We start from the raw sequence: 57,671 nt of genomic DNA on the forward strand, positions 1-57,671 counted from the left end.
TACTGCTACATATTTTTCTTTTTCTGTAAATCGTTTTTTCATAATAAAACACCCCGATTATTATTTTCAAATTGTGTCTAATAATCGGGGTGCAGTGCATGCATTAGCACCAGGAGGCTCACCAGCCGCCCGCGGAAAGCGAAGGATATTTCCGGAGCGGAGTTGGAGCCGCAATATTCGGGTTTTCTTTAGTTAATATACTTTTGTCCAAGCTCCTTTTAGGATGTTTTTTTATTTTCTTGTTGCTGTTTCATTAAAAGGGAGAAGTGGATTTCCGCTCCATGATGCTCGCACCTTCCGCTTTAATCAACTTGTATACGATGTAAGTGAATATCCTGTTTTATGAAGCAGTTTTTGTAATCATTTTAGCAATTTGTTCAAAGGACATTTGATTCGTCAAATCATATTCGCCTATTTGGAGCTGCTTTTGATAATCATGAGCAATCAAATACTGACTAAACTGTTTCTCATCTTTAATAATTTCTCCTGTTTTTAAGCGTTTGCTTATATCCATTGTTGTCATACCTTTTGTCACAGATAAATGGTAGCGAACGATTTCTTTATGTTTCTTCGTTTCAGAGGCCTTTTTTGATGTTTGTGATAACAATTGTTTATTTTTAGCTGCAAGTTGTTGATTTTGTTTTTGTAATTGGTCATATTCGCTTTTTTTTATCACGAGATAGCCTTTTTTTACATGACTCGTATTAGTAGAGAACAATGGCTGGCATGCTAATATAAGCAAGGCTGCAATGAGCAGTCCAAAAGCAAATGCTCTTGTTGTTTGTTTATTCATGTAAAACTCCTTTCGAAAAGAACGCATTACTTCGCATTCGAAGCTATAATTGATTGCACCTCGTCGACGGAGAGGGCAGATTGTTTTGCAATTTGCTCAAACGATAAACCTTGATTAAATAAAGCGAGTACTTGGCTTTTCAGAATTTCATTTATTGGTTTATTCTTTTTATGTTGAAGATCTGTTTTTGAAACAAATGGTTCTCCACCTAACAACTCTTCTTCTAACACTTTCAGTCTTTTTTTTAGTTTGTAGGATTCTTGGAAAAATTGCATTGATAATTCTTCTACTTCTTGATGTACTTGCTCTGTTCCATTTTTCTGGAAAAAGGAAAGAATAAAAAGAATAATTGCAGCAATTAATAGAATAACAACTATTGTATACAAATATTTCACTCCTTTAAAATCAATGGGATGCTCATTTATCAATTGTTTATCATCATGAATCTAATCATATTTATACCATTAAATGAAATGAAAGTTAATGACTTTTTTATTTACTGCTTTTTGATATAAAATCATACTAGCATTTCAGGAAAAAAAATGATATTATAGAAAAGTCGTATGAATAGTTGATGAAATGTCATGATGTTTGGAGGGAATTATAATGCGTGTAAATATAACATTAGCTTGCACAGAATGCGGTGAGCGTAACTATATTTCAACAAAAAATAAACGTACGAATCCAGACCGTATTGAATTAAAAAAATACTGTCCTAGAGAAAAACGTACTACAGTACACCGCGAAACAAAGTAAGCAGTAGGAATTTCCTGCTGCTTTTTTCTTTCCCTTTTTATTATAATGAGATTTAGGATGTGGTTCGATGGATAAGAAAACATTAAGAACACAATTGAAGGCAAAGCTTGCTACAATTGATCGGCCTAAATATGAGCAAAAATCATTACATATTGCAACAAAATTATACTCACTTCCCGAGTGGAAAGAAGCTGAAAAAATTGCCATTACAATATCAAATGTTCCAGAGGTAGATACATGGCAGATCATAAGAAAAGCGTGGGAACAGCAAAAAAAAGTGTGTGTTCCAAAATGCCTTTCAGATCAAAAACAACTTGAATTTTACGAATTGCGTGCTTTTACTGATTTAGAAAAGGGTTTTTATGGTCTATACGAGCCAATTAAAGAGGCGAAGAAAGTATCAAAAGATTCCATTGATATTATCATTGTTCCTGGATTAGCTTTTACTTATGAAGGGTATCGTTTAGGCTTTGGCGGTGGTTATTATGATCGATTTTTAGCCAATTTTACAAAGAAAACGATTTCTTTAGCTTTTAAAGAACAACTCATTGATTCTCTTCCAATTGAGACATTTGATATTCCGGTTAGAACAATTGTAACAGAAGACCAAATTATTTATGTTTAAACATGACGGATAAAATTCTCCATTCCACACACACTAAAAATAAAGTGAAAAAGAATGGAGTGAAAAAGATGAATGGCTGGGGAAAGTGGATTGCTTTATTTATTTTCTTAATTTCAGCTTATAAATATCGCTATAAATTAGTAAATGTCCTTCTAGGTAGCTATTTTCTTAGAAGATCGATTGTCAAAATTGCAATGTCTATCCCGAAATTAAGATCCACATTTATAAGCAGTGCTTTTAAATAGTAATTGTTAGACAGTGTTGCTTTATACGGAAATAGATTTTTTTCATGTTTTTAAACATGTATTAAATTGATAAATATTAAAAAAGAACGAATGCAAAAAAGGAAATTCTTTGCAGATCGTTCTTTTTTTCGTTATAGTAGATACAACATATTCGATATGATTAAAAAGGAAAAGGTAGGAGAGACTGTGAGCAGTAGAGAGGACTTCCTTTTTTGGCGATTAAGTCATTACTTTATTGTAGAGAAGGGCTACCGTCTTGTTCAAATGAGTGAAGGATTTGAGGAGCTCTGGTTAGAAAATGTTGCAAATAAACAGGCGCAATTCGTTCGTCTTCTTCGCTATGACTTAGATTGGGGGAATTGGCTAGCTCGTGATATTGCCCATGTCGGGACGCAAACAGAGAGTCTCTGTCAACAGTTAGGGAAAGCTTCTCTTCACACTTTAAATATCTATGTCAGCCAGTATCCGCCAGTCGATGATTATGAGGCACACATTTCGGAAAGTTTAGTTGTAAATAAGGGCAAAGCATATGTACATACGATTTTATTTGAAACGGAGCATTATATTGACAGCTTAAAACAATTAATGGTCACAATGGGCGATCGTCTCGATATTAAGCTAAATCATGCCTATGACGATAAAGATATTGAATTATTACAAAGATCGGTTTTAACTCAGGCAGTTCAAAATCAGGAAAAAGAAAAAAATCTATTTGAAGCAGCAACACCGTTTTTTACCTATATATTTTTAGCAGTTCAAATCGCAATATTTCTTATCATGACAGTAACAGGCGGAACAGAAAATACGGCAAATCTCATTCGCTTTGGTGCAAAGTATAATCCACTGATGTTACAAGGAGAATGGTGGAGGTTCATCATGCCTATATTTATTCATATTGGGATATTGCACTTATTAATGAACTCACTTTCACTCTATTATGTTGGAACATTGGTAGAAAAAATCTATGGACGAATTCGATTTGCATTGATTTATTTGTTTGCTGGTTTTTCAGGTACGCTAGCTAGTTTTTTGTTTAGCAATAGCATTTCCGCAGGGGCAAGCGGTGCAATTTTTGGTTTATTTGGTGCACTGCTATATATTGGCACTGTTTATCGAGCATTATTTTTTCGTACGATGGGCTCGAATGTGATTATGCTCGTCATTATAAACCTTGTCTTCGGTTTTACGGCATCGGGAATTGATAATTCTGGTCATATTGGCGGTTTAATTGGGGGATTTTTAGCTGCCGCAATTGTTCATTTGCCAAAAGAAAAACGCCTAATTGTACAAATTGTCTCCTTATTCATTACATTGCTGACAACAGTTTTACTACTTTATATTGGATTTCATCCAAATACTTAGAATAGTGTCGGGATTTTACAGTTTAAGAAATCCTCTGTTTTAATAAAACATAGTCTTGATCTTTTGTTGGAATCAATACATACAATGTTTTCTCCTTCAAATTGATTACAACGAGGGGAAGATAGCTGCCAATAGGATTCATTGGTGGCTTATTTTCATTTCTAAACCCAATCATATAATTTTTATATAATCCTTCCCATAGCTGACCAATGATTTTTTGTGTGTCAGCAACAGACAAGCCGCGTATTGGTGTTTGATTGTATTGATACAAGTCAGTCAACGGTATCGAAATAAGCTCCTTGTTAGTTAGTCCATATTTTGCTTTCCCCTTTATCCATAATGACTGTAATCTTTGAGTTGTGTATTGATTTAATGCAACTTGCCACTCACTTTCTGCTTTATTTTTAGGATGAATAAATGAAGAAGCATGTTTTGATGGTGAAACAATCATATATAGTTGGGCATTGGACATTTTTTGTGTACTTCTAATCGATTCACCGTTATGTAATTCACCATAATGAAAAGTGATCGCTTGAAATAATGCACTTTCTGAATTTGAAACGATTTTTTGTTCTTTAATGGTTTCGGTATTTGTTTTCCATTTTTTAATTCCTAAAGTGCCCTTTAACTGTCCATTTTCATACAATAAACCAACATCCTGACGAAGATAAGCTTTTCGATCTAATGTTGACTCAATGCTCCATAGAAGATGATACTGCTCTCCAAATGCCGAGGAAGTTTGGTGCAAACTCGTTTTCGTCTTTGTAAATCTCGCTTCTTTTTCAATTGAAAAAAAAAGAATGCTTTCCTTTGTTTGCTGATGGGGGAAAATGGTATATGTAACAAATACTATAACTAGCAGGAGTAAAAATATATAATATTTAAACTTATTATGCAATCGTTATCCCTCCCTTCAGTACAAAGGCAATTAAATATCATCGTTCCACATAAATGAGCCAATAATGATTCTGATCAAAAGTGAACAACCTTTATGAAAATATATGAACGAGTTATTTGTTTATGCACTGAAAGGAAAAGCTTGTTTGTATAACAATATTCTACTATACTTTTTTTAGAGCTTTTAATAAAAGGTTGGGAAGTTATGAGAACGCTTTATGATGTACAGCAATTATTAAAAACGTTTGGTATTATCGTTTATATTGGCGATCGTACAGCAGATCTTGAGTTAATGGAATTAGAGTTGAGGGAGCTATACACAGCTCAATTAATTGAAATAAAAACATATCAAACGGCTTTATTGTTAATTCGCCAGGCAAAACAATCTATAAAGGATAAAGGGTGAACTATATGGCTGATCAATTGATTTTAGGTGTAGATTTAGGTGGAACAACTACTAAAATAGCAATCTTAAATACGGACGGAGAAATTCAGCACAAGTGGGAAATTACCACTGATAGTTCAAATGACGGCGAACATATTTTGCCAAATATTGCGCAATCATTTACTGCAAAACTTGCTGAATTAAATCTATCAAAGACTGATTTTTTAGGTATTGGAATTGGGGTTCCAGGACCGGTGGATATGGAAGCAGGCATTATGTACGAGGCGGTTAATCTCGGCTGGTCTCCAAACTATCCTGTCGTTAAGAAATTGCAGGATTTAGCAAAAATGCCAGTTGTCATTGATAATGATGCAAATGTTGCTGCACTAGGAGAAATGTGGAAAGGTGCTGGAGAAGGGACGAAAGATTTAGTGTGTGTTACATTGGGGACCGGTGTTGGCGGCGGGATGATTGCTAATGGTGACATTATCCATGGTGTAAAGGGGGCAGCAGGAGAAATTGGTCATATTACAGTTGTTCCTGAACACGGGGCACCATGTAATTGCGGAAAAACTGGCTGCTTGGAAACAGTTGCATCGGCAACAGGCATTGTTCGTATTGCGAAGGAGCATATGCAAGCCTCAGAACAACCATCTGCTTTAAGGGACGTATTAAAACAGCATGGCTGCATTACTGCTAAAGATGTATTTGAATGTGCAAGTAATCATGATAAGCTCGCTGTTGAAGTCATTGATTACGTAACAATGCATTTAGGTTTAGCATTAGCAAATGTCGGAAATGCTTTAAATCCAGAAAAAATTGTCCTTGGTGGCGGAGTATCCAAAGCGGGAGATTCACTTTTAAAACCATTGCAAGCTTATTTTTCAACATTTGCTTTCTCAACGGTGGCAAAATCAACAACGATAGACGTTGCAACGTTAGAAAATGATGCAGGTGTGATTGGAGCCGCTTGGCTTGTTTTAAATAAGCAGCCATGATTTTTTAAATTTATATATATAATTGCTGCAATGATGGAGGTATGTTGATGGAATGGCAATCACTGTCTTTAGGTCCTGTTCAAGCAAACTGTTATATATTATGGAATGAACAATTGGAGTGCATTATTGTTGATCCTGGTGCGGAAGGGGAGAAAATTGAAGCTTTTATTAAGGAAAAGGGATTAATACCGCTAGCAATTTTATTAACTCACGCCCACTTTGATCATATTGGTGCACTTGATTACATTCGCGATATTTACGATGTACCAGCTTACGTTCACAAAAAAGAAGCTGCTTGGTTAAATGATGCATCTTTGAACGGCTCGCAATTATTCCCAGTAGGACAAGTCGCAGTCCGACCTGCTGAAAAGATTATTGAGCAGGAAGGAGATTTAACGATTAAACATTTTACATTTCAAGTGTTGGAAACACCAGGACACTCACCAGGAAGTATATCTTTTGTATTAAAAGCTGAGAATATCGTTATCTCAGGAGATGCTTTATTTGCTGGGAGTATCGGAAGAACAGATTTACCTGGTGGCAGTCACAAGGAACTGCTTGCGAGCATTCATAATAAACTCCTTACATTAAGGGAAGATACGATTGTTCTTCCAGGGCATGGACGTCCGACTACCATTATAGATGAAATGGATGGAAACCCATTTCTCAATGGATTTTAATCTTTTCCCCATCTGCTTGTATCGGTAAAAACGGTCTGGATGGGGTATTCTACTATACAAAGGATGTTCAAATGAATGTTATATCGTTCATAAAGATGAAGCTAATTGGGCGAGACGCTTGCGGGAAACGCGGAATTGCTGAGACCCCGTAGGCTCAGCAGCCTGGAGCGAAAATGTTTATGATGAAAAAACAATAGAGTGTTGAAAAACAGCCTTTTCATTTTGACTATTCAATAGATATTATATTAAGCGAGGAGGTGCCTATAATATGCTAAATCAAAAATATACGATCGATTCTAAATATATACAACAGCATTTAGCAAATGAAAGAACCTATTTAGCATGGATTCGCACAAGCATTACGATAATGGGTGTAGGTTTTTTAATTACAAATCTGCATTTCTCAACATTGTCTTCAAAAATATTAATAAGTGATGTGTTAGCGAAAATAATTGGATTAACATCTATTTTTGTGGGAATCATTTCAATCATTATTTCAACTTTTACATACTTTCAAAAGAGCAAAAAGATTAATCAGCAAACATTTACTTTTTCAAGCTTATCTGTCATTTTTCTTTCGGTAGCACTTGTCCTTATTTTCATCGTATTTAGTATTTATTTTTTGTGTATTTGGGGTTTCTGACATCCTGTCTCAGTACCAAATTTTATAAGTGGTTTAACTCCCTTTTCTATACACTAGGGGGGTACGGTAATTTAAGTATAAAAAGATAATCATAATTACTATGAAGGGGGATTCAAACAGGTGGACATAATGAAACAATCAGAAGAAAAAGTGTTAACTGGCCATGGCGAACATTGTGATAGGAAAAGTCATCATTCTGAGAAAGTAAAAAAGAATTTAGTGACACGTCTAAATAGAATAGAAGGACAGATTAGAGGAATAAAGGGGCTGATTGAAAAAGACACTTATTGTGATGATGTGATAAATCAAATTTCTGCTACACAATCGGCGCTAAATAGTGTTGCAAAAATTTTACTTGAAGGTCATTTAAAAGGGTGCGTTATGGATCGACTGCAAGCGGGAGAAATGGAAGTACTTGATGAATTGTTAGTGACGATTCAGCGATTGATGAAAAAATAATTGAAAGGAGAATTTAAAATGGAAAAAATAATATTAAATGTTAATGGAATAGTGGGAAAATGAGCGTGCTTTCAAGGCACGTTATTTTTAACATCCTGTTATGCCTTCTATTGGTAAAAAGAGGGCGAGCATAAAAATGCAATAAAGGAATCGCTTATCATAATATAATATGTTCAGTTTGGACGGCTTTATTTTTAGGTTATTGCACTCCAATGCATTTTATGAATCGTGATAGTGGGTATAATGCCATTTAAGAGCTTTGATTTGAAGAATACAAAAACGCATTTATCGAAATGCGTTTTTATATAAATCTGTATTGTAAAAATTAATTGTTATCAAATTATGTACACTTTTCACTTTATATTTGCAATCGGTAACTGAATCGTAAAAGTTGTTCCGATCCCCTCTTTGCTATCTACTATAATTTTACCATTGTGATTTGTAATAATATGATGAGTCACCATTAAGCCTAAACCAGTTCCTTCAGTTTTATCAGTGAAAAAGGATTGACCAATTTTATGTATTTTATCAGCGGGAATTCCTATACCATTATCAACAATGCTAGCAAAAATATTAGTAGCATCATAGTCTATTTTTATATATATTGTCCCCTTTTTATCAATCGCTTCAATGGCATTTTTTATAAGGTTTACAAAAACTTGTTTTAATTGTACTTTATCACCACGGACAAAGAGGGCTCGGTATTTCTCTGGTTTGAAATAAATATTAATTTTTCGTTTAAAAGCTTCTGTTCCAAAGAGTGCTAAAGATTCTTCAATAATTTCTGCTAGCAATTCAACTTTAAAATCAGTTTCCTTCGGTTTTGCTAAATACAATAATTCATTAGCAATATGTTCAATTTGTGTAATTTCAGAATGAATAATATTGAAATATCGGTTGTTCGAAAATTCTGTATTAAGAAGCTGTAGAAATCCTTTAATTGAAGTGATCGGGTTGCGAATATCATGAACGATCCCGGAAGCTAATTCACCTATAACAGATAACTTTTCTTTTTGCATAATTAATTGTTGCGTTTTTTTAGCTTCAGTTATATCACGAATCACAATTTGTGCCATTAATTTATTATTGCGATGCATATAAGGAATGGCCATAATTTCTACATCAATGATTCTTCCATCCATACGAATCATTTTTTGCTCCATTACAGGTGCATGTTCTTTATATCCGATGACTCGTTTTAATCTTTGTCTACAAATACTGTGAAAGTCAGGATGTAAAAATTGATCAAAGTTTTTTCCAATAATATTTTCTTTTTGTTTCAAGCCTAATAAATTGATACAAGCTTTATTTGCATATACGACGATTCGATTATCTAATATAATATTTGTGTCTAAGCTTCCTTCAATAATTTGCTGGAAATCAAAGTCTAATTGTGAATGTGACATGTTGCTTTTTAACAAAGGATTTCCTCCTTTCCCATACATAATATAAACGATTGCGTGATTTTAGTAAAGCACCTCATTTTTCGTCAAAATAAACTCTCGTTGGCAACATGAAAGGTGAGATTTTTTGAAGAATACAAGTAAATGATAGGTATAAATACCCCAGGAAAAATAACTATGTCCATGCATTTATTAACATGGATAAAAAATTTAAAAATTTATTTTTTTTTTTGAAGGAATTTAAAAAAATATGTCGAAATGTGAGAATACAAATTTAAAAGGGTGGTGTTATATGGAAAATGTCTATTGAAAAAATAGTAGAGTTATTATTAAGTCATGCACTTAATAATAAGGTAACAGATGTTCATATCGTCCCTAGGAGACATGACTATCACGTTCAATTTCGGCAGTTTGGAAGAATTTATCCCCACAGGAATTTATCTTCAAAAACTGGAGAAAGATTGATTTCCCATCTTAAATTTATGTCGACGTTAGATATTAGCGAAAAACGTAAGCCTCAAAGTGGTTCTTTCCAATTAAATCTTTCCAAGCAATTGGTTTCTCTGCGAATTTCTACATTACCAACTTCACTATCGAAAGAAAGTTTAGTTATTCGAATTCTCCCAAATGATGATCAAATATCACTTGATCAATTGTCTCTTTTTCCTTCCAGTTTGAAAAAATTACTTGCCCTTATTCAGCACTCACACGGCATGATTATTTTTACAGGTCCGACGGGGTCCGGCAAATCTACAACAATGTACACATTAGTCGAGCATTGTGCAAATAAGTTAATGCGTAATGTTATTACACTTGAAGATCCTGTTGAGAAACAAAGTGATTCATTTTTACAAGTTCAAGTAAATGAGAAAGCAGGAGTTACTTATAGTACAGGATTAAAGGCAATTCTTAGGCATGATCCTGATATTATTCTAGTTGGTGAAATTCGCGATGGAGAAACTGCACAAATTGCAGTAAGAGCTGCTTTAACAGGTCATTTAGTATTGTCGACGATGCATACTCGCGATGCAAAAGGAGCGGTTTATCGTTTACAAGAGTTCGGGGTAAAGCCGCAAGAAATTGAGCAAACCTTGCTTGCTATCAGTGCGCAGAGATTAATATTGTTGCAGTGCCCAGTTTGCGGAGTACAATATTCACAGTTTTGTATCCATCATTTAAAAAATAGGCAAGCTGCTGTTTATGAGCTGCTATATGGAAGAAATCTACAAAAAGCAATACGGGAGGCCAATGGAGAAAAGGTACATTGCCGTTATGTCACAATAAGAGATTGGTTAAGAAAGGGGATTGCACTTGGCTATATTTCAACTGAAGAATATTACCGCTGGATTGTTGAAGATGAGGAACAGGAAGAGCATCGCGGATCAAGGGAATTTTCTCACTCGTATTAGCGAGCTGCTTACAAATGGATTTTCTATTTCTGAAGCAATTCAATTCCTTCAACATATTGATCCAAAAGGGAACTATTTTTCTCATTTCATATTAGAGGAACTACAAAAAGGAATTCCCTTACATGAAGTACTGCTAAAAGAAAAGTTTGATAAAAATGCTTGCTCACAAATCTATTTCGCAGAAAAACATGGTCATATGATTGAAGCTTTAAAGGAGGCGGGGAACTATTTATTAAAGAAACATAAAGATATTACAACACTATGGAAACTGTTGAGATACCCAATTTTATTATTGATTATTTTATTCATTGTTATAAGTTTACTAAAAACAATTCTATTGCCGCAATTCGAAAGTATTTATGAATCTTTGAACTATACTCCTTCAAAACAACTCCAACTCTTTCTCTATCTTATGCAGCATATTCCAAATTATTTTTTATACTTCATTTTACTATTTATAATAATGTTCCTCACGTTTTTTTCGTATATTTACAGGAAGTCTCCCATCGAAAGAGCAAGATGGCTTTCTAAAATTCCCTTTTACAATTTCTACTATAAACATTACAATAGTCAATTCCTTGCAAGAGAATGGAGTTTTCTATTAAAGAGCGGTTTTTCAATTCATGAAATATTACTTCTCATGGAATCGCAACATTTCAGACCTTTATTAAGAGATACTGCAAAAGAATTGCATCACCAACTATTACTAGGAAAAACGATATCGGAAGCATTTACGAATATTGTCTTTATTGAGAAACAATTTGTTATCCTTATTCGTCATGGCGAGAAAAACGGAAAATTAGATCAGGAGTTGTTTTATTATAGCCAAATTAGTTTAAAAAGGATGGAAGAACATATTCACACGATATTTCAAATTATACAGCCAATCATATTTATGATAATTGGAATATTTCTCATAGCCATTTACATGTCTATATTATTTCCTATGTTTCAAATGATTGATGCAGTATAAATTATAACGTAAAAAATTGGAGGAATTCATGATGAACAATCAAAAAGGATTCACTTTAGTTGAAATGCTCATAGTGCTTCTCGTTATAACTGTTTTGCTATTTTTAATGATCCCAAATATATCACAGCACAGCAAATCAATTAATAATAAGGGATGTGAAGCTTTTGTTGATATGGTACAAGGACAGGTGCAAGCATATGAAATGGATCATCAGGCATATCCAACAAGTGTAAATCAATTAAAAGATGCAGGATATATTTCAAAGACGAGCTGTCCGAATGGTGATCCTGTAGAGATTAGCAGCAGTGGAGTTGTATCTGTAGATGGCAGCAATTAAAACAATAAGTAATGAGGAACAAGGATTCACTTTAATTGAAATGTTAATTGTTATTCTCGTAATGACAATTGTTGCTTCATTTGGTTTTATAAACATAAAACCTCTGTGGACTACTGTAAAGAAACATTTATTTATCAATCAACTTCAAGTTGATTTATATTATGCACAAACGTATGCGATCACTAAGCAAACAAATGTTTATGTCCAATTTTATGAACGAGCAAATCGCTATATGATGACAGACAATCAGCATCAGCATCTTATTGTTGATCGAAAACTACCGGAGAATGTTGATATGTTAAGTGAAGGAACTTTTTCCTCATATACAATCAATCCAGATGGAAATGTGACGAACTTTGGAACGATTTATTTTCGAGCGGGAGAGGAACAAGTTAAATTAGTTGTGAACATCGGAAGGGGGAGATTTTATGTCCAAGAATGAGGACGGATTTACATTGGTAGAAGCAGTGACCGCTTTTGCCATCGTGCTTCTGATTACGACTGCGTTATTTCCGTTAATGCTCAATATATTAGCACAGTTAGAACAGTCAAAAAAGGATATGATGGCATCACGTTTATTGTATGAACATATTGAAGAATGGATAAGAATAGGACAACGATCCTCCAGCAGCCATCAATTAGTAGGAAATACGGATTTCATATTTAATATTGATGATCAAGATAAAAAAGCATGTGTGGACTATGAAAAAAGACAAATTTGCATACAAGGCTCTTTTTAATCAACATGCTTTTACGCTGATTGAAAGCATGTTTGTTCTCTGGATCGTTGTCACTATTTTTTTGCTATTCCCACTTATGATTAAAACGTACGCCCATATTCAGCGGGTTATAACCCCAGAAGAAACATATGAATGGAATATATTTTTAATTCAATTTCGAAAAGAGTTAGGGATCAGTAAAAGTTATACCATCGAAAACAACCATATTAAGTTGTTGGTTAATAATAATTTCGTTTCGTATGAACCGTACGGAGCATTAATCAGAAGAAGAGTAAATGAAACCGGTCATGAAGTCGTCTTGCGCAATGTAAAGGATGTGAAATTTACAGAGGTAGGGCATAAGCTTCAACTTGTTGTTCAATTTCTAAATCAAACAAAGGAGGAAGCTGTCTTAATTCCAGTTGAAAGCAGTGATGCGAATGAGAGTACGGAGTTTAAATAGATACAAAAATGATAAAGGATTTATTTTTCCACTAGCTATAGCTTATTCATTATTAACATTTGTCATGTTGATTTCAAGTGTAAGTATTTATGTTTCTGAAAAACAGTATACGTCATTAATGAAAGACTACTATAACTGTAATTCAATGTTATTATTGGCGCTTAAACATATCATCGACATGGTAGACGATGGAAAAGAAGTCAATCATGGTGTAGTGCAATTTTCTGCCGGAGAGGTTTCATACAATATTCAAAAGCAACAAGACAACAATATTATCATATCAGTCCAAATGAAAAATTCGCGAAATGAAACGCTGAAAAGTGAAATGTTATATAACTTAAAAAATAAACAGATTATGGAATGGAAAGAATAACAAATAGCCTATTAAAAAAATATGAATAGATTGCACCGTATTTGGTAATAATGCGGATTGTATAGGTGGTGATGAATATAAATACAAATGATTATGTTAAATATATGACAGAAACATTTATGCAGCATATGCAAATTCCTAAAAACGAACGAAAAGAGAAAAAATTGCAGAAAAAGAATGAGAAACCATCATTTTTTATACGTTGGTTTGGAACGACACCATACTACTTGTTTATGTTCATGAAAAGAAAATAAAGTTTTGTTTACAATTCGGACTGTCAAGTTTTGCTTATGCAAAATCACATGACAGTCTATTTATTTATACGATCGTATCTTTTAAATAAAAAACGCCGCCATTAATCAATTCAATAATAATTTTTGGCTCATATTGTTCTTTTAATGCTTCTTTTTCTATGTTATATGAGTCGGGCTTCTCATCCATATCTTCGTAAAATAGATCAAGTAAAGCCAAATCTTGATTCCAGCGGTTCATTGCTTCTATCGCCCAACCGTGATCTTCCTGGGCAAACTCATTACGTAAAAATTGTTCTATTCTTTTTACTCCACTTCCCAATTTAATCAACGGTGTTAAAGTAAAACAGTAGTCGGGAATTTTTGGTGTCAACATTTTTTCTTCGAGTTTCGTTTGGAAATCTTCTACAAGTTTACCATGAATTAAATTTAAACCGAACGAACGCATGACATCTTTTTTTAAATCGCATTGATAAGAGATCTTTACATTGAGTCCTAGCCATGGAAATAAAGAAGTTTGTTTCCCGTTTGTATTCACATCTTCGAATAAACGAACGAAACGTGCAAATTTTTTTGTAGTTTGAAAAATTTGATTTAATCTCGGTGCGCCAAAATGAATAAGTTCACCCTTCGTATTTTGTGGAGCCTTTTCCTGATCTGTTATTAATGTTAATGTCATAGGATTCGGAGTTCCGCCTGTTTTTTCTAAGTATGTCCAGTAAAAAGGACGGTTCATCAGTTCTTTATCAAGATCAATTGTTAGCTGCACCTTTAAATAGCCAGGATGATTCTCAAGTATTTCGCAGCCGTTTGTCGTGAAATATTGTTCAAGATATTGATGTATTTCTTCTTGAAGCATCACTTTGTTCCTCCTGTTCTCGTATAGACTCAGCAAACTCAATCATTTGTGTTAAATTTTCCATTTTAATTTTCATTTCCCCTTCAGAATTGGATGAATGAAAAATATCAACTAAATGGTCCTCTAATTTTCCGAATTCAAGACGAGTTAAAATTGCATCTAACTCACCTACGACACGTTCGAACAAATTAATTTTTTCATATAATAATTTCAGAATATGCTCTTCAACCGTATTTTTTGTAGCAAAATTATAAATATGGACATCTTCTTCCTGGCCAAGGCGATGTACACGACCGATTCTTTGTTCTAATCTCATTGGATTCCAAGGTAAGTCGAAATTAATAATATGATGGCAAAATTGTAAGTTAATTCCTTCTCCACCAGCTTCTGTTGCAATTAATACTTGTGCATGCTTTTGAAATAATTCTCTCATCCAGTCCTTTTTACCGCGTTTAAATCCGCCTCTAAAAGGAACAGAAGTAATGCCGTGCTGTTTTAAAAACCATTGTAAATACAATTGTGTTGCACGATATTCTGTAAAAATAATGACTTTATCATCGATTTTTTTAATCAACTCTAATGTTTTTTCTGCTTTTGAATTGCTTGATACTGCTTCAATCTTTTTAATAATACCTGCAATTGTGTCCTGTAAAATTGAAGAAGCGTCAGTGTCTTTTTTCAGCATATTTTTTAATGTGATAAAAACGGCTTCCCTGCTGCTGCATGCTTCTCTCTGTAATGTTAACAATGAGAAACCTGCTGTATGATAGCCATCATACAGTTGTTTTAATGATTGCAGCGATTGGTATAATTCTTTCTCTTCATGATTAAAATCGATTAATATTGTTTGCACATGTCTCTTTGTCCATTCAATGCCTGTATTGGCACGACGATTGCGAATCATCACTTTATTTACAAGCTGCTTCAAAGCTTCATCTTCTCTTACATCACGGTCTCCGCTTTTATATTTTTCGCTGAAATTTGTAGCACTGCCCAAATGTCCTGGCTTTAATAATGATACGAGATGAAAAATTTCATCAATTCTATTTTGAATAGGGGTAGCTGTTAGCAACAAACAAAATTTCTTCTTTAAATTTTGTACAAATTCATAGTTTTTTGTCTTTGCATTTTTTAGTTTATGGGCCTCATCAATGATGACAAGATCATATTGTTGCTCATAAATGATTTCCCGGTGTGGACTTCTTTTGGCTGTATCCATTGAAGAGACAATACAGTCATATTGATCCCACATATAACTTTTGCGCTGTCCAACTGCAGGAATATGGAATTTTTGATTTAACTCATTAACCCATTGCGATACTAATGAAGCAGGCACTAAAATGAGTACTTTCTTTACAAGACCACGAATCATATATTCTTTTAAAATTAAGCCAGCTTCAATTGTTTTACCGAGTCCAACTTCATCTGCCAAAATTGCTTTTCCGTTCATGTTCTCAACTACTTGCTGAGCGACTTCCAGTTGGTGAGGCAGCGGTTTAACATTTGCTAAATGCCGCGGTGCTTGTAATCCTTTAAACTCAGGAATAATGAATTGCTTTTCCATTTCAATAGCTAATTTATATAACCCCCAGTCCCCCCAAGGACCATCTTTCTCATAACGTTCAACGAGGTCTTTTTCCCATTCAATATTAAAATCTATTTTTAGGTCCATGAAAGCTCACTCCTAAATCCATTTTTATATAAGCTAATTGTGCATCCATTAATATGGGAGCATTTTGATAAGAAAACGGGAAAATGATGTTTTCCGTCACTAAAAGAAATACGGCAATATATTCAAAATAAAAGTTACTTGTAAAATCTTAATGTTCATAAGATAAACCTGCTGTTATATGTATAAAAAACGTACATTGTTGTAATTGAACATAAAAATGTTCGGTTATTTTTGTGAAAAGCTAAAAAAATTCGTTGATTTTAGCTAGTATTTAATGATAGGATGAACATGAGGATGACAGCAAACCACATGTTCGAAACGATTGAAGTCATTCGTCATATCTTTGACTTTGTTTTAATATGTTTCAATATTAGCAATTTGTTTTAATTAAAGTTATTTACTTAAAAATGAGATTTTATTAGTAGTATGCCCATTTTTAAAATAAATATTGGCGGATGACAATAAGGGGAGAGACTGTTTTTTACGGCGCCGAAGGAGCAAACAGATTATGTGAATCTCTCAGGCAAAAAGACTCTTATTTGGACGCGACTCTGGAGAGAGCTTTACGATAAAGCCACCAAAGGGGACACCCATTAGGGGAAACTTTCAGGTACCATGACAGAGAATACCTACAATTATAGGGGTATCTCTGTCTTTTTTTATACGGTTTGCTGTTATGTCCATTACGCTTCAACCATCGTTAAAAAATTCTTGGGGGTATGTTTGTGACAAAGTTAAAAAGGACACCTTTATTTGATGTCTATCATGAATATGGTGGTAAAACGATTGATTTTGGAGGATGGGAACTTCCTGTCCAGTTTTCAGGCATTCAAAAAGAGCATGAAGCTGTACGGACAAAGGCTGGCTTATTTGATGTGTCACATATGGGTGAAGTGATTGTAGAAGGCAAAGATAGTTTGCGATACTTACAAAAAATGGTAACCAACAATGTTGAAAATTTAAAGCCAGGGTATGCCCAATATACAGCAATGTGCTATGAAAATGGGGGAACAGTAGACGACCTCCTTATATACCAACTAGCAGAAAATAAATATTTGTTAGTTGTTAATGCCGCAAATATTGAAAAAGATTATGCGTGGTTAAAGGAACATCAGGATGGAAAAGTCGCAATACATAATATATCGGATTCTATCGCGCAATTGGCAATTCAAGGTCCTTTTGCCGAAACGGTATTGCAAAAATTAATAGAAGATTTGGATTTATCGACAATGAAATCTTTTACCTTTGCACAACATGTGGATGTTAACGGGATAACTACTTTAGTGTCACGTACTGGTTATACGGGGGAAGATGGGTTTGAACTATATTGTAAACAAGAAAATGCCGTTCAGTTATGGAAAGCATTATTGCAGGCCGGTGAAAATGAAGGGATACAGCCATGTGGACTTGGAGCCCGTGATACATTGCGATTTGAAGCTGCCCTTTGTTTATATGGTCAAGAGTTATCAGCTGACATATCACCTTTAGAGGCAAAAATTGGTTTTGCTGTTAAGCTGAATAAAGATGTCAACTTTATTGGGAAAGAAGCTTTGCAAAAACAAAAAGAGCAAGGTGTTCCACGAAAGCTCGTTGGCGTTGAGATGATAGAACGGGGAATTCCACGCCACGGCTATAAAGTTTGGGCAGGTAATGAATATATTGGTGAAGTTACAACTGGTACACATTCACCAACTTTGAAAAAGAATATCGGGCTTGCATTATTAAAAACGCCATTTACTGAGCGTGATCAAGAAGTGGAAATTGAAATTCGCTCAAAAAGAGTGAAAGCAAAAGTTATTTTAACACCTTTTTATAAACGTTAAAGGATGGGAGAAAAAAGAAGATGATGAAGCATCGTTATTTGCCAATGACAGAAGAGGATAAAAATGAGATGTTACAAACAATAGGGGTAACTTCTGTAGATGAGCTATTTCAAGATATTCCAGAAAAAGTTCGTTTCAAAGGGGATTATGATATTAAAGAAGCGAAATCTGAAACAGCATTGTTAGCAGAACTATCAGATCTTGCTGCCAAAAATGCTAATCTTAAACATCATGTTTCTTTTCTAGGTGCAGGTGTATACGACCATTATATTCCGACAATTGTTGATCATGTGATTTCAAGATCAGAATTTTATACAGCCTATACTCCGTACCAGCCGGAAATATCTCAAGGGGAATTACAAGCTATCTTTGAATTTCAAACGATGATTTGTGAATTAACGGGGATGGAAGTTGCTAATTCTTCAATGTATGATGGGGGAACGGCATTAGCAGAAGCGGCCATGTTAAGCTGCGGGCATACGCGCCGAAAAAAAATTCTTATTTCCAAAACTGTTCACCCACAATCTCGGGCTGTTTTACAGACATATGCAAAAGGTCAAGGGATTTTAGTAGAGGAGATCTCATTTGCCAATGGCACGACAGATATAGAACAAATACAACATAAAATGGATGACGACGTTGCTGCTGTCATTGTCCAATATCCAAACTTCTTCGGACAAATCGAGCCATTGAAAGAAATAGAGGAAATCGTTCACGCACATAAAGGGTTATTTATTGTTTCAGCTAATTTACTTTCATTAGGCGTTTTAACACCTCCAGGCACTTTTGGTGCGGATATTGTTATAGGTGATGCACAAGTGTTTGGAATCCCTGCTGCATTTGGCGGACCACATTGCGGATATTTTGCCGTAACAAAGAAATTAATGCGCAAAGTACCTGGGAGATTAGTGGGAGAAACAATTGATGAGAATGGAAAAAGAGGTTATGTATTAACATTACAGGCCCGTGAACAGCATATTCGTCGTGATAAAGCTACATCTAACATTTGTTCAAACCAAGCGTTAAATGCTCTTGCGGCTTCCGTTGCCATGACTGCGTTAGGGAAAAAAGGTGTTAAAGAAATGGCGCTGCAAAATATTTATAAAGCACAATATGCCAAAAACTATTTACAAAAAATTGGATTCGAAGTGGCATTTGCTGGAGCATTCTTTAATGAGTTTGTTATTAAAGTTCCAAAAGGGATAAAAGAAATAAATCAATCGTTACTAACGAAAAACATAATTGGTGGCTATGATTTAACAGCTGATTATCCAGAACTTTCAAATCACATGCTCATTGCTGTAACTGAATTGCGAACAAAGGCGCAAATTGAAACATTTGCAAAGGAATTGGGAGGGTATTGTCATGCTAAATGAAGATCAACCACTTATTTTCGAACGTTCGAAACCTGGGCGAATTGGTTATAGTTTACCACCATTAGATGTTCAAGAACTTGATTTGAAAGAGATATTTCCTACTGAATACATTCGCAATGAGGAGCCTGAACTTCCAGAGGTATCGGAATTAGATATTATGCGGCATTATACATTGTTATCCAAACATAATCACGGAGTAGATTCAGGGTTTTATCCGCTTGGTTCTTGTACAATGAAATATAATCCGAAAATAAACGAATCGGTTGCTCGTTTTCCAGGTTTTGCCCATATCCATCCTTTACAAGATGAAAGTTCTGTTCAAGGTGCACTTGAACTGATGTATGACTTACAGCAGCATCTTGTTGAAATCACTGGAATGGATGAAGTTACATTACAGCCTGCTGCTGGTGCACACGGCGAGTGGACAGGTTTAATGCTAATTAGAGCTTATCATGAAGCGAACGGTGATATGAAACGGACAAAAGTGATTATTCCTGATTCTGCCCATGGAACAAATCCAGCTTCTGCCACAGTTGCTGGATTTGAAACAATTACTGTTAAGTCCAATGAACAAGGACTTGTTGATATTGACGACTTAAGAAACATTGTTGGCGAAGATACGGCAGCACTCATGTTAACCAATCCCAATACATTAGGATTATTTGAGGAAAACATTTTAGAAATGGCTGAAATTGTCCATGAAGCTGGTGGAAAATTATATTATGATGGTGCTAATTTAAATGCTGTATTAGCAAAAGCGCGGCCAGGGGATATGGGTTTTGATGTTGTTCATTTGAATTTACACAAAACATTTACTGGTCCACACGGTGGAGGTGGCCCTGGTTCAGGACCTGTTGGGGTAAAAAAAGAGTTAATTCCATTTTTACCAAAGCCAGTTATTACAAAAAAAGATCAGCAATATGTACTTGATTATGATCGCCCGCAATCAATTGGTAGAGTTAAACCATTTTATGGAAATTTCGGTATAAATGTACGAGCATACACATATATACGGTCAATGGGGCCAGATGGTTTAAAAGCAGTCACTGAAAATGCTGTTATTAATGCAAACTATATGATGAGAAGACTTTCAGAATATTATGTGCTTCCATACGATCGCCATTGTAAACACGAGTTTGTCATAAGTGGAAGCAAGCAAAAAAAATTAGGGGTCCGTACTTTCGATATTGCAAAACGGTTACTAGATTTTGGGTTTCACCCTCCTACTGTTTATTTTCCATTAAACGTTGAAGAATGTATGATGATTGAACCGACTGAAACTGAATCAAAAGAAACATTGGATGAATTTATTGATGCCATGATTCAGATCGCAAAAGAAGCAGAAGAACATCCTGAAATTGTGCAAGAAGCACCACATACTACTATCATTAAACGACTTGACGAAACAAGAGCGGCACGCAAGCCAGTATTGCGATATACAAGGGAATAAAGGAAACAACATTACATCTCATCTTTATTTTGAAAATAAAATATACGAATGAGGGCTGCCAAAAGGAAATACAACAATTTAACTCCTTTATAGGCAGCCCTATTTTTCTTATATAATTATTGTTTGGCTTTGATCTTACCTGTCCAATTTTTATATCCACCTTTTAATTGGCTAAGATCACGATATCCTTTGCGATAAAGCATTTGTGCAGCACGTACAGATCTCGTGCCATTTTGACAATATAAATATACAGGTTTATCGGAACGAATTTCTTTTATCCGCATTTTTAATTGGGACAATGGAATATTTCTAGCTCCTAAAATATGTCCGTTGTCAAATTCGTTTGGCTCACGAACATCGATAAGTTGAGCTTTACGGTAACCGGCTTTAAATTCTTCTTGAGTCAAGCTCTTAAGAATTTTTTTCTGTCTAAAATAAGTAGTGAGACTGTACACTAGAATTGCGCCTACGACGATTATAACTGAATACCATGTTTGTGACATGTTGTTTCCCCCTTTCCTACAGTTTACACTATTTTCTATTATATTCGTGATTTCGGTTAGAATCAAAATCTTTTTTTACGAATTCGCTTTCTTTGTTTTTTTAATAGGTTTTGATAAACTAGATACGTAAATTCTATAAAAGAGGGATAATAGATGGGAAAAGAAGTATGGAATTTTATTGATTCGGGTTTTTGTTCCCCGTATTTTAACATGGCATTAGATGAAGCATTATTAGATTGGCATAGCGAAGGGAAAATTGCGCCAACCATTCGCTTTTATGGCTGGAATCCAGCAACATTATCTATTGGCTATTTTCAGAAGGCTGAGAAAGAAATTGATTTTGAAGCTGTAAAAAACCATCAGCTAGGATTTGTAAGAAGGCCGACAGGCGGCAGAGGCGTTTTACATGAACATGAGCTTACATATAGTGTGATTGTATCCGAGGAACATCCTGATATGCCGAAAACGGTCACTGAGGCATATAGGGTCATTTCAGAAGGGATTTTAAAAGGATTCCAGTCATTAGGATTAGAGGCCTATTTTGCAGTGCCGCGAACCGAAGAAGAAAGGAACGGCTTAAAAAATCCGCGGTCTTCAGTTTGCTTTGATGCACCAAGCTGGTATGAACTTGTAGTGGAAGGCCGAAAAGTAGCTGGGAGTGCACAGACAAGGCAAAAGGGGGTTATTTTGCAGCATGGGTCAATTTTACTTGATTTAGATGAGGATAAATTATTTAGCTTGTTTAAATATCCTAATGAAAGAGTAAAAGAAAGAATGAAACGCAGCTTTAAAAATAAGGCTGTAGCTATTAATGAAATCAGCCCGCAAAAAGTAACATATGAAGATGCCAAAATTGCCTTTAAGCAAGGATTTCAAGAAGGACTTAATATTGAATTGAGACCGTACGAATTGTCGGAAATGCAAGTGGCATATGTTAATGAATTAGCAAAAAATCGCTATCAGTCTGATGAATGGAACTTCAAACGATAGTTCGATAGTTGAATCATGATCTAGTTGTTTCCAAAGAATGTAGAAGTTTCATATAAATATATAGAGACAAAAGGAAACTATATATTTATTAAAAAAGCAAAGATAAAGTTGCCCTTTGGAAGCAACTTTTTTTTCGTTTTTAAAGCAATTGTTTTAGAAGGTTTTTGCTTACTTACATAGACTTAAATAATTCATCATGTAATTGTTTATAAAGTTAAGCGGAGCGGAAGGTGTAAGGCTCCTGCGAGAAAAGCGGGCACGTGCAGCGGAGATCAGCAACTTTTTTAAGTGCACAAACTCTATTGAGCATTATATGAAGAGATATATTCTTCGAATAAAAGGTAAAAAAAGATTTTTTTAATTTCTAAAGTTCTATTTCCTCTGTTTATACATTAAAAATATACAAATCTCCATTAAAAATAATGATTGTACCGTTTCATGTAAAAACATGAAGGGGAGGGAAAACTTTGGAAATTGATGGTGTGTTTTCAGGTGGCGGAATAAAAGGGCTTGCATTAATTGGGGCTCTCGATATTTTAGAACAACGTGGTTTTACTTTTAAACGCATCGCGGGAACAAGTGTAGGCTCAGTTATTGCTGGCTTTGTAGCGGCAGGATATACGAGCAAGGAAATGGAAGAGCTGTTATATGAGACGGAATTGGCTCAGTTTCTTGATACACGGAGAAGCTTTTTGCCGATGCCGTTCGCTAAATGGTTATTGCTGTACTGGAGGCTTGGCCTCTATAAAGGCGTGAAGTTTGAAGAATGGCTGGAAAAAAAATTGGCGGAAAAAGGGGTGTATACTTTTAAAGACTTGCCAAAGGACTCTTTATATTTCATTGCGTCCGATATATCAAATAATCGCTTAGTTGTGCTGCCGGATGATTTGGAAGTGTATGGAATTCCTAAAGAAACGTTTCCTGTTGCGCGTGCAATCCGCATGAGCTGTAGTATTCCGTATTTTTTTGAGCCTGTACGATTAAGGTCATTAGCAGGAACAAGTGTAATAGTTGATGGTGGAGTTCTAAGCAATTTCCCTATGTGGTTATTTGTAAAACCAGAAGAGAAGAAGACACGGCCTGTACTTGGCATTACGTTAAGTAAGAATAAATTAGAACAGCCAAAGATTAAAATAAAAAATGCTATTCAACTGTTTGATGCCTTATTTACAACAATGAAAGATGCCCATGATGCCCGTTATATTTCTAGAAAACATGAAAAAGATATTATTTTTATCCCATGTGAAAAAATCTTACCAATTGATTTTGAAATTTCGAATGATATAAAAGCAAAAATGATTGAGACAGGGAGAAATAAGACAGTTGAATTTTTGAAAAAATGGAATTACTAATATCCGCAATATAATAAAAAAATCGAGCTTAAAACATTGCTCGATTTTTCTTTTTGTTTTTTTTGCCCTCAATCACAGTTAATTTCACATTAGACTTTTTGTGCAAAGTTTTTTTTCTCGGCTTTGAAGAATGAGTAGAACTACTATGAGTTGTTGCTAAGCGCTGCTTTAATCTCCTTTTTGATTTTTTCGCAGCTTTTAGAAAAGCTTTTTGATCTTTTAGTTTTGCCCGATCAGTACCTCTAGTCAGAAAAAATCTAAAAGCAAAAACAAAAATAGCTGTAACGATAACAATTGAAAATAGCGTTCTTAAAAGGGAGAAAGGGTGATTTAGTAAAAGTGACACAAGGCCAATTACTGCTAAAATACCGATGCTAGATACGAACCATTGGCCAGATCTCAAATAAACGGCACCTCCTCATATGATATACATCATTTTTTCCAAAACGCATTTTTTTATACAAAATTTATACTTGCACCCAATATTAAGTAATTATAGCTTATATACTTATAATTCCCAACATTTCACATAAATAAACAAAGCTAACGTATTAACTGCTTTTCATTGCTACATATTTCTTCTAGTTTAAGTAACTCATTGAAAGAAGCAATTGCAACTTCAACTTGGTCATCATCCGGTTCTTTTGTTGTTAATAATTGTAACCATAATCCAGGATAACCAAGGTATTTTAAAATAGGGATATGTCTGACTTTATTTGTAATTTGTAATACTTCAAATGATACGCCAAGAACAACAGGAATTAATAAAATTCGATCAACTACACGTAACCAAAGTGGATCCGTTGGAACGAGTGTGTAAATAAAGACGCCGACAATAATTGTAAATAAAATAAAACTACTGCCGCAGCGGTAATGAAGACGGGATTGAGATTGCACATTATCTACTGTTAATTCTAAATTGTTTTCATACGTATTAATCACCTTATGTTCTGCACCATGGTATTGAAAGACTCTCTTAATCATAGGTGTTAAAGATATCGAGTAAATATAAATTAAGACTAATGCCAGTTTAAATAATCCTTCAATTAATATTTGCGCATATTTACCAGGGAAAATTGGTTTTGTTAGCTCTGCTAAAAATACAGGAATTAAGGTAATAAAAAATTTGGCAAAAATGAATGATAATACGCCAATAACAGCAACGCCTAGAATCATTGACGTTTTTGATGCCGGTTTTTCAACAATTTTAGTGTCTTCGTTTGGATCAAGATCATAACGTTCACTTGCAAAATTCAAATGTTGTGCACCATTTGCACTTGATTCAATAATTGCAATAATTCCACGTAGAAAAGGAATATGTTTTAACTTTTGCAGTGAAGGCTTTGATTTTCTTGGTAAATAAAAATATTCAATGCTTTCGTCTTTTCGGCGAATCGCAGTAACTGTTTGATGTTTTCCACCAAACATCACTCCTTCGACAACCGCTTGACCCCCATACACTGGTTTTTTGACTTTCATAATAGCCTCCGTCTAATCGTAATTGGAATGTTTTAGCATGTAAATTTGATTGTTTTTGTAAATAACGATTATAAAAATTATTTTACTAAAAAATTTGAAAAACGACTAGATTATTTACTTATGGTTAAGCTAAATATGAAATAATTAAGGGTTATGAGGTGAGCTTATGGCATTTGATCGTGATAAACTGAAACAGCAGGAACATACATTGAGCTTTATGCAAATGGTTATCATTACCGGTTTTGTTGGTGGCGTTTTTTGGAGTGCGATTGCTTATTGCTTTCATTTTTTAAATTTTACATCTATTGAGCCAAATATTATATTAGAACCTTTCACTGTAGGAAAGTGGAGAACAATATGGATTGGAAAAATTATTTCTATCATAGCATATGGTGTTATATCAATTGGAATCGCCGTCATATATTATGTTGTTTTAAAGAAATTTAAATCTATGTGGATTGGTGCAATATACGGGCTTGCTTTATTTGCAATTGTTTTTTTTATTTTAAATCCAATTTTTCCAAGCATGAAGCCGTTTTGGAAACTAGACTTAAATACGATTATTACGTCTTGCTGTATATATATTTTATATGGAGTTTTTATTGGATATTCCATATCGTTTGAACAAGTACAAACAGAAAAATTTAAAAAAAGAATGGCAGAACAACAATAATTGATTATTTTGAATATATACATTGATCACGAAATAAACACCCATATGTTTTTAACAATTGCTCGTACTATAGGTAATGAATGAAAGAAAATAGAAATGGTCCAAATGATATGATAAAATGGTAAAGTCAATATATTTAAAAAAAGGTGTTCAAATGAAAAAATATTTAGTGCTAAATGGACCAAATTTAAATTTATTAGGTAAAAGAGAGCCAGATGTTTATGGGAAAAATTCTCTTGAAACTTTAACGGCGCAAATGAAGAAGGTCGCGGAGGATATAAATGTTTCACTTGATTTTTTTCAATCCAATCATGAAGGGGATTTGATTGATTGGTTACATAGTGCTGAGGAAAAGAATTATGAGGGAATTATTTTTAATCCTGGAGCATTTACTCATTATAGCTATGCGATCAGAGATGCAATCAGTTCAATCACTGTTCCGGTTGTGGAAGTACATATTTCGAATGTTCATGCCCGAGAAGAATTCCGTCACCAGTCCGTGACCGCTCCAGTTTCAGCGGGGCAAATTGTAGGTTTTGGGTTATTTGGCTATGAGCTTGCATTAAAGGCTTTAGTTGAACATGTGAAGGGGAGAGAAGCTTAATGTCCAAATTAGAAAAATTAAGAGAACAATTTTCCAAACATGGGATAGATGGCATATTAATTACAAGTGAGTATAATCGCAGATATATGTCTAATTTTACAGGCACAACGGGAATTGTATTAATTTCAGAAGATGCAGCAAAATTTATTACTGATTTTCGTTACGTTGAGCAAGCAAGTAAGCAATGTGTTGGGTTTGATATCGTTCAGCATCAAGGACCTGTTGAAAAAGAGGTTGCAAAGCAAGTTGAACAGCTTGGTATTAAAAAACTTGGATTTGAACAAGATTATGTTAGTTTTTCAATGTATCAGCTTTATACAGGATTATTGCAAGCCGAACTTGTGCCAGTGTCAAGCTTGATTGAAAATTTACGCTTGATTAAGACTGATGAGGAGATTAAGATATTAAAGGAAGCTGCAGACATTGCTGATGCAAGTTTTAAACATATTCTGGACTTTATTAAACCAGGAGTAACGGAATTAGAGGTTTCTAATGAATTAGAATTCTTCATGAGAAAATGTGGCGCTACTTCTTCATCTTTTGACACGATTGTCGCTTCAGGAATACGTTCAGCACTTCCACACGGGGTTGCTACAGATAAAGTGATTGAAAAAGGTGATATTGTTACGTTAGACTACGGTGCTTATTATAAAGGATACGCTTCCGATATTACAAGAACGATTGCTGTTGGTGAACCTTCAGCACAGTTGAAAGAAATATATCAAATTGTTCTTGATTCACAGCTTTTAGCTGTTGAGAAAATTAAACCTGGTATGACAGGGATCGAAGCGGATGCAATAAGTAGAGAGTATATTGCTTCAAAAGGGTATGGTAAAGCTTTCGGTCATTCATTAGGTCATGGAATTGGTCTTGAGATCCATGAAGGTCCAAACCTTTCAATGCGTTCGGCATATACACTAGAGCCAGGAATGATTGTAACAATTGAACCGGGTATTTATGTCCCTGGAGTAGGTGGAGTACGTATAGAAGATGATACATTGATTACAGAAGATTCCAATGAATTGTTAACCCATTCCACAAAAGAATTAATTATCTTATAATATACTAGGGTATAATCCCAATTTTGGGATGTATGAAGATTTAGGAGGAAAAATATGATATCAGTTAATGACTTTCGTACTGGATTAACTATTGAAGTGGACGGTGGCATCTGGCGCGTATTGGATTTCCAACACGTTAAGCCAGGAAAAGGTGCTGCATTCGTACGTTCAAAACTTCGCAACCTTCGTACAGGAGCTGTTCAAGAAAAAACTTTCCGTGCAGGTGAAAAAGTAGAGAAAGCACAGATCGATAACCGCAGAATGCAATATTTATATGCAAATGGTGATCAACATGTATTTATGGATAATGAAACTTATGAACAAATTGAATTAAGTGCTGCATCTATTGAATATGAATTAAAATTCTTAAAAGAAAACATGGAAGTACACATTATGATGTTCCAAGGTGAAACACTTGGAGTTGAATTGCCAAACACAGTTGAATTAGAAGTAACTGAAACTGAACCAGGAGTAAAAGGTGATACAGCTACAAATGCTACAAAACCTGCTACTCTTGAAACAGGTTTGATTGTTCAAGTTCCGTTCTTCGTTAATGAAGGAGACCGTTTAATCATTAATACAACTGATGGTTCATACGTCTCACGCGCATAATGATATAAAAAGACATCACTAACATAGTGATGTCTTTTTTAAAAGAGGCTGTGACAAGCTTAAAAGTGGTAAGCTAAAGACGAACATTGCCATCAGCTCTGGAAATAGATGTAGACTCTTACGGGGGGCTCACCAGCCGCAAGGATATTTCTGGTACGCAATATTCGGGTTTTCTTTCGTTAATATCCTTTTGTCCCGGCCTCTTTTCTAAATTATCTTAGATCGGAGCAGAGGGTGCGAGACTCTAACGCGGACAGTGAACCTCTAATTTGTTAATTTAATGCCAATATCGTACACATAAGGGTTTTTAGGAGCTGCAATCTTTTTAAGAGAAGTAATATTTAATATAGGGATAGTAGATGAATGATAAGTTGTTTTTTCTATTTTTCCTTTCACCCGAACCCACGTATCATCTTTTAACGGACTAACATTTCCTCTTGCCATCATCCCATATACAGATGCATCAGCAATACAGCAAGTAATAACAAATCTAGATACTACCATTTCGTTTTGTGGTAACCCGTTTTCCCGATAAACAAAGCCAACAATTTCTACTTCCTTGCCAACAAATTGATCTATATGATTTTCAATAATCCCGACAGTAGGAGAATAGGTTGCATCGGAAATACGGATATCGTTACTTGCAAGCAGTTTTTTTTGTAATGCATCATATTGCTGCTGTGTCATATATTCTTGTGGTGTCGTACTAGCTCCTTGACTACTAGTTGCTTGTTTATTATTTGTAGTGTTTGTTCCTTGATCGTTATTTGTTTTTACATTAGCATTTCCATCAGTCAATTGAATTTGCCGATTTTTTGCGACTGAGCTGCCAAGTGTATGATTAGAAAACATGAACCCTGTAATAATCGGAATAATAAAAAGGGAATAAAAGATACAAGAGCGGAAAGTAGTTTTTGGCGGTTTATGCTCTTCACAGCAATCGCAAAATACTTCTTCTTTACTTGATGTTCCTAAAAAGATTTGAATGATTCCTAATATCATGAGTGCAAATAAGACAACAGTTGTATAACGAAATAGCCTAGGAGAGATAAATAAATCAAGTCTGTTTGTTAAACATAGTTTATAAAGTAAAAGGGCAAATCCAATTAAAAGAACCCCTTTTAAATAAGTGTGAAGCCTGATCCGCAAGAGCTTTAGCTTCGTGTTTTTATCCATTTGGAAGTTGTTGCTCATAAATTCATGTCTCTCAATGGTCTCAATTTTACTCATATTAATTCCTCCTTCCTATATAAAGAAATGAAGTATTTGCGAAAGTCCATAAACAGCTGCAACAGCAGAGATGATAAAAACAGACACAAATTTAAAGCGAAAGTATGCAAATAGCATTATTGTATTTTTAAGATCTAACATTGGACCGATTACGAGAAAGGCAAGAATCGATTCTGTATTAAAAGAGTGAATAAAAGATGAAGCGACAAAAGCATCAGCCTCAGAACATACCGACAACACATAGGAGAATCCCATCATGACAGCAGGTGCTATCAATTGGTGACTTCCGATTGAATCAAGTACATTGCGATTCAAAAAAGTATGAAAAAGACTTGCAAGGAGCGCGCCAAACACTAAATATTTACCTGTATCAAAAAATTCATCACTGACATGTTTGAAAAAGGCTGTCCAACTTTTACCATGGTTCATATGTCTCTCATCAAGTGTAGAGTGTTTTAATATTGTTTTATCTCTAAATAAGACATAAGTAATCATTCCAATCGTGATCGCTGCTAGAAATGAGAGGATCATTCTGCCAAATAAAAAAATATGATTGTTTTGAAAGGCATAGTAAGTAGACAAGTAAACAACTGGATTTAAGGCAGGAACAGATAGCATAAAAACGATACTAATATGTTGTGGTAATCCTTTTTTTATTAGTCTGCGGACAACGGGAATAATCGCACATTCACAAATCGGAAATATAATACCAAGAAGTGTTGCTGGTATCATTGCGAGTAATGCATGTTTAGGCATCACCTTTTGAATAACTTTTTCAGAAACAAAGATTTGAATGATAGATGAGGCAATAACACCTAATAAAATGAACGGAATTGCTTCTATTATAATGCCTAAAAAAATCGTATTCAGATTAAATATTTGTGAAGGAAGTAGATTAGCGATATCTTTTGCAATCTTTATATGTTCAGAAAAAAGAAATAGATAGATCAATATTAAAAAAAGAACATTTACGATTAGAGATTTTGAGAACCTCATTAAAAATCCATACATAGTGTTCCTCCTATTAAAATCTTTTAAATTTACTATAAACAAACATATGTTGAACTTTCCGTAATTATTACGATTTAGGTTGCTATTTTTCTTTTTTGAAAAACATAATCATTACGCTTTGTGAATAATGTTAAATATCAAGCAAATTAATAGAGAAAAGGAGAGGTATTTTGTGAAACAAAAAATTCCCGTTTATATTCTTACAGGGTTTTTAGGAAGCGGAAAAACAACAGTATTACTAAATATGCTAGAGCACGCTCGAAAATCTGGATTAAAGCCAGGACTGCTCTTAAATGAAGCTGGCAGTGTAAATGTAGAAAGATATCTTTTCCAAGAAGAAAACATGATAGAACTTTTAGATGGTTGCATTTGCTGTTCGATTAAAGATGATTTGGTGAAAGCATGTCAATTTTATTTAAGGGAAGAAACTCAAATAGATATCCTTTTCATTGAAGGTACAGGAGTATCCAATCCGAAAGATATTGTGGCAGCTTTTCATAATAGAGGACTTTCACATTATTTTGAAATAAATTCTATTATAAATGTCATAGATGCAAGTAAGTATTTAGAATATAAAAGCGTTTTTTCAAGTTCCAAGGAAATAAGGGAGTTGCTGAAGGATCAGTTAGAGATAAGTACATTGGTACTGTTAAATAAAATAGATTTACTAAACGGACGGAAAAAGGAGAAAGTAATCAATCATATACGTGCCCAATTAAATAGTAATGATCAAATTGTAGAAACGACATACGGAAGAGCGAACGGTGAGATTTTATTGAAAAATAGATATATAGAAGAAAGACAAACGAAAGAAGTTCAAGGAAACCATCATCACCATGCAAACGGACAGCATCTTCATAGTTTCCAAACGATAAAATTAGAATTATGGTCATATGTTGAGAAGGAAGTGCTAGAAAAATGGCTTATTTCACTGCCAGATTATATATATAGAGGGAAAGGAATTATTCAGACAAAGGAAAAACGATTGCTTCAATTTCAATTTTCTTCTCGAAATGTTGTCTTTAAAGAGATCGATCAGTTTTATCATGTAACACCGTGTGTGATTTTAATCGGACAAGATATGAATAAACAGTTGATTCAAAATAGCTTTCAGGAAAATGTTTATTCACGTTGACAATTGGCTATACTTTCGAAAAACTTATTTTTAAATAAAACTCCTTGAATTAGACTCCAGTGATTAATTGCTCAATAGAAAAAGAACTCAAATCACATAAGATGATTTGAGTTCTTTTTTTGGTTATTTATTATTTATGAACTACTACCTTTGTTCCTGTTGGAATATGATCATAAATCCACTTTGCATCAGGAATTGTTAAATGGAAGCATCCGTGAGAATCTTTTTGCCCTAATTTTTTAGCATCAGCCGGAATTACCTTTTTATCTTCCGTCATAGGGACACTATGGAATAAGAACTCACCATGATTTTTCCATGATACCCAATACTCCGCGCCTTCTTTATATTTTGGAGAATAAAACCATGTGCCGCGTTCAGCTTGAACATGGAATGTTCCCTCTGGAGTGGAGTTATCAGGATTTGTATCTAATCCACTTGAAGTGATCATTGTATAAATTGTTTTATTATTATGCTTTATATACACTTTTTGATCATTGATCGAAACATCAATCCATAGTTTCTCATTTGCAGATAATGTTGGATAGGGACCGCCTGATGGGGCGTTCCAATCAATTGTTTTTTTGGTAGATTTCTTTTTTGTTGTATCACTTTTTGTTTGTGATGAAGCAGTATGATGAGCTGTTTTCTTTTGCTTTGTCTGTTCTGCTGCAGAGGCAGCAACATTTGAATTATGTTTATGAATGTAAGTTGCCGCACCAACCACTATTGCAACTGCCAGTAGTGCAACAATGGAAGTATATAAGTATTTCATTAGGTGTACACTCCTATCCATTTCGATATCGAAACAAGGTTAATAACAAATCGAAACAATTACGATTCAAATTATATAGAAGTCTATCAATATCGTCAAACACTTTTACCAGATCTTAATATATTAGAAGGAATTTAACTGATTTTGACAATGATCAATGTTGCTATCGATGGGAAATATATGTTTTGCCCAGTCTCTAGCAATTTATGCTATCTATTTCTACGAATTCAGTCATAATCTCTTTTAAAATGAATAAATTGTAGTATCAATGTAAACGAAGCTTATAAAGATTCGCTTACATCAGGGGGATTCAATATGGAAGACGTACTTGAATGTTTACCGAGAACAATGGCTGAAAAAATAACAGAGCTCCCAGAACAGATAAAAAGTGAGATAGAAGAAATCCGAATTCGGGTAGATCGGCCACTTGAAGTGATGGCAGGAGGAAATCCAGTTTTTTTACGTTATATCCCGACTGAACATGATGCAGAGCATCTCATGAATCGTTTAGCTCATTTTTCATTTTATACATTAGAAGAAGAATTAAAAAAAGGATATATCACAATTGAAGGAGGGCATCGCGTAGGTATTGCCGGTAAAGTGATTCTGGAAAATGGACAAGTAAAAGCCATTCGTCATTTTTCCTCATTTAATATCCGGATTGCACGAGAAAAAATTGGCATCGCTCAGCAGTTTACTTCTGTTCTGTATAAAAAACGCTGGCTTTCGACCATGATCATCGGTGCACCGCAAACAGGGAAGACAACCTTTTTACGGGATATTGCGCGAATCATCTCGACGGGAGTACCAGAAAGAAATATACCTCCATATAAAGTAGGCATTGTAGATGAACGTTCAGAAATTGCTGGTTGTGTGCATGGTATCCCCCAACTGCATTTTGGACCTCGTGTAGATGTATTGGATGCCTGTCCGAAAGCTGAAGGGATGATGATGCTTATTCGTTCAATGAGCCCAGATGTTCTTATTGTAGATGAAATTGGCCGCGAGGAAGATGCTCAAGCGATTTTAGAAGCGGTCAATGCAGGGATTTCATTAATTATGACGACACATGGAGATTCAATAGAAGATATTAAGAAACGTCCAATTTTAAAAAACATATTAGATCAACAAACTTTTCAGCTGTTTATTGAATTAATACGGAAGGAGAAGCCAGGAATCGTTGCAAAAATACGAGATAGTAGAGGGTTGATCTTGAAAAACAATGAAGGTGGTTTACATGTTTAAAATGATTGGCGCCGTGTTAATTGTAATGGCGACAACTCTTATTGGGTTTGAAATATCAAAACGTTTGAGTGAACGACCAAAACAATTAAGGCTTTTTAAAAGTGCTTTGCAATCTTTAGAAGCAGAAATTATGTACGGGCACACGCCGCTTCATGAAGCATCAAGAAAATTATCATTACAAATGCCGAAACCGTTATCAACCTTTTTTGAGGAGTTTTCCAATCAATTAACCTCCATTGAAACAACAGTAAAGGATGCTTGGCAAAACAGTTTACAGCATATTTGGAAAGAAACCGCGTTAAAACAAAGTGAGTATGAAATTTTATTGCAATTAGGTGAGAACTTAGGGAAACATGATCGTTATACAGAACAAAAACAGATTATTTTAACATTGACCCATTTAGAAAGAGAAGAAAAAGAGGCCCACGAAAAGCAAAATCGTTATGAAAAAATGGCAAAAAGTTTAGGGGTTTTATCTGGATTATTGATCGTCATTTTGTTGATGTAAAAGCGTTAATGTTCACATTGTATCGCTTAAGTAGGAGGAAAAATGGATGGGAATTGACGTCGATATCATTTTTAAAATTGCTGGTGTTGGAATCGTTGTCGCATTTTTGCACACGATCTTAGATCAAGTCGGAAAAAAAGAATATGCACAGTGGGTTACACTATTAGGGTTTATCTATATTTTATTTATGGTTGCTTCAATTGTGGGAGATTTATTTTCTAAAATTAAATCTGTTTTCTTATTTCAATAAGTCAAATGAATACCCTTTAAGTGGTACGAGAAGGGGGGATTAACCATTGAAATTTTGCAAATTGTAGGAATTGCATTGATTGCGACATTTCTTGTTTTAATTTTGAAAGAACAAAAACCTAATTTTGCTTTTCTATTAACATTATTTGTTGGCTGCAGTATTTTTCTTTTTTTAGTGGATAAGATTTATGAAATTGTCCAATTACTTGAAAATATCGCACAAAAAGCAAATGTAGATACGATGTATATACAGACTATATTAAAAATTATTGGTATTGCTTATATTGCCGATTTTGCCTCCAACATTACAAAAGATGCAGGTCAAGGAGCACTGGCGGCAAAAGTGGAATTAGCAGGGAAAATTCTTATTTTAACAATGGCGATACCAATTATTACGGTTTTAATTGAAACCATTATTAATCTGGTTCCAACCGGATAAAGCAAGGAGTGAAAATCGTTGCGGCAATGGATGCAGATTCTTATCGTCATACTCATCGTTTTTTTTTCAAAACAAGCTATCGCTTATGGAGCCACCGATGAATCAAGTTCGCAGGAAGCTATCCCGGAAAAATTGGTAAATCAGCAATTGAATCAGTTAGATTTGTCTGATTTAAAGAAATACTGGAATGAAATTAATTCAGAATACGGCGGATTTTTACCCGAAAGCCAAAAAGGTAGTCTTATTGATTTTATTAAAGGCGAGAAACATTTCTCATTACAAGCATGGTTTAAAAGTTTATTAACGTTTATTTTTCAAGAATTATTAATTAACGGGAAATTACTCGGGTCCCTTATCATTTTAACGGTATTAAGCGTCCTGCTTGAAACACTTCATCATTCTTTCCAGCAAGGGATGATTAGTAAGATTGCATATGCAGTTATTTTTATGGTACTTGTCATTATTGCTTTGAACAGCTTCCATGTTGCATTGGATTATGCCAAACATGCAATAGAGACGATGAATGGATTTATGATTGCATTAATGCCGCTCATTCTAGCACTTTTATCAACGACAGGCAGTGTGACTTCTGCGACATTTTTCCATCCGGTTGTCGTATTTTTATCTAACACGAGCGTAATGTTTATACAATATATCGTCTTACCATTATTACTATTATCAACATTACTAAGTATTGTCAGTACGTTATCTGAACAGTATAAAGCTACCCAATTAGCAAAATTGTTAAGGAATATTAGTATCGGCGGTTTAGGAATTTTTATGGCAATTTTTTTAGGAGTTTTATCTGTACAAGGTACGGCTACAGCAATTACAGATGGACTTGCCATTCGGACAGCTAAATTTGTCACTGGCAATTTTATTCCTGTTATCGGAAGAATGCTAACGGATGCAACAGATACAGTCATAAGTGCATCTGTGTTGCTGAAAAACACTGTAGGCATTGCTGGCGTGGCAATGATTCTATTAATAGCTGTTTTCCCAGCGATAAAGATTTTTGTTATGTCTTTTATGTTTAAATTAGCAGCAGCTATTATGCAGCCATTGGGGAGCGGCCCCGTAATTGCTTGTCTGGATACAATTAGCAAAAATATGTTATACGTTTTTGCCGCTTTAGCAATTGTTACGATTATGTTTTTCTTAACGATCACGATTATTATCACAGCTGGAAATATTACGATGATGATGAGGTGAAAGGAAAATCTGTCATTTTTGCACAGCGCAAAAGGAGGCGTTTTTGCATATGGAATACATTACAAAATGGGTACTGAATATCATTATTTTTATTTTACTAGCAATGGTTGTTGATATGTTACTACCAGATTCCAGTATGCGTAAATATACAAAGCTTGTAATTGGATTGTTGCTAGTGACGATCATCGTTACCCCGATTTTTCAGCTGTTTTCCAAAAATTTTAACACGGTCATGACGAATGTTGTAAATCATGGAGATGTCAATCAAACTTCATTGGAAAATTCAATAGAAATAAAGAAAAAAGAAATAATTTCAAATCAACAGGAATATACATTAAAACAAATGGCTGTCCAAATGAAAAAGGATGCAGAGGGGGAGGTAGAAAAGAAGTTTGGTAAACAGATTACCGATATTCAACTAACATTAAAAAATGATAATACGCTTGGGGAGAATGGCGCTGAATCAATCGATGCCAACGACCTGAAAAAAATTATCGTTTATGTAAAACAAGACAATGCAACTGGGGCCATCGCTTCTATTGAACCTGTTAACATTTCAGCAACAGAACATGCAAAAAACAATAACTCCGTAGATACGAAATCTATTATTTCAACACTGTCTAATCATTGGAATGTATCGAAGCAAAAGATTGAGCTTCATATCGAAGGGGGGACAGAATCTTCGCAATGAACAATAAGCATGGGCCGTTGGATCAATTAAAAGAATGGTTGTCAATAAAACCTTCATCATCAAACAAAAAGAATAAAAAATATCCTATTATATTACTTCTTTTTATTTGTGGAATAAGCGTTATGGTGCTTAATAATTTGTTTTCTCATCATCAAAGCAAAAATAATTTAACTGCAGCAGCTATGTCGGACCAAAGTAGTAAAAGTCAAGAAACGATATCTCTCAATAAAAATAGTTCTAGTAAGAAAAAATCGATTAACTCCTATCAAGAACAGTATCAAGAAGAGCTGAAACAAATTTTAGAACAAATGTCTGGAGTCGGTTCAGTTAAGGTTCTTGTAAATGTTGCTTCAACAGAAAGCAAGGTATATGAGAAAAATTCAACCGTTCAAAACCAAATTACGACGGAAACCGATAAAAATGGTGGAGAAAGAAAAATCGATAATATTTCAAAAGACGATAAAGTGGTTACTGTGCAAGATGGAGAAAAACAAGTTCCGCTTGTTACAGAAACGAAAAAACCAAAAATTACAGGTGTTCTTGTTGTTTGTCAGGGGGGCAATGACATTGCCATACAAAGAGCAGTAAAAGAAGCAGTTTCAAATGCACTAGACGTTCCAAGCTATAGAGTTTCCGTCATGTCGAAAAAGTAATAGGGGGAATTTAAAATGTTATTAAAAAAGCAAACAGTTTGGTTATTAACGATGTTAAGTTTAGTAGTTGTTCTATCTGTCTATTATGTAACATCTGACCCAAGTTCTACTAATCAAGTGGCGAAAAATGAGGCAAGCAAGACAAAAACAGAGTCGAAAGAGCAAGCATCCTCTTCTAAAAATAACGTAAAAATTACAACAAAAACAGCAAGTAATGAAGTATTTGAAGCACTTCGTCTAGAAAGACAAGATGAAATGAGCAAACAGCAAGAAGAACTTACAAACAAACTGGCATCAAATGATTTGACACCAGATGAAAAAAGCAAAGCATATGACGAAATGCAAAAATTAACAGAAAGAGCAAACAAAGAACAAGTATTAGAGACATTAATTAAATCAAAAGGTTATGATGATGCACTTGTACAAGCTGATGGTAACCAAGTAATTGTTACTGTAAAATCAAGTAAGCATGACAAAGCTGCAGCAAACCAAATACTTAAGCTTGTCAATGAAGAGTTAGGCAACTCTCCAAAACTAGCTGTTGAATTTAAATAATCAAGAAGGCATAAACTTTTCGGAGGGAATGCCTCCTTTTTTTATATTTCAACCTTTTCCCTTAAAAGTTTATAAAAATATGAAATAGAGCATCCTGGAGCGAAGAAACAACTGTTCTTTTTTTGATGAACAAGTATTAAAGGTTATAAAAACAACCTAATTTAAAAAAATACTGGATAAAAATAACTGTTTCTCATTCAAATATTGAATTCTTTCTAGTTCTTATCGTATGATATTGATAGTTATTCATTAAAATGTGAAAAACTTTAAAACGAATTTTATTTATTTAAGGAGTGTCTAATATGTTAAAAGTTCAAGATATTAGGGAGTTAATCGAACTCGTTGATCAATCAAGTATCAATGAATTTGAATATGAAAACGAAGGTGTATCCATTAAGTTGAAAAAGAATACAGGCGTTCAAATTGTTGAACGAGCTGCAGCCGAAGCACCGTTCGTTGCTGCCGTTCAAGCACCGCAAGTCGCTCAAACACAACAACCTGCACAAGCAGCTCCGCAAGCTTCTGAGGCGGAAAAAGCTGCAGATGAGAATTTACATAAAATTGTTTCTCCAATGGTAGGAACTTTCTATCAAGCGCCATCACCTGATAAAGAAGCTTATGTAAGAGTCGGATCAAAAGTAAGCTCAGATTCAATTGTTTGTATGATTGAAGCAATGAAACTATTTAATGAAATTGAAGCAGAAGTAGAAGGAGAAATTGTTGAGATTTTAGTAAATAATGGCCAACTAGTAGAATATGGACAACCATTATTCTTGGTGAAGACAAAGTAAGGAGCGGACATTAATGATAAAAAAAGTATTGGTTGCCAATCGAGGAGAAATTGCGGTACGTATTATTCGTGCTTGCCGCGATTTAGGAATTGAAGCAGTAGCTGTCTATTCAGAGGCAGATAAAGATGCTCTTCATGTACAATTGGCTGATGAAGCTTATTGTATTGGACCAACTGTGGCAAAAGATAGCTATTTAAACATGATGAATATCGTTAGCATTGCTACATTAACGGGGTGTGATGGAATTCATCCAGGATATGGCTTTTTAGCTGAAAACGCGGATTTCGCTGAATTATGTCGCGAATGTAATATTAAATTTATTGGCCCTAGCCCAGAAGCGATTTCGAAAATGGGGACAAAAGATGTAGCAAGAGAAACAATGAAAGTAGCGGGAGTTCCAATTGTCCCAGGATCAAATGGAATTGTGGAAAGCACAGAGGAAGCGATTGAAGTCGCAAATTCAATAGGATATCCTGTCATTATTAAAGCAACGGCAGGTGGCGGTGGTAAAGGTATCCGTGTTGCTAAAAATGAAGAAGAATTGTTAAAAGGAATTAGCATTACACAGCAAGAAGCAGCAACAGCATTTGGAAATCCTGGTGTATATATAGAAAAATATATCGAAGATTTCCGCCACGTTGAAATTCAAGTAATGGCAGATGAACATGGAAATGTCATTCACTTAGGTGAACGCGATTGTTCAATTCAAAGACGTTTACAAAAACTGCTTGAAGAATCACCTTCACCAGCATTATCAAGTGAAATTCGTGAAGAAATGGGGCAAGCAGCTGTAAAAGCAGCCAAAGCGGTGAACTATACAGGTGCAGGAACGATCGAGTTTATTTTTGATCATCATGAACAAAAATTTTATTTCATGGAAATGAACACACGTATTCAAGTAGAACACCCGGTTACAGAAATGGTGACTGGTGTTGACTTGGTGAAAGAACAAATTCTCGTAGCATCTGGTGAGCCATTATCTATTACACAGGATGAAGTACAATTCAATGGTTGGGCAATTGAATGCCGGATTAATGCTGAAAACCCTGCGAAAAACTTTATGCCATCACCAGGTAAAATTAATTTTTATTTGCCACCAGGTGGTATTGGTGTTCGTGTTGATTCAGCTGTATATCCTGGCTATAAAATTCCGCCATTTTATGACTCAATGATTGCAAAAGTGATTGCTTATGGGGCAACACGTGATGAAGCAATAGCTAGAATGAAACGTGCTTTAAGTGAATTTGCAATCGATGGAGTTGAAACAACCATTCCTTTCCACTTAAGACTGCTTGAACATAATGTATTTGTCGAAGGAGATTTTAACACGAAATTCCTTGAAAAATATAACGTAATGGAATAACTTGTTACTAGGAGGTGTGTTAAGTATGACAGAAACAAATCAAATGTTAGCGATGCACCATGAGAATGATGATTTAGGTAAAGTAGAAATTGCACCAGAAGTGATTGAAGTCATTGCAGGAATTGCTGCCACTGAGGTGGAAGGCGTTGCACAAATGCGCGGTAATTTCGCGAGCGGAGTAGCCGAGCGACTTGGAAAGAAAAATCACGGTAAAGGTGTTAAGGTTGATCTAACTGATGATGGAATTATTGTTGATGTTTTTTGTACAATGAGTTTTGGCGTTTCAATTCCAACTGTTGCGCAAAAAATACAAGATAATATTAGACAAGCACTATTGACGATGACAGCTCTTGAAGCGTCTGAAGTTAATATTCATATTGTAGGGATTCAATTCGAAACCCAAAAGAGTGAAACCGATTTCTAAACAGAAGAGTAAACAAAAAAAGAGTCAAAGACGGAGTGTCTTGGCTCTTTTTTTGTCATAGAAAATGATTTGTTTGAATTAAAGCAATACTCTCTCTATTGATTCTTTTACTGCAATTATTGCGGGGCTTCTTTTTTTGCTACAATCTTTTTGGTAAAATGATTTATGCAAATAAAAAGTATGAATTATTTAAAGGAGTTTTAACTTAATATGATGAAAAGAAGAACCGCCCGTGAAAAAGCATTACAAGCTTTATTCCAAATAGATATGAATCAATCAACTCCAGAAGAAGCAATAGAAAATGTATTACATCATCAAGAGCATGATCCTTACTTAAGTGACCTTGTAGAAGGAACTTACGCACATATAAAAGAGATTGATGCATTAATTAGTGATCACCTTGACAAATGGTCAATTGATCGTCTAGCAAAAGTGGATTTAAATATTTTGCGGCTAGCAGTATATGAATTAAAGTATGTTGAAGATGTTCCGGCAAATGTTGCAATTAATGAAGCACTTGAAGTTTCAAAACGCTTTGCTGATGAACGTTCTAGTAAATTTATAAATGGTGTATTGAATCATATTAAACAAATGATTCAATAAAGAATATGAACTGGGGGATAAAGAAATGTCTGCAAAAATTATTGATGGGAAACAACTAGCAAATACTATTCGTCAAGATATTAAAAAGGAAGTAGAGCACCTGCAAACAAAAGGGGTAACACCAGGATTAGCTGTGATTTTAGTTGGGGATAATCAAGCTTCACGTACATATGTTGCGAATAAAGAAAAAGCATGTAAACAACTGGGAATGAAATCTGTATTAATTGAATTACCGGCAACAATTGACGAACAAACTTTATTAACTAAAATTGTTGAATTAAATAATGACGCTTCAATACACGGTATTTTAGTACAGCTCCCATTGCCAAAACATATTTCTGAGAAAAAAGTCATTGAGACTATTTCTCCTGAAAAAGATGTTGATGGTTTCCATCCCATTAATATCGGCAGAATGATGACGGGACAGGACGCCTTTCTTCCTTGTACCCCATTTGGTATATTAAAGATGATTCAGTCTACTAATATTGATGTCACGGGCAAACATGTTGTTGTCATTGGCCGCAGCAATATTGTAGGGAAACCTGTTGGACAATTATTTTTAAACGAAAATGCGACGGTTACTTACTGTCATTCGAAAACGACTGATTTGGCAAGCTATACAAGGCAAGCAGATATTTTAATTTGTGCGATCGGAAAAGCCAAATTTGTAACGGAAGAGTATGTGAAAGAAGGGGCAGTTGTCATTGACGTTGGAATGAGTCGTGATGAAAATGGAAAATTATGCGGGGATGTAGATTTTGAGTCAGTACAGGACAAGTCATCTTTTATTACGCCTGTACCAGGGGGTGTCGGTCCAATGACAATTACGATGTTAATGTATAACACATTAAAATCTGCCGCCAAAGAGATTTAAAAAGTAGCATAATTTTTATATAAAGACGTTATCATCGCTAATAAGCTTCTATTTTGATAAAATAGAAAGGAAAAAGCTGCCTTCCTTTGTAAAGGGAGCAGCTTTTCTTCTTGAAACAGGAGGTGTTTTCAAGATGAACAGTCAACCATATTTAAGTGTACAGGCTTTAACAAAATACATAAAACGTAAATTTGATGCTGATCCATATATGCTTAATATTTTTGTAAAAGGAGAAATTTCTAATTTCAAACGTCACTCAAGCGGACATATGTATTTTACTTTAAAAGATGATAAAGCACGGATCTTAGCTGTCATGTTTTCATCTGCCAATAAAATATTGAAATTCGAACCGGAAAATGGGATGAATGTCTTAATACGAGGATCTATTTCTGTATATGAAGCAAGCGGAAATTACCAATTGTACGTGAAGGAAATGCAACCAGATGGAATTGGTGAATTATATTTAGCGTATGAACAATTAAGAGCCCAATTAGAAAAAGAAGGGCTGTTTGCTCCTGAACATAAACAAAAAATACCGCCCTATCCCCATGCCGTTGGTGTAATTACCTCGCCAACAGGTGCTGCTGTCCGTGATATTATTACGACGATTAGAAGAAGATTTCCGATTGCAAAAATCATTCTTTATCCTGCGCTTGTCCAAGGAGGAAATGCAGCCCCCACCATTGTACGCGCAATTGAACGGGTGAATCAGAATGAAGAAGTCGATGTTTTGATTGTCGGCAGGGGTGGAGGATCGATTGAAGAATTATGGGCATTTAATGAAGAGTCAGTAGCGCGAGCGATTTTTCAATCTACCATTCCTGTAATATCCGCTGTTGGTCATGAAACAGACTTTACAATTGCTGATTTTGTTGCGGACTTACGCGCACCAACTCCAACAGCAGCTGCTGAGATGGCAGTTCCTCATATTGAAGAATTAATTGAACGGATTTTGAATCGTAAAACGAGATTAATACGCAGTGTGCGTGAGAAAGTTCATAGAGAAAAAAATCGGCTGGAATATATTGTACGTTCTCCTATATTTAGAAATCCGCATCGACTGTTTCAACAACAAATTGAGACTGTCGACAGGTTATTAACACGGTTGCAACGTGAAATAAAGCACCACTCTTTACTTTCTATGCGTACATATCAAGAATTAAACCGCCGTTTAATAAACAATCGCCCAACACAAAGGTTACAGCTTGAACAGCAACGTTATGCTAAGTTAAACCAAGAGCTAACAAAACAAATGAAATCCATTTTAAAAGACAAACAGCATCAGTTCGCCAAAAATTTATCAGCCCTCGAAGCTTTAAGTCCTTTGAAAGTAATGGAAAGAGGATATAGTCTTGCCTATACAAAAGATCAAACATTGATCAAATCTACGAAACAAGTTCAAAAGGATGACGATATCCAAATTCAATTATCTGACGGATTACTATGGTGTAATATAAAGCAAATTGAAAGGGGAAATGGACATGTCTAAGACGTTAAGTTTTGAAGAAGCAATGGAACAATTAGAAGCGATTGTGCATCAACTAGAAGAAGGCGATGTGCCGTTAGAAGAGGCAATTTCAATTTATAAAAAAGGGATGGAATTATCACAATTATTGCATGACAAACTAAAAAATGTTGAAGAACAGCTGACAAAAGTAATGACGGAAGACGAACAAGAAGTTGATTTTGTTATTGAAGAGGAGGAATAGGCTTGGATGATTTGCGGCCTTATATAAAAAAAGTTGAAAGTCAATTAGTTCAAGAAATATCAGCATTAAATGCACCATTTATCCTGAAGGAGGCAATGAATTATTCATTACAAGCTGGTGGTAAAAGAATTCGTCCTCTTCTTTTACTATCGACGATCCATGCGCTTGGCGAGGAAATTGAAAAGGGAATACAAGCTGCGTGTTCTCTTGAAATGATTCATACTTATTCGCTCATTCACGATGATTTACCAGCGATGGATAATGATGATCTTCGTAGAGGAAAGCCAACAAATCATAAAGTATTTGGTGAAGCGATTGCGATTCTTGCAGGTGATGGTCTTCTCACCTATAGCTTCCAATGTTTGGCAAAGGATCCATTATTAACACTTGAACAAAAAGTAGCATTACTTGAGTTATTGGCACAATCGGCAGGTCCAGAAGGAATGGTAGGCGGACAAGTAGCGGATATGGAAGGCGAAAATAAGTCATTAACACTTGAAGAATTGCAATATATTCATGAAAATAAAACGGGCAAGTTATTGTCATATAGTGTATTAGCGGGCGCGATTATAGGTGGAGCAACGGAAGAACAGCAAGCTTTATTCCATCAATTTTCACAGCATCTTGGACTCGCTTTTCAAATTCAAGATGATATTTTAGATATCGAAGGAGATCAAGAAAAAATAGGAAAGCCAGTTGGAAGTGATCAATCGAATCATAAAAGTACATATCCATCTCTACTTACACTTGAAGGCGCAAAAGAAAAATTAAAAGTCCATATTGAAGCAGCCCAGTATTTTCTAAAACAAACAAAATTAGATATCACATTTTTAAATGAAATTACGCAATTAATTGCTCAACGTGATCATTAAGGTAGAAAAGCAATTGAGATATGTTATAATACAGTTACCATCTTTTAATGACCATGATCATTTGACAACGCTTAAATATTTGATATAATACCGTTTCACATTAGTGTTAACGGTTCTTTTCATGATAATAAACTGGTCGAAAATAGGAAAATCTTGTAGAAAAAGTAGAATCGTTTATAATAAGAATACAATCAAATTGTAGAAGAACGAATACTAAGACATGAAAGTGAGTGATCCGTATTGGATCTTACATCAATTAAGGACCCGTCGTTTTTAAAGGAAATGGACATTCCTGAGTTGAAAAAGTTGAGTAAAGAGATACGTCGATTTTTGATTGAGACGTTATCAAAAACAGGTGGACATATTGGACCTAATTTAGGTGTTGTTGAATTGACGCTTGCATTGCATAAATGCTTTAATAGCCCGAAAGACAAACTTCTTTGGGATGTCGGCCATCAATCATATGTTCATAAGATATTAACAGGAAGAGCAGACCAATTTGATACTTTAAGACAATATAAAGGACTTTCTGGATTTCCAAAACGCAATGAGAGCATGCACGATGTTTGGGAAACAGGTCATAGTTCCACTTCACTGTCAGCTGCAATGGGCATGGCAGTTGCCCGGGATTTAAAAGGTGAATCTTCCTACATTGTTCCTGTTATTGGCGATGGTGCCCTTACAGGTGGAATGGCATTAGAGGCATTGAATCATATAGGACATGAGAAAAGTGATATGATTGTTGTTTTAAATGACAATGAGATGTCAATAGCACCAAATGTTGGTGCTATCCATAACATGCTTGGTAAGCTTAGAACTGATAGTAAGTATCAGCGTGCAAAAGATGAACTTGAAATGTTTCTTAAAAAAATTCCTGCTGTTGGTGGCAAGCTTGCTGGTACAGCGGAAAAATTAAAGGATACATTAAAATATTTATTTGTTTCTGGCATCTTTTTTGAAGAGTTAGGTTTTAAATATTTGGGACCTGTAGACGGCCACAATTTTGATTCTTTGCTTGAAAATATTCAATATGCGAAAAAGACAAAAGGTCCGGTCTTATTGCATGTTATTACGAAAAAGGGAAAAGGTTACGAGCCAGCAGAAAAAGATAAAAAAGGTGCGTGGCACGGAACAGGCCAGTATAAAATTGAGACTGGTGATTTTATAAAACCGGTGGATACTCCGCCGGCATGGAGTAAACTCGTAAGTGATACTGTACTAAAATTAGCAAAAAAAGACCCGCGTATTGTGGCAATTACACCTGCAATGACAGTTGGATCCAAACTTGAAAAATTTCAAGAAGAGCTTCCAAACCGTGTATATGATGTCGGGATTGCAGAGCAGCATGCAACGACTTTTGCAGCGGGGCTGGCAACGCAACAAATGAAGCCATTTTTAGCAATTTATTCAACCTTTTTGCAACGTGCATACGATCAAGTTGTCCATGATGTTTGTAGGCAAGATTTAAATGTATTTTTTGGAATTGATCGGGCCGGTTTGGTAGGTGCAGATGGTGAAACACATCAAGGTGTGTTTGATATTGCATTTTTACGTCATATTCCCAATATGGTTTTGATGATGCCTAAAGATGAAAATGAGGGCCAGCATATGGTAAATACTGCCATTCAATATAATGATGGGCCAATTGCGATGAGATTTCCGCGTGGCAATGGCTTAGGTGTGCCGCTTGATGATGAGTTAAAAAAGATCCCGATCGGTTCCTGGGAAGTATTAAGGGAAGGATCAGATGCATGTATTTTAACTTTCGGCACAACGATTCAGATGTCATTGGAAGCTGCAAATAACTTACAAAAATTAGGGATTTCGGTTAAAGTTGTCAATGCACGTTTTATTAAACCAATGGATGAAGCAATGTTATTATCTATTTTAAATACAGGCATGCCAATATTAACTGTTGAGGAAGCTATTCTACAAGGCGGATTTGGCAGTGCAGTAATTGAATTTGCTCACGACCATGCCTTCTATCAGCTGGTCATCGATCGAATTGGTATACCAGATCAATTTATTGAGCATGGCAGTGTCAAAGATTTACTTCAAGAAATTGGGTTAACGGCAGAAAGTATTGTACACAAAATTCAAAATATCTTACCAAATAAACAACAAAAAAGGGCTTAGTCGCTATATGAAAAAGGAACGAATAGATGTACTCCTCGTTGAGCGAGGACTAATGGAAACAAGAGAAAAAGCAAAAAGGGCCATTATGGCAGGGCTTGTTTATGCAAATGAAACACGCTTGGATAAACCCGGAGAGAAAATTAGCATCGATACACCGCTTGTTGTGAAAGGAAATCCATTGCCATATGTTAGCAGAGGTGGCTTAAAACTTGAAAAAGCATTAAAGGTATTTGCTGTTGACATAAAAGATAAAATTTTATTAGATATTGGCGCTTCTACAGGCGGATTTACAGACTGTGCCCTGCAACATGGGGCAAAAATGTCTTACGCTCTTGATGTGGGCTATAATCAATTGGCTTGGAAACTGCGCAATGATGACCGTGTCGTTGTAATGGAACGTACAAACTTTAGATATGTAACAGCAAGTGATCTTATAAAAGGGTTGCCTAGTTTTGCTTCCATTGATGTTTCATTTATTTCTTTATCTTTAATTTTACCCGTATTGAACAAGTTGCTTCTTCCTAACAGTGATGTCATCGCATTAATTAAACCGCAGTTTGAAGCTGGTAGAGAGCAAGTAGGGAAAAAAGGAATTGTAAGGGATAAGAAAGTTCATAAACAAGTAATTGAAAAAATTATTCAACTAGCAGTAGAGGAAAATTATATCGTTGAAAACCTTTCTTATTCACCAATTACTGGCGGAGAAGGAAATATTGAATTTTTAATCCATCTAAAATGGACCGGTGCAGAACAAGGAGAAAATAAACTAAATACAGCAACAGTGGAAGATGTTGTGAATGACGCTCATTCCACATTGCAAAAAAGAGCAGATCATTGATTTGCTCTTTTTTAAGGTTTTTCATTTATCATTCGTGTACAATTTTTTTAAAATAGGCTAATATACAAGTAGTTGTATAAATACTAAATCATTTTACGATTTTTTCATAATATTATTCATAATTAGCTACTTTATCGAGGTGAGAATATTGAATAAAGGCCAACGATTAATCAAAATCCGCGAAATGATTACGAATTTTGATATTGAAACACAAGACGAGCTTGTAGAACAACTGCGGAATGCAGGCTTTAATGTTACGCAAGCAACTGTTTCCCGAGATATTAAAGAACTTCATCTCGTCAAAGTACCGTTAAGTAATGGCAGATATAAATACAGTTTACCAGCTGATCAACGTTTTAACCCTACACATAAATTAAAAAGAGCATTAATTGACGCGTTTGTCAGCATTGATACTGCTGGGCATTTAATAGTGATGAAAACTTTACCAGGGAATGCTCATGCGATTGGTGCATTAATTGATATATTAGATTGGGAAGAAATTATTGGAACATTATGCGGCGACGATACATGCTTGATCATTTGCAAAAATGCAGATCAAACAGAGAAAATTGCCCAAGATTTTTTAGATATGTTGTAATAATAGAGGTGACATAATTGTTACAAGAGTTAGCAATCAAAAATTTTGCCATAATTGATGAATTGTCGCTTTCATTTGAAAAAGGATTAACCGTGTTGACTGGTGAAACAGGAGCAGGTAAATCGATTATCATTGATGCTGTTCATTTGCTAGTTGGAGGCAGAGGGTCCTCTGAATTCGTACGCCATGGTGAGGGGAAAGCAGAAATTGAAGGGCTTTTTCTTTTAGATCAAGAACAGCACCCTTGTGTTGAACGTGCCCGGGAATTTGGAATTGAAATTGAAGAAGGCATGATCATTTTACGCCGTGAAATTTCAAAGTCTGGGAAAAGTGTTTGCCGAATTAACGGTAAGCTCGTTACGATCTCTACTTTACGGGAAATTGGCGGGACGCTGATTGATATTCACAGTCAGCATGAAACACAAGAGCTATTAAACGAAACCTTTCATTTACCGCTTCTTGACCAATATGGACAGCAAGAAATTAGTACAAGCTTAGTGAATTACGAAGAGATCTATAAGCAATATGAGACAGCGTTAAGCCGTTTAAAACGGTTTAATGAAAATGATCAGCAGCTTGCACATCGTCTTGATCTAATACAATTCCAGTATCAAGAGATTCAAAAGGCAAATTTGCAATTGAATGAAGATGAAGAACTATTAGAGGAAAAAAGAAAACTTGTTAATTTTGAACGTTTGTTTGAATCCTTAAATACAAGTTATCAGTCCCTTCAAGGGGAACAGCGTGGTCTTGATTGGATTGGTTTATTGATGAGTCAATTAGAAACTGCAGCAGAAGTTGATAAAGATATGGAGCCAATTTTAGAATCCGTTCAAAATAGTTATTATATGCTTGAAGATGCTGCACATAGTATTCGTGATCAACTGGACAATTTAGAATTTAATCCTGAACGTTTAAACCAAATTGAAAGTCGTCTAAATGAAATCAATCAACTAAAACGCAAGTACGGAACGACAATTGAAGATATTTTGGAATATAGTTCGAAGATTGAAGAAGAAATTGAAACCATCCAGCATCGTGATCATCATATTGAAGAATTACAAAAAGAATTGGACATATTACAAAAGGATCTTTATTTAGAGGCAAAACAACTAAGTGATCTTCGGCAAAAATGGGCAAAAACATTAACTGAAAACATTCATTCAGAATTAAAACAATTATATATGGACAAAACAATATTTGAAGTTAGATTCCATTCAACATCGGATCAGTACATAGACGAAGCATCCCCCATTCCATTCCGTAAAGATGGTTTGGACAATGTTGAATTTTATATTTCTACAAATCCGGGTGAACCGTTAAAACCATTAACAAAAGTTGCCTCAGGAGGAGAACTTTCACGTATTATGCTTGCCCTAAAAACAATTTTTTCTAAGCATCAAGGTGTAACATCCATTATTTTTGATGAGGTAGATACTGGTGTAAGCGGCAGGGTTGCACAAGCAATTGCAGAAAAAATTTATCAAGTATCAATTCATTCGCAAGTGCTATGTATTTCCCATTTACCTCAAGTTGCTTCGATGGCGGATACTCATTTCTTTATTATGAAAGAAACATCTCAAGGTAGAACGAGAACGAAAGTAAAGACTTTAAATAAAGAGGAAAAAATTAAAGAAATTGGCCGCATGATTTCTGGAGTTGAAATGACTGATTTAACAAAGCAACATGCACAAGAATTAATCGAATTGGCACATTCCATTAAACAAGGGAAAAAATCTCTAAAGGGCTGAGGATTAGCCGAAAGAAAATTAAAGGTCAATTAACACAACTATCCATTTTGGGTAGTTTTTTTTCTTTTTCAGTTGTTATAATTCATCATCATCAAGGCTAAATTAAAACCATAGCCAAGATAAATAAAGGCTTTATAAAAAGGGTGGACTAGAAGCGAGGAGAGTGAACAGTTTGAATTGGGAATTTGTTAGAAAAATGATTGGTGGAGTTCTCCTTGTTTCATTATTTATATTGGGGTTCTCACACCCATTTCAGCAATACCTTCACTTTCCAAAACAAGTTCGAATGATGGAAGGTCAAGAAGTACATTTTGCGAAATCTGTGAATGTATCTGCGGCACCTGTTTCAAGTAAAAGTACCGCAGAAATTAAAAATAGTAAAGATTCTGTTGCAATTAAAGGGAAATCTGTTGGAAAAGAAGACATGTTTTTGGAATTTGCAGGTTTGCCGATCAAAAAAGTAAATGTCCAAGTTCTAAAAAACATTAAAATGATACCTGGCGGCCAATCAATAGGTGTTAAATTAAACACATTAGGTGTATTAGTAGTTGGCCATCATCTTGTGGAAACAACTAAAGGGAAATTCTCACCAGGGGAGCAAGCGGGAATTGAGGTTGGCGATATAATCATCAAAATTAATGATCACAAAATTGAAAAGTTATCTGATGTCGGTCCAATTGTTCAGTCAACGGCCCAAAACGGAAGGCCTTTAAAGATTACATTAAAACGTGATCAGAAAACGATACAAACGAGTTTAACGCCACTAAAAGACAAATCTGAAGATCATTACAAATTAGGTTTATACATTCGTGATTCTGCTGCAGGAATTGGAACGATGACTTTTATCGATCCTAAATCAGGAAAATATGGTGCTTTAGGACATGTTATCTCTGATATGGACACGAAAAAACCAATTGTAGTAGAAAATGGACGAATTGTAAAATCAACCGTTACTTCAATTGAAAAAGGTAAAAACGGAAATCCTGGTGAAAAATTAGCTCGTTTTTCTGCAGAAGATCAGGAATTGGGAAATATTACGAAAAATAGTCCGTTCGGAATCTTCGGCACGTTAAAGCACAGTTTCAGTGACGATAAATATGATAAACCAATGCCGATTGCTTTATCCAATCAAGTAAAAACAGGTCCTGCCAAAATTTTAACTGTTGTAAATGGAAGCAAAGTCGAAGCTTACGATATTAAAATCGTTAGTACAGTACCACAAAAATTCCCGGCTACAAAGGGCATGGTAATAAAAATTACAGATCCAAAATTGTTGAAAAAAACCGGAGGCATTGTCCAAGGGATGAGTGGTAGTCCAATTATTCAAGATGGCAAACTCGTAGGTGCCGTGACACATGTTTTTGTAAATGATCCAACATCTGGATATGGTGTTCATATAGAATGGATGTTAAACGAAGCTGGAATTAAGTTATATAAAAAACAACAAACAACACAACAAGAAGCAAGTTAAGGTGCCTGACCCCTTTTGTACATTGCAGTACAAAAGGGGTCAGGCATCTGTCGAATATAGTCGTTTTCTAAAGAAAACAAAAGAATTATTAAGTAATCATTTATTTTTTGATAAAATTTAAAGAAACAGCAGGATATTTATTGTCATTGTCGAAACTTATGTATGTAAATAAAGAAATTGGAATGTATTGGCTATTTTTGAGGAGGATACCGGTAGTGAAAAAAATTAATGTATTTATTGTTGATGATAATCGCGAGCTTGTACACTTATTGAATGAGTATATTTCTTCACAAGAAGATATGGAGGTTGTTGGGGTTGCACACGATGGGTCAGAATGTATTGAAATGTTAAAAGAAACGACTCCAGATATTTTACTATTAGACATTATTATGCCGCATTTAGATGGTCTTGGGGTGTTAGAAAAATTAAGAGAGTCAAACTACATGTCCATGCCAAACGTAATTATGTTAACTGCTTTTGGACAGGAAGATGTAACGAAAAAGGCAGTAGAGCTTGGGGCTTCTTATTTCGTCTTAAAACCATTTGATATGGAAATGCTTGTCTCGAATATACGGCAAGTAAGCGGAAAAGCAAATTCATTTGTTAAATCAAACACTAGTTCAGCAGTACGCAATAATACACCAGTTGAAACAAAGCCAAAGAATTTAGATGCTAGCATTACAAGCATCATCCACGAAATTGGAGTACCTGCTCATATTAAAGGATATATGTACTTAAGAGAAGCGATTTCCATGGTTTATAATGATATCGAATTGCTTGGTTCCATTACAAAAGTACTATATCCTGAAATTGCAAAAAAATTCAATACAACCGCAAGCAGAGTCGAGAGAGCTATTCGTCATGCGATCGAAGTAGCATGGAGCCGCGGTAACATTGATTCCATTTCATCATTATTTGGTTATACTGTTTCTATGTCAAAAGCAAAGCCAACAAACAGTGAGTTTATTGCAATGGTAGCAGATAAATTACGTCTGGAGCATATGGCTTCATAACTATTTTATAAAACAAGATAAATTAGACCACGTTTGTCATTAAATTGTTATCATATTACTCATTTTTCCAACACTTTCAATTTATTGGATGAATAAAATCTGATAAATGCGGAGGTGTTTTATTTTTTCTGAAAATTCATCTATTAAAGAAGTTGCCTATGTACTTGCATCAGGGAGTATGTAAGCGCATACATTAAATTGAAATCCGCATTAGCGTTTCCTTTCAGGTGCCCGTTTTCAACGGGGGGCCAAATATCTAGAATTATTTACTATGACCATAATAGAAAAGAAATGATTGTAATGAAATGTATATAGAAAGTAAACAATTAGAATAAGAAGTTTCTATTAAATATTCCCTTTGTAAAAAGTTCGGTTTTATATAAAAAATTATGTTCTTAACAAATCATCAGGCTTCATATTAACATTGAAAAAGCTATCACAAATATAATATAACTGAAAATGTTTTGACTTTTATTGAGGATGTGACAACATGACACTTATTTTTGCACATCGTGGATCTGCTGGTACACACCCCGAAAATACGATGGCTGCATATGTAGAAGCAGAAAGGGCCGGAGCCGATGGTATTGAGCTGGATGTCCAGCTTTCAAAAGATGGGCAGCTTGTTGTAATCCATGATGAAACAATTAATCGAACGACAAATGGAAAAGGATACGTGAAAGATTATACTTTGAATGAATTAAAGCGATTCAACATTTTAACAAAGCAGCAGCATATTTTAAAAATTCCAACATTGGAGGAAGTATTTGATTGGCTGAAAACTAATGATCTTTATTGCAATATTGAATTAAAAACTTCAAAAATTCGCTATGATTTCATTGAAGAAAAAGTTATTGCTTTAATTAAACGATATCACTTTGAAGATCGCATGCTTATATCATCTTTCAATCATTATTCGATCATTCAATGCTATCGGTTAGCACCTGAAGTTGAAATTGCCCCACTTTATTCGGAAGTATTATTTATGCCGTGGGTATATGCAAAGTCCATTCAAGCAAAGGGAATCCATCCGAATGTAAAAACGATAAATGATGCCCTTATTCAAGCTTCAATGGAAAACGGGATTGCAGTCAGACCTTATACTGTGGATAAAGAAGAAGATATGAAAAGATTATTCAAGCTTCAATGTTCAGCAATCATTACTGATTATCCTGAAAAAGCTGTAACGTTACGAAGAAAACATACGTAATTGCTTGAAAAATGTCTCCCTTTATGAGGCTGGTATACGAACAAAATAGTTCATTATTCGTTTATTATCGTTCACATATTTGCTATTATATATTGATATGAGCAAGACAATGGATGCACTAATATTCTGAATTTACGATTATTTGCAGAAACGCATAAAAAGTTGCAAACTAGAAAAAAGGAATGTTTTTCTAAAGGGAGAAATTCTGCTGTAAATCGTTTATGTAGACAGCATTTCTATGAGTTGCTCGTAGAAATGTTGCTTCCTTTCAAAAATGCTAATATGCAATCTCTTTTTACGAAGGAAAGATCATCCCATTTACGTATAAAATAACAGAAATCTTCTTTGAAAAGGAGGAGTTAATTTGGCAAGAGATTATGATGTAGTTGTATTAGGCGGTGGGACCGGAGGATATGTTGCAGCCATTCGTGCTTCACAGCTAGGATTAAAAACAGCTATTGTTGAAAGAAATAAATTAGGCGGAACATGTTTACATAAAGGATGTATACCTAGTAAAGCGCTATTAAGAAGCGCTGAAGTATACAGTACAATTAAACGAAGTGAAGATTTTGGCATTCAAGTTTCCGATACAGTTTTACAGTTTCAACGTGTTCAGGATAGAAAGAATGCGATTGTAAATCAATTACATAAGGGAGTTCAACATCTAATAAAGCAAGGAAAAATTGACATTTTTAAAGGAACTGGCCGTATTCTCGGACCTTCTATCTTTTCACCGCTATCTGGAACAATTTCAGTTGAAATGGAAAATGGTGAAGAAAATGAAATGCTTATTCCTAAAAATGTCATTATTGCGACGGGATCACGTCCCCGCTCATTGCCAAATTTAGAGATTGATGGACAGTTTGTTCTAACATCTGACGAGGCATTAGAGCTAAATGAATTACCTAAATCTATTATTATTGTAGGTGGTGGGGTAATTGGCATTGAATGGGCCTCTATGTTAGCTGATTTTGGTGTGCAAGTAACGATTTGTGAATTTTCAAAGCATATCGTACCAACAGAGGATCAGGAAATCTCAAAAGAAATTCATCGATTGCTAAAGAAAAAGGGTGTAACAATTTGTACCGATGCCAAAATTATGCCAGAGACTTTGAAGATAGAAGCAGGACAAGTAACGATACAAGCAGCAATGGAGAAAGAAACGCGGTTGTTTCAAGCTGAAAAAATTCTCGTTTCTGTTGGCAGAAGGGCTAATATAGAAAGCATTGGTCTTGAAAATACAGACATTGAAATAGACCATGGCGTGATAAAAGTAAATGAACATTTACAAACGAAAGAGGCTCATATTTATGCCATTGGTGATGTCATTGGTGGCTTGCAATTGGCACATGTTGCTTCACGTGAAGGGATCGTTGCTGTTGAACATATTGCTGGCTTGGATCCTGAACCAATTGATGCTCATCTTGTACCAAAATGTATTTATACGAGTCCTGAAATTGCAAGTGTTGGGTATACAGAAGAGGAAGCAAAGGATAAAGGATACAATGTTAAAGTTGGCAAGTTCTCATTTAAAGCAATTGGAAAAGCACTTGTCTATGGAGAATCAGACGGTTTTGTAAAAATTATAGCTGATCAAGAAACCAACGATGTCCTTGGGGTGCATATGATAGGTCCCCATGTAACAGATATGATCTCTGAAGCAGGCTTGGCCCGGGTATTGGATGCAACTCCTTGGGAAATCGCCCAGACGATTCATCCACATCCTACTTTAAGTGAAGCAATTGGTGAGGCAGCGCTAGCAGTCGATGGGATTGCGATTCATTCATAAGTGTTCAAATAAAAATGGCTAAGGAGGATATCAAATGACAGAAAATCGACATAAAGCATTAGGGCTGACAGATCAAGAAGCCCTCAACATGTATGAAACGATGTTAGAGGCACGCAGAATTGATGAACGTATGTGGCTATTAAATCGTTCAGGAAAAATACCATTTGTTATTTCTTGTCAAGGACAAGAGGCAGCACAAGTAGGAGCTGCATTTGCGCTAGATAATCAAAAAGATTATATATTGCCATATTATCGTGATTTAGCTGTTGTATTACGATTTGGAATGACAGCTAAAGATTTATTTCTTGCCGCTTTCGCAAAGGCGGAGGACCCGAATTCAGGAGGGCGACAAATGCCTGGTCACTTTGGGCAAAAGAAGAATCGAATTGTGACACAGTCATCACCAGTTACAACGCAAGTTCCGCATGCGGTTGGGATTGCTTTAGCGGCGAAGATGGAGAAAAAGGATATTGTTTCATTTGTTACATTTGGAGAAGGTTCATCAAACCAAGGTGATTTTCATGAAGGAGCAAATTTTGCAGCAGTTCAAAAATTACCTGTCATCTTAATGTGTGAAAATAATCAATATGCGATTTCTGTTCCGGCTGAAAAACAATTAGGAAATACGCGTGTTTCAGATCGAGCGATCGGCTATGGAATGCCTGGATTCACAGTTGATGGAATGGACCCGTTAGCAGTCTATGAAGTAACAAAAGCAGCGGCTGATCGTGCAAGACGCGGAGAAGGACCAACATTGATCGAAACAGTAACATATCGTTTCACAGCCCATTCATCAGATGACGATGATCGTTCATATCGTTCACAAGAAGAAGTGGCAACTGCAAAGGCAAATGATCCAATTTATAAATTCGGGCAATACTTGAGAGAAATTGGACTGTTAAATGATCAACTAGAAAAGGATATCAATGATCGTATCATGAAAGCAGTCAACGAAGCCACTGATTATGCTGAAAATGCTCCGTATCAAGAACCGGAACAAACATTGAAATATGTCTATGCTGAGGAGTAAGGGGGAACATATATGGCGGTAATTTCATATATAGATGCAATTACAATGGCAATACGTGAAGAAATGGAACGTGATTCCAAAGTTTTTATTCTTGGTGAGGATGTTGGTAAAAAGGGCGGTGTCTTTAAAGCAACCACTGGTTTATTTGAACAATTTGGCGAAGAGAGAGTCATTGACACGCCCCTAGCCGAATCTGCAATCGCAGGGGTAGGTATTGGCGCTGCGATGTATGGAATGCGGCCGATTGCTGAAATTCAGTTTTCAGATTTCATTTTACCTGCAGTTAATCAAATTATGTCAGAAGCAGCCCGCATTCGATATCGCTCAAATAATGATTGGCATTGTCCGATTGTTATTCGCGCCCCATATGGAGGCGGTGTTCATGGTGCTTTATATCACTCACAATCAATGGAAGCGATTTTTGCAAATCAGCCAGGTTTGAAAATTGTGATGCCTTCAACCCCTTATGATGCAAAAGGACTATTAAAAGCAGCTGTACGTGATGAGGATCCTGTTCTATTCTTCGAGCATAAACGCGCATATCGTTTAATTAAGGGGGAAGTACCTGAAGATGATTATGTACTGCCGATCGGTAAGGCAGATGTAAAACGTCAAGGTGACGATATTACAGTGATTACGTACGGACTATGCGTTCATTTTGCATTGCAGGCAGCTGAGAAATTAGCTCAAGATGGTATAGAAACGCACATTCTTGATTTAAGAACTGTGTATCCTCTTGACAAAGATGCAATTATCGAAGCGGCTTCTAAGACAGGAAAAGTATTATTAATTACGGAAGATAACAAAGAAGGAAGCATTATTAGTGAAGTATCGGCTATTATTGCTGAAAACTGCCTTTTTGATTTAGATGCGCCGATCATGCGTTTAGCAGGTCCTGATACACCTGCAATGCCATTTGCACCAACAATGGAAAAATATTTTATGATGAATCCTGAAAAAGTGGAAAAAGCAATGCGTGAATTGGCTGAATTTTAATCAGCTTAATATAACAATGAATGACTTTTTATTGCTAGGGAGGAAATCTTATTGGCTATTGAAAAAATGAAAATGCCTCAATTAGGGGAAAGTGTAACAGAAGGAACGATCAGCAAATGGCTTGTTTCTCCTGGAGACCATGTTCAAAAATATGATCCAATTGCAGAAGTTATGACTGATAAGGTAAATGCCGAAGTGCCCTCATCCTTTTCGGGCGAAATTGTGGAACTGATTGCAAAAGAGGATGAAACTTTAAGCGTTGGTGAAGTGATTTGTAC

The 57,671-nt window shown here is 35.1% G+C and carries 66 protein-coding genes and 1 riboswitch (1 of these 67 running past the window's edge); of the genes, 54 read left to right on the forward strand and 12 right to left on the reverse strand.

The genetic code is table 11. The annotated features are described in order from the left end of the window. Window positions 1-340 precede the first annotated feature (340 nt). Both G4D61_RS08670 and G4D61_RS08675 read right to left on the reverse strand, forming a co-directional pair. Entirely contained in the window at window positions 341-793 is a 453-nt protein-coding gene (locus tag G4D61_RS08670) for an endolytic transglycosylase MltG (RefSeq protein ID WP_163173746.1), read from the reverse strand. 26 nt (window positions 794-819) lie between these two features. After that, the gene (locus G4D61_RS08675) at window positions 820-1,179 is read right to left on the reverse strand and encodes a hypothetical protein (RefSeq protein ID WP_163173748.1); all 360 of its coding nucleotides are present in this window, start codon (window positions 1,177-1,179) and stop codon (window positions 820-822) included. A gap of 220 nt (window positions 1,180-1,399) precedes the next feature. On the opposite strand from G4D61_RS08675, the gene rpmG reads away from it, so the two are divergent. From rpmG to G4D61_RS18485, 4 genes are all read left to right on the forward strand, one after another. Continuing rightward, a complete protein-coding gene (gene rpmG, locus G4D61_RS08680; protein WP_025726705.1) occupies window positions 1,400-1,549 on the forward strand; it encodes a 50S ribosomal protein L33 in 150 nt (49 codons plus the stop codon). A 67-nt stretch (window positions 1,550-1,616) separates the two neighbouring features. Beyond that, window positions 1,617-2,174: a 5-formyltetrahydrofolate cyclo-ligase gene (locus tag G4D61_RS08685; RefSeq protein WP_025726706.1), complete on the forward strand. Its 558-nt coding sequence runs from the start codon at window positions 1,617-1,619 to the stop codon at window positions 2,172-2,174. Window positions 2,175-2,242: 68 nt separating this feature from the next. After that, window positions 2,243-2,419 carry a protein YqgO gene (gene yqgO / locus G4D61_RS08690; RefSeq protein ID WP_163173750.1) on the forward strand — a complete coding sequence of 59 codons (177 nt, stop codon included), beginning with the start codon at window positions 2,243-2,245 and terminating at the stop codon, window positions 2,417-2,419. Between the two features lie 186 nt (window positions 2,420-2,605). Further along, on the forward strand, window positions 2,606-3,781 hold the full coding sequence (locus tag G4D61_RS18485) for a rhomboid family intramembrane serine protease (protein ID WP_025726707.1): 1,176 nt from the start codon (window positions 2,606-2,608) through the stop codon (window positions 3,779-3,781). 22 nt (window positions 3,782-3,803) lie between these two features. On the opposite strand, the gene G4D61_RS08700 is transcribed toward G4D61_RS18485, so the two are convergent. Beyond that, window positions 3,804-4,679, reverse strand: a complete 876-nt coding sequence (locus tag G4D61_RS08700; protein WP_052137913.1) for a hypothetical protein — start codon at window positions 4,677-4,679, stop codon at window positions 3,804-3,806. 204 nt (window positions 4,680-4,883) lie between these two features. Here G4D61_RS08700 and G4D61_RS08705 point away from each other — a divergent pair, with 204 nt between their 5' ends. The 5 genes from G4D61_RS08705 (at window position 4,884) to G4D61_RS08725 (ending at window position 7,843) form a co-directional block, all read left to right on the forward strand. After that, window positions 4,884-5,084, forward strand: a complete 201-nt coding sequence (locus G4D61_RS08705) for a YqgQ family protein (protein WP_025726709.1) — start codon at window positions 4,884-4,886, stop codon at window positions 5,082-5,084. A 5-nt stretch (window positions 5,085-5,089) separates the two neighbouring features. Further along, window positions 5,090-6,061 carry an ROK family glucokinase gene (locus tag G4D61_RS08710; protein ID WP_025726710.1) on the forward strand — a complete coding sequence of 324 codons (972 nt, stop codon included), beginning with the start codon at window positions 5,090-5,092 and terminating at the stop codon, window positions 6,059-6,061. 47 nt (window positions 6,062-6,108) lie between these two features. Continuing rightward, window positions 6,109-6,741, forward strand: coding sequence for an MBL fold metallo-hydrolase (locus tag G4D61_RS08715; protein WP_025726711.1), 633 nt, complete (start codon window positions 6,109-6,111; stop codon window positions 6,739-6,741). 268 nt (window positions 6,742-7,009) lie between these two features. Next, window positions 7,010-7,384: a YidH family protein gene (locus tag G4D61_RS08720; protein WP_025726712.1), complete on the forward strand. Its 375-nt coding sequence runs from the start codon at window positions 7,010-7,012 to the stop codon at window positions 7,382-7,384. A 129-nt stretch (window positions 7,385-7,513) separates the two neighbouring features. Further along, window positions 7,514-7,843 carry a metal-sensitive transcriptional regulator gene (locus G4D61_RS08725; RefSeq protein ID WP_051476214.1) on the forward strand — a complete coding sequence of 110 codons (330 nt, stop codon included), beginning with the start codon at window positions 7,514-7,516 and terminating at the stop codon, window positions 7,841-7,843. Window positions 7,844-8,196: 353 nt separating this feature from the next. Here the strand turns inward: G4D61_RS08725 and G4D61_RS08730 are convergent, their stop codons facing one another. Next, entirely contained in the window at window positions 8,197-9,264 is a 1,068-nt protein-coding gene (locus G4D61_RS08730) for an ATP-binding protein (protein WP_025726714.1), read from the reverse strand. Between the two features lie 281 nt (window positions 9,265-9,545). Between G4D61_RS08730 and comGA the strand changes: the two genes are divergently transcribed. From comGA to G4D61_RS08770, 8 genes are all read left to right on the forward strand, one after another. After that, entirely contained in the window at window positions 9,546-10,655 is a 1,110-nt protein-coding gene (comGA, locus tag G4D61_RS08735) for a competence type IV pilus ATPase ComGA (protein ID WP_035355216.1), read from the forward strand. Beyond that, complete coding sequence (gene comGB / locus G4D61_RS08740) at window positions 10,603-11,628, forward strand: competence type IV pilus assembly protein ComGB (protein ID WP_081979097.1); 1,026 nt, start codon at window positions 10,603-10,605, stop codon at window positions 11,626-11,628. The genes comGA and comGB overlap by 53 nt, the downstream gene beginning before the upstream one ends. Before the next feature lie 28 nt (window positions 11,629-11,656). Beyond that, window positions 11,657-11,965: a competence type IV pilus major pilin ComGC gene (gene comGC / locus G4D61_RS08745; protein ID WP_371316468.1), complete on the forward strand. Its 309-nt coding sequence runs from the start codon at window positions 11,657-11,659 to the stop codon at window positions 11,963-11,965. Then, complete coding sequence (comGD, locus tag G4D61_RS08750; protein ID WP_035348101.1) at window positions 11,952-12,407, forward strand: competence type IV pilus minor pilin ComGD; 456 nt, start codon at window positions 11,952-11,954, stop codon at window positions 12,405-12,407. The genes comGC and comGD overlap by 14 nt, the downstream gene beginning before the upstream one ends. Then, a complete protein-coding gene (locus tag G4D61_RS08755; RefSeq protein WP_025726719.1) occupies window positions 12,394-12,705 on the forward strand; it encodes a type II secretion system protein in 312 nt (103 codons plus the stop codon). The genes comGD and G4D61_RS08755 overlap by 14 nt, the downstream gene beginning before the upstream one ends. After that, window positions 12,668-13,147 carry a competence type IV pilus minor pilin ComGF gene (gene comGF / locus G4D61_RS08760; protein WP_052137915.1) on the forward strand — a complete coding sequence of 160 codons (480 nt, stop codon included), beginning with the start codon at window positions 12,668-12,670 and terminating at the stop codon, window positions 13,145-13,147. The genes G4D61_RS08755 and comGF overlap by 38 nt, the downstream gene beginning before the upstream one ends. Beyond that, on the forward strand, window positions 13,125-13,520 hold the full coding sequence (gene comGG / locus G4D61_RS08765) for a competence type IV pilus minor pilin ComGG (protein WP_161783382.1): 396 nt from the start codon (window positions 13,125-13,127) through the stop codon (window positions 13,518-13,520). The genes comGF and comGG overlap by 23 nt, the downstream gene beginning before the upstream one ends. A 71-nt stretch (window positions 13,521-13,591) precedes the next feature. Continuing rightward, the gene (locus G4D61_RS08770; protein ID WP_035348103.1) at window positions 13,592-13,774 is read left to right on the forward strand and encodes a YqzE family protein; all 183 of its coding nucleotides are present in this window, start codon (window positions 13,592-13,594) and stop codon (window positions 13,772-13,774) included. 64 nt (window positions 13,775-13,838) lie between these two features. Here G4D61_RS08770 and G4D61_RS08775 read toward each other — a convergent pair whose 3' ends face one another. Further along, a complete protein-coding gene (locus G4D61_RS08775; protein WP_025726722.1) occupies window positions 13,839-14,630 on the reverse strand; it encodes a YqhG family protein in 792 nt (263 codons plus the stop codon). Further along, window positions 14,599-16,302 carry a DEAD/DEAH box helicase gene (locus G4D61_RS08780; protein WP_025726723.1) on the reverse strand — a complete coding sequence of 568 codons (1,704 nt, stop codon included), beginning with the start codon at window positions 16,300-16,302 and terminating at the stop codon, window positions 14,599-14,601. Before G4D61_RS08780 ends, G4D61_RS08775 begins: the two co-directional genes overlap by 32 nt. A gap of 455 nt (window positions 16,303-16,757) precedes the next feature. Then, a riboswitch (glycine riboswitch) is annotated at window positions 16,758-16,847 on the forward strand. A gap of 180 nt (window positions 16,848-17,027) precedes the next feature. Between G4D61_RS08780 and gcvT the strand changes: the two genes are divergently transcribed. The 3 genes from gcvT to gcvPB are packed head-to-tail and all read left to right on the forward strand — an operon-like array spanning window position 17,028 to window position 20,951. After that, the gene (gene gcvT / locus G4D61_RS08785; protein WP_235425150.1) at window positions 17,028-18,125 is read left to right on the forward strand and encodes a glycine cleavage system aminomethyltransferase GcvT; all 1,098 of its coding nucleotides are present in this window, start codon (window positions 17,028-17,030) and stop codon (window positions 18,123-18,125) included. A 23-nt stretch (window positions 18,126-18,148) separates the two neighbouring features. Further along, complete coding sequence (gene gcvPA / locus G4D61_RS08790) at window positions 18,149-19,501, forward strand: aminomethyl-transferring glycine dehydrogenase subunit GcvPA (RefSeq protein WP_035355241.1); 1,353 nt, start codon at window positions 18,149-18,151, stop codon at window positions 19,499-19,501. Then, entirely contained in the window at window positions 19,491-20,951 is a 1,461-nt protein-coding gene (gene gcvPB, locus G4D61_RS08795) for an aminomethyl-transferring glycine dehydrogenase subunit GcvPB (RefSeq protein ID WP_025726725.1), read from the forward strand. Before gcvPA ends, gcvPB begins: the two co-directional genes overlap by 11 nt. 116 nt (window positions 20,952-21,067) lie before the next feature. Here the strand turns inward: gcvPB and G4D61_RS08800 are convergent, their stop codons facing one another. Beyond that, complete coding sequence (locus tag G4D61_RS08800) at window positions 21,068-21,454, reverse strand: rhodanese-like domain-containing protein (RefSeq protein WP_025726726.1); 387 nt, start codon at window positions 21,452-21,454, stop codon at window positions 21,068-21,070. Between the two features lie 153 nt (window positions 21,455-21,607). Between G4D61_RS08800 and G4D61_RS08805 the strand changes: the two genes are divergently transcribed. Together G4D61_RS08805 and G4D61_RS08810 are read left to right on the forward strand one after the other, a co-directional pair. Continuing rightward, window positions 21,608-22,444, forward strand: a complete 837-nt coding sequence (locus tag G4D61_RS08805) for an octanoyltransferase LipM (protein ID WP_025726727.1) — start codon at window positions 21,608-21,610, stop codon at window positions 22,442-22,444. A 467-nt stretch (window positions 22,445-22,911) separates the two neighbouring features. Next, on the forward strand, window positions 22,912-23,796 hold the full coding sequence (locus tag G4D61_RS08810) for a patatin-like phospholipase family protein (protein ID WP_025726728.1): 885 nt from the start codon (window positions 22,912-22,914) through the stop codon (window positions 23,794-23,796). A 28-nt stretch (window positions 23,797-23,824) separates the two neighbouring features. Here G4D61_RS08810 and G4D61_RS08815 read toward each other — a convergent pair whose 3' ends face one another. After that, complete coding sequence (locus G4D61_RS08815) at window positions 23,825-24,199, reverse strand: SA1362 family protein (RefSeq protein WP_025726729.1); 375 nt, start codon at window positions 24,197-24,199, stop codon at window positions 23,825-23,827. 140 nt (window positions 24,200-24,339) lie between these two features. After that, window positions 24,340-25,275 (reverse strand): DUF1385 domain-containing protein, encoded by a 936-nt coding sequence (locus G4D61_RS08820; RefSeq protein ID WP_035348107.1) that lies wholly within the window; start codon window positions 25,273-25,275, stop codon window positions 24,340-24,342. A 166-nt stretch (window positions 25,276-25,441) separates the two neighbouring features. Here G4D61_RS08820 and G4D61_RS08825 point away from each other — a divergent pair, with 166 nt between their 5' ends. The 4 genes from G4D61_RS08825 (at window position 25,442) to efp (ending at window position 28,225) form a co-directional block, all read left to right on the forward strand. After that, complete coding sequence (locus G4D61_RS08825) at window positions 25,442-25,948, forward strand: YqhR family membrane protein (protein ID WP_025726731.1); 507 nt, start codon at window positions 25,442-25,444, stop codon at window positions 25,946-25,948. 154 nt (window positions 25,949-26,102) lie between these two features. Further along, on the forward strand, window positions 26,103-26,552 hold the full coding sequence (aroQ, locus tag G4D61_RS08830; RefSeq protein WP_025726732.1) for a type II 3-dehydroquinate dehydratase: 450 nt from the start codon (window positions 26,103-26,105) through the stop codon (window positions 26,550-26,552). Continuing rightward, window positions 26,552-27,613: a M24 family metallopeptidase gene (locus G4D61_RS08835; RefSeq protein WP_025726733.1), complete on the forward strand. Its 1,062-nt coding sequence runs from the start codon at window positions 26,552-26,554 to the stop codon at window positions 27,611-27,613. The genes aroQ and G4D61_RS08835 overlap by 1 nt, the downstream gene beginning before the upstream one ends. 54 nt (window positions 27,614-27,667) lie before the next feature. Further along, entirely contained in the window at window positions 27,668-28,225 is a 558-nt protein-coding gene (efp, locus tag G4D61_RS08840; protein ID WP_025726734.1) for an elongation factor P, read from the forward strand. 264 nt (window positions 28,226-28,489) lie between these two features. Here the strand turns inward: efp and G4D61_RS08845 are convergent, their stop codons facing one another. Together G4D61_RS08845 and G4D61_RS08850 are read right to left on the reverse strand one after the other, a co-directional pair. Continuing rightward, window positions 28,490-29,455, reverse strand: a complete 966-nt coding sequence (locus G4D61_RS08845) for a TIGR03943 family putative permease subunit (protein ID WP_052137815.1) — start codon at window positions 29,453-29,455, stop codon at window positions 28,490-28,492. Between the two features lie 15 nt (window positions 29,456-29,470). Then, complete coding sequence (locus tag G4D61_RS08850) at window positions 29,471-30,466, reverse strand: permease (protein ID WP_081979037.1); 996 nt, start codon at window positions 30,464-30,466, stop codon at window positions 29,471-29,473. A 172-nt stretch (window positions 30,467-30,638) separates the two neighbouring features. On the opposite strand from G4D61_RS08850, the gene G4D61_RS08855 reads away from it, so the two are divergent. Further along, window positions 30,639-31,601 carry a CobW family GTP-binding protein gene (locus G4D61_RS08855; RefSeq protein ID WP_035353816.1) on the forward strand — a complete coding sequence of 321 codons (963 nt, stop codon included), beginning with the start codon at window positions 30,639-30,641 and terminating at the stop codon, window positions 31,599-31,601. A gap of 130 nt (window positions 31,602-31,731) precedes the next feature. Here the strand turns inward: G4D61_RS08855 and G4D61_RS08860 are convergent, their stop codons facing one another. Beyond that, entirely contained in the window at window positions 31,732-32,373 is a 642-nt protein-coding gene (locus tag G4D61_RS08860; protein ID WP_025726738.1) for a L,D-transpeptidase, read from the reverse strand. 315 nt (window positions 32,374-32,688) lie between these two features. Here G4D61_RS08860 and spoIIIAA point away from each other — a divergent pair, with 315 nt between their 5' ends. The 27 genes from spoIIIAA to G4D61_RS08995 all read left to right on the forward strand — a co-directional run. Further along, on the forward strand, window positions 32,689-33,618 hold the full coding sequence (gene spoIIIAA / locus G4D61_RS08865) for a stage III sporulation protein AA (protein ID WP_025726739.1): 930 nt from the start codon (window positions 32,689-32,691) through the stop codon (window positions 33,616-33,618). Then, a complete protein-coding gene (gene spoIIIAB, locus G4D61_RS08870; protein WP_025726740.1) occupies window positions 33,611-34,126 on the forward strand; it encodes a stage III sporulation protein SpoIIIAB in 516 nt (171 codons plus the stop codon). Before spoIIIAA ends, spoIIIAB begins: the two co-directional genes overlap by 8 nt. Before the next feature lie 46 nt (window positions 34,127-34,172). After that, window positions 34,173-34,376, forward strand: coding sequence for a stage III sporulation protein AC (spoIIIAC, locus tag G4D61_RS08875; protein WP_025726741.1), 204 nt, complete (start codon window positions 34,173-34,175; stop codon window positions 34,374-34,376). Window positions 34,377-34,430: 54 nt separating this feature from the next. Next, window positions 34,431-34,814, forward strand: a complete 384-nt coding sequence (gene spoIIIAD, locus G4D61_RS08880) for a stage III sporulation protein AD (protein WP_035348110.1) — start codon at window positions 34,431-34,433, stop codon at window positions 34,812-34,814. 30 nt (window positions 34,815-34,844) lie between these two features. Next, complete coding sequence (spoIIIAE, locus tag G4D61_RS08885; RefSeq protein ID WP_052137819.1) at window positions 34,845-36,026, forward strand: stage III sporulation protein AE; 1,182 nt, start codon at window positions 34,845-34,847, stop codon at window positions 36,024-36,026. A 49-nt stretch (window positions 36,027-36,075) separates the two neighbouring features. After that, on the forward strand, window positions 36,076-36,717 hold the full coding sequence (gene spoIIIAF, locus G4D61_RS08890) for a stage III sporulation protein AF (protein ID WP_025726744.1): 642 nt from the start codon (window positions 36,076-36,078) through the stop codon (window positions 36,715-36,717). Continuing rightward, on the forward strand, window positions 36,714-37,370 hold the full coding sequence (gene spoIIIAG, locus G4D61_RS08895; protein ID WP_025726745.1) for a stage III sporulation protein AG: 657 nt from the start codon (window positions 36,714-36,716) through the stop codon (window positions 37,368-37,370). Before spoIIIAF ends, spoIIIAG begins: the two co-directional genes overlap by 4 nt. A gap of 15 nt (window positions 37,371-37,385) precedes the next feature. Further along, window positions 37,386-37,925: a SpoIIIAH-like family protein gene (locus G4D61_RS08900; RefSeq protein ID WP_025726746.1), complete on the forward strand. Its 540-nt coding sequence runs from the start codon at window positions 37,386-37,388 to the stop codon at window positions 37,923-37,925. A gap of 302 nt (window positions 37,926-38,227) precedes the next feature. Beyond that, entirely contained in the window at window positions 38,228-38,716 is a 489-nt protein-coding gene (gene accB, locus G4D61_RS08905) for an acetyl-CoA carboxylase biotin carboxyl carrier protein (RefSeq protein WP_025726747.1), read from the forward strand. Between the two features lie 13 nt (window positions 38,717-38,729). Beyond that, window positions 38,730-40,079: an acetyl-CoA carboxylase biotin carboxylase subunit gene (gene accC / locus G4D61_RS08910; protein WP_025726748.1), complete on the forward strand. Its 1,350-nt coding sequence runs from the start codon at window positions 38,730-38,732 to the stop codon at window positions 40,077-40,079. Window positions 40,080-40,104: 25 nt separating this feature from the next. Then, the gene (locus G4D61_RS08915) at window positions 40,105-40,503 is read left to right on the forward strand and encodes an Asp23/Gls24 family envelope stress response protein (RefSeq protein ID WP_163173752.1); all 399 of its coding nucleotides are present in this window, start codon (window positions 40,105-40,107) and stop codon (window positions 40,501-40,503) included. Window positions 40,504-40,716: 213 nt separating this feature from the next. After that, on the forward strand, window positions 40,717-41,106 hold the full coding sequence (gene nusB / locus G4D61_RS08920) for a transcription antitermination factor NusB (protein WP_035353857.1): 390 nt from the start codon (window positions 40,717-40,719) through the stop codon (window positions 41,104-41,106). A 25-nt stretch (window positions 41,107-41,131) separates the two neighbouring features. Next, complete coding sequence (gene folD, locus G4D61_RS08925; RefSeq protein ID WP_163173754.1) at window positions 41,132-41,980, forward strand: bifunctional methylenetetrahydrofolate dehydrogenase/methenyltetrahydrofolate cyclohydrolase FolD; 849 nt, start codon at window positions 41,132-41,134, stop codon at window positions 41,978-41,980. A 133-nt stretch (window positions 41,981-42,113) separates the two neighbouring features. Next, the gene (gene xseA / locus G4D61_RS08930; RefSeq protein ID WP_035353824.1) at window positions 42,114-43,469 is read left to right on the forward strand and encodes an exodeoxyribonuclease VII large subunit; all 1,356 of its coding nucleotides are present in this window, start codon (window positions 42,114-42,116) and stop codon (window positions 43,467-43,469) included. Further along, complete coding sequence (locus G4D61_RS08935) at window positions 43,462-43,689, forward strand: exodeoxyribonuclease VII small subunit (protein WP_025726752.1); 228 nt, start codon at window positions 43,462-43,464, stop codon at window positions 43,687-43,689. The genes xseA and G4D61_RS08935 overlap by 8 nt, the downstream gene beginning before the upstream one ends. Before the next feature lie 2 nt (window positions 43,690-43,691). Next, complete coding sequence (locus G4D61_RS08940; RefSeq protein ID WP_025726753.1) at window positions 43,692-44,561, forward strand: polyprenyl synthetase family protein; 870 nt, start codon at window positions 43,692-43,694, stop codon at window positions 44,559-44,561. A 240-nt stretch (window positions 44,562-44,801) separates the two neighbouring features. Beyond that, complete coding sequence (gene dxs / locus G4D61_RS08945; protein ID WP_035353827.1) at window positions 44,802-46,697, forward strand: 1-deoxy-D-xylulose-5-phosphate synthase; 1,896 nt, start codon at window positions 44,802-44,804, stop codon at window positions 46,695-46,697. Window positions 46,698-46,704: 7 nt separating this feature from the next. Beyond that, window positions 46,705-47,535, forward strand: a complete 831-nt coding sequence (locus G4D61_RS08950) for a TlyA family RNA methyltransferase (protein ID WP_035353829.1) — start codon at window positions 46,705-46,707, stop codon at window positions 47,533-47,535. A 148-nt stretch (window positions 47,536-47,683) separates the two neighbouring features. Continuing rightward, complete coding sequence (ahrC, locus tag G4D61_RS08955; protein ID WP_025726756.1) at window positions 47,684-48,133, forward strand: transcriptional regulator AhrC/ArgR; 450 nt, start codon at window positions 47,684-47,686, stop codon at window positions 48,131-48,133. A gap of 17 nt (window positions 48,134-48,150) precedes the next feature. Further along, a complete protein-coding gene (gene recN / locus G4D61_RS08960) occupies window positions 48,151-49,884 on the forward strand; it encodes a DNA repair protein RecN (RefSeq protein WP_163173756.1) in 1,734 nt (577 codons plus the stop codon). Window positions 49,885-50,056: 172 nt separating this feature from the next. Further along, window positions 50,057-51,355 (forward strand): SpoIVB peptidase, encoded by a 1,299-nt coding sequence (gene spoIVB, locus G4D61_RS08965; protein ID WP_035353831.1) that lies wholly within the window; start codon window positions 50,057-50,059, stop codon window positions 51,353-51,355. Between the two features lie 215 nt (window positions 51,356-51,570). Then, window positions 51,571-52,368: a sporulation transcription factor Spo0A gene (spo0A, locus tag G4D61_RS08970; protein WP_163173758.1), complete on the forward strand. Its 798-nt coding sequence runs from the start codon at window positions 51,571-51,573 to the stop codon at window positions 52,366-52,368. A gap of 490 nt (window positions 52,369-52,858) precedes the next feature. Continuing rightward, complete coding sequence (locus G4D61_RS08975; RefSeq protein WP_035353834.1) at window positions 52,859-53,578, forward strand: glycerophosphodiester phosphodiesterase; 720 nt, start codon at window positions 52,859-52,861, stop codon at window positions 53,576-53,578. Window positions 53,579-53,942: 364 nt separating this feature from the next. After that, the gene (gene lpdA / locus G4D61_RS08980; protein ID WP_035353836.1) at window positions 53,943-55,367 is read left to right on the forward strand and encodes a dihydrolipoyl dehydrogenase; all 1,425 of its coding nucleotides are present in this window, start codon (window positions 53,943-53,945) and stop codon (window positions 55,365-55,367) included. A gap of 34 nt (window positions 55,368-55,401) precedes the next feature. Continuing rightward, the gene (locus tag G4D61_RS08985) at window positions 55,402-56,397 is read left to right on the forward strand and encodes a thiamine pyrophosphate-dependent dehydrogenase E1 component subunit alpha (protein ID WP_025726801.1); all 996 of its coding nucleotides are present in this window, start codon (window positions 55,402-55,404) and stop codon (window positions 56,395-56,397) included. A 12-nt stretch (window positions 56,398-56,409) separates the two neighbouring features. Then, window positions 56,410-57,393, forward strand: a complete 984-nt coding sequence (locus tag G4D61_RS08990) for an alpha-ketoacid dehydrogenase subunit beta (protein ID WP_025726802.1) — start codon at window positions 56,410-56,412, stop codon at window positions 57,391-57,393. A gap of 51 nt (window positions 57,394-57,444) precedes the next feature. Further along, a protein-coding gene (locus G4D61_RS08995) for a dihydrolipoamide acetyltransferase family protein (protein ID WP_035353839.1) crosses the window boundary here: on the forward strand, window positions 57,445-57,671 show its 5' end (the start). 1,060 nt of this gene lie beyond the right edge of the window; 227 of the gene's 1,287 nt are visible here — the first part of the coding sequence; it begins with the start codon at window positions 57,445-57,447; its stop codon lies off the right edge, out of view.

This window comes from Heyndrickxia ginsengihumi, from assembly GCF_011008565.1.
In the GTDB taxonomy this organism is placed as follows: Bacteria; Bacillota; Bacilli; order Bacillales; family Bacillaceae_C; genus Weizmannia; species Weizmannia ginsengihumi.

Excerpts from the sequence above, each read along its gene's own strand:
- efp (WP_025726734.1), top strand. The coding sequence starts at position 27,668 with ATGATATCAGTTAATGACTTTCGTACTGGATTAACTATTGAAGTGGAC.
- aroQ (WP_025726732.1), top strand. The coding sequence starts at position 26,103 with ATGAAAAAATATTTAGTGCTAAATGGACCAAATTTAAATTTATTAGGT.
- spoIIIAE (WP_052137819.1), top strand. The coding sequence starts at position 34,845 with ATGCAGATTCTTATCGTCATACTCATCGTTTTTTTTTCAAAACAAGCT.
- G4D61_RS08720 (WP_025726712.1), top strand. The coding sequence starts at position 7,010 with ATGCTAAATCAAAAATATACGATCGATTCTAAATATATACAACAGCAT.
- G4D61_RS08990 (WP_025726802.1), top strand. The coding sequence starts at position 56,410 with ATGGCGGTAATTTCATATATAGATGCAATTACAATGGCAATACGTGAA.
- G4D61_RS08710 (WP_025726710.1), top strand. The coding sequence starts at position 5,090 with ATGGCTGATCAATTGATTTTAGGTGTAGATTTAGGTGGAACAACTACT.
- rpmG (WP_025726705.1), top strand. The coding sequence starts at position 1,400 with ATGCGTGTAAATATAACATTAGCTTGCACAGAATGCGGTGAGCGTAAC.
- G4D61_RS08935 (WP_025726752.1), top strand. The coding sequence starts at position 43,462 with ATGTCTAAGACGTTAAGTTTTGAAGAAGCAATGGAACAATTAGAAGCG.
- G4D61_RS08820 (WP_035348107.1), bottom strand. The coding sequence starts at position 25,275 with ATGAAAGTCAAAAAACCAGTGTATGGGGGTCAAGCGGTTGTCGAAGGA.
- comGG (WP_161783382.1), top strand. The coding sequence starts at position 13,125 with ATGAGAGTACGGAGTTTAAATAGATACAAAAATGATAAAGGATTTATT.
- comGA (WP_035355216.1), top strand. The coding sequence starts at position 9,546 with ATGTCTATTGAAAAAATAGTAGAGTTATTATTAAGTCATGCACTTAAT.
- spoIIIAG (WP_025726745.1), top strand. The coding sequence starts at position 36,714 with ATGAACAATAAGCATGGGCCGTTGGATCAATTAAAAGAATGGTTGTCA.
- G4D61_RS08860 (WP_025726738.1), bottom strand. The coding sequence starts at position 32,373 with ATGAAATACTTATATACTTCCATTGTTGCACTACTGGCAGTTGCAATA.
- G4D61_RS08715 (WP_025726711.1), top strand. The coding sequence starts at position 6,109 with ATGGAATGGCAATCACTGTCTTTAGGTCCTGTTCAAGCAAACTGTTAT.
- spoIIIAF (WP_025726744.1), top strand. The coding sequence starts at position 36,076 with ATGGAATACATTACAAAATGGGTACTGAATATCATTATTTTTATTTTA.
- gcvPA (WP_035355241.1), top strand. The coding sequence starts at position 18,149 with ATGAAGCATCGTTATTTGCCAATGACAGAAGAGGATAAAAATGAGATG.
- spoIIIAC (WP_025726741.1), top strand. The coding sequence starts at position 34,173 with ATGGGAATTGACGTCGATATCATTTTTAAAATTGCTGGTGTTGGAATC.
- G4D61_RS08985 (WP_025726801.1), top strand. The coding sequence starts at position 55,402 with ATGACAGAAAATCGACATAAAGCATTAGGGCTGACAGATCAAGAAGCC.
- comGD (WP_035348101.1), top strand. The coding sequence starts at position 11,952 with ATGGCAGCAATTAAAACAATAAGTAATGAGGAACAAGGATTCACTTTA.
- G4D61_RS08845 (WP_052137815.1), bottom strand. The coding sequence starts at position 29,455 with ATGAGTAAAATTGAGACCATTGAGAGACATGAATTTATGAGCAACAAC.
- comGB (WP_081979097.1), top strand. The coding sequence starts at position 10,603 with ATGAGGAACAGGAAGAGCATCGCGGATCAAGGGAATTTTCTCACTCGT.
- G4D61_RS08975 (WP_035353834.1), top strand. The coding sequence starts at position 52,859 with ATGACACTTATTTTTGCACATCGTGGATCTGCTGGTACACACCCCGAA.
- G4D61_RS08685 (WP_025726706.1), top strand. The coding sequence starts at position 1,617 with ATGGATAAGAAAACATTAAGAACACAATTGAAGGCAAAGCTTGCTACA.
- gcvPB (WP_025726725.1), top strand. The coding sequence starts at position 19,491 with ATGCTAAATGAAGATCAACCACTTATTTTCGAACGTTCGAAACCTGGG.
- G4D61_RS08705 (WP_025726709.1), top strand. The coding sequence starts at position 4,884 with ATGAGAACGCTTTATGATGTACAGCAATTATTAAAAACGTTTGGTATT.
- G4D61_RS08915 (WP_163173752.1), top strand. The coding sequence starts at position 40,105 with ATGACAGAAACAAATCAAATGTTAGCGATGCACCATGAGAATGATGAT.
- xseA (WP_035353824.1), top strand. The coding sequence starts at position 42,114 with ATGAACAGTCAACCATATTTAAGTGTACAGGCTTTAACAAAATACATA.
- G4D61_RS08800 (WP_025726726.1), bottom strand. The coding sequence starts at position 21,454 with ATGTCACAAACATGGTATTCAGTTATAATCGTCGTAGGCGCAATTCTA.
- G4D61_RS08850 (WP_081979037.1), bottom strand. The coding sequence starts at position 30,466 with ATGTATGGATTTTTAATGAGGTTCTCAAAATCTCTAATCGTAAATGTT.
- accB (WP_025726747.1), top strand. The coding sequence starts at position 38,228 with ATGTTAAAAGTTCAAGATATTAGGGAGTTAATCGAACTCGTTGATCAA.
- comGF (WP_052137915.1), top strand. The coding sequence starts at position 12,668 with ATGAAAAAAGACAAATTTGCATACAAGGCTCTTTTTAATCAACATGCT.
- G4D61_RS08725 (WP_051476214.1), top strand. The coding sequence starts at position 7,514 with ATGAAACAATCAGAAGAAAAAGTGTTAACTGGCCATGGCGAACATTGT.
- accC (WP_025726748.1), top strand. The coding sequence starts at position 38,730 with ATGATAAAAAAAGTATTGGTTGCCAATCGAGGAGAAATTGCGGTACGT.
- G4D61_RS08825 (WP_025726731.1), top strand. The coding sequence starts at position 25,442 with ATGGCATTTGATCGTGATAAACTGAAACAGCAGGAACATACATTGAGC.
- G4D61_RS08670 (WP_163173746.1), bottom strand. The coding sequence starts at position 793 with ATGAATAAACAAACAACAAGAGCATTTGCTTTTGGACTGCTCATTGCA.
- spoIIIAB (WP_025726740.1), top strand. The coding sequence starts at position 33,611 with ATGTTTAAAATGATTGGCGCCGTGTTAATTGTAATGGCGACAACTCTT.
- G4D61_RS08835 (WP_025726733.1), top strand. The coding sequence starts at position 26,552 with ATGTCCAAATTAGAAAAATTAAGAGAACAATTTTCCAAACATGGGATA.
- G4D61_RS08775 (WP_025726722.1), bottom strand. The coding sequence starts at position 14,630 with ATGCTTCAAGAAGAAATACATCAATATCTTGAACAATATTTCACGACA.
- nusB (WP_035353857.1), top strand. The coding sequence starts at position 40,717 with ATGAAAAGAAGAACCGCCCGTGAAAAAGCATTACAAGCTTTATTCCAA.
- G4D61_RS08770 (WP_035348103.1), top strand. The coding sequence starts at position 13,592 with ATGAATATAAATACAAATGATTATGTTAAATATATGACAGAAACATTT.
- G4D61_RS08805 (WP_025726727.1), top strand. The coding sequence starts at position 21,608 with ATGGGAAAAGAAGTATGGAATTTTATTGATTCGGGTTTTTGTTCCCCG.
- folD (WP_163173754.1), top strand. The coding sequence starts at position 41,132 with ATGTCTGCAAAAATTATTGATGGGAAACAACTAGCAAATACTATTCGT.
- G4D61_RS08755 (WP_025726719.1), top strand. The coding sequence starts at position 12,394 with ATGTCCAAGAATGAGGACGGATTTACATTGGTAGAAGCAGTGACCGCT.
- G4D61_RS08780 (WP_025726723.1), bottom strand. The coding sequence starts at position 16,302 with ATGGACCTAAAAATAGATTTTAATATTGAATGGGAAAAAGACCTCGTT.
- comGC (WP_371316468.1), top strand. The coding sequence starts at position 11,657 with ATGATGAACAATCAAAAAGGATTCACTTTAGTTGAAATGCTCATAGTG.
- G4D61_RS08900 (WP_025726746.1), top strand. The coding sequence starts at position 37,386 with ATGTTATTAAAAAAGCAAACAGTTTGGTTATTAACGATGTTAAGTTTA.
- yqgO (WP_163173750.1), top strand. The coding sequence starts at position 2,243 with ATGAATGGCTGGGGAAAGTGGATTGCTTTATTTATTTTCTTAATTTCA.
- spoIIIAA (WP_025726739.1), top strand. The coding sequence starts at position 32,689 with ATGGAAGACGTACTTGAATGTTTACCGAGAACAATGGCTGAAAAAATA.
- G4D61_RS08950 (WP_035353829.1), top strand. The coding sequence starts at position 46,705 with ATGAAAAAGGAACGAATAGATGTACTCCTCGTTGAGCGAGGACTAATG.